The sequence below is a fragment of the Xanthomonas hyacinthi genome, from assembly GCF_009769165.1.
Taxonomy (GTDB): Bacteria; Pseudomonadota; Gammaproteobacteria; order Xanthomonadales; family Xanthomonadaceae; genus Xanthomonas_A; species Xanthomonas_A hyacinthi.
In genome coordinates this window covers 2031314-2085634 of sequence record NZ_CP043476.1, presented here as the reverse complement: position 1 = coordinate 2085634, position 54321 = coordinate 2031314, and the positions used below count along the sequence as shown (strand labels likewise).

53 protein-coding genes, 1 tRNA gene and 5 pseudogenes (2 of these 59 only partly in view) are annotated in these 54321 nt (G+C 69.0%); 26 read left to right on the top strand and 33 right to left on the bottom strand.

Translation table 11 applies throughout. From position 1 onward, the window contains the following. From purU to FZ025_RS09425, 3 genes are all read right to left on the bottom strand, one after another. Window positions 1-16: the 5' end (the start) of a formyltetrahydrofolate deformylase gene (gene purU / locus FZ025_RS09435; protein ID WP_046978850.1), read on the bottom strand. It extends 836 nt beyond the left edge of the window; 16 of the gene's 852 nt are visible here — the first part of the coding sequence; its start codon is at window positions 14-16; its stop codon lies beyond the left edge, outside the window. A 237-nt stretch (window positions 17-253) separates the two neighbouring features. Further along, window positions 254-664, bottom strand: a complete 411-nt coding sequence (locus tag FZ025_RS09430) for an XVIPCD domain-containing protein (protein ID WP_208803756.1) — start codon at window positions 662-664, stop codon at window positions 254-256. Window positions 665-866: 202 nt separating this feature from the next. Next, entirely contained in the window at window positions 867-1790 is a 924-nt protein-coding gene (locus tag FZ025_RS09425) for a LysR family transcriptional regulator (RefSeq protein ID WP_046978848.1), read from the bottom strand. Window positions 1791-1919: 129 nt separating this feature from the next. Here FZ025_RS09425 and FZ025_RS09420 point away from each other — a divergent pair, with 129 nt between their 5' ends. Both FZ025_RS09420 and FZ025_RS09415 read left to right on the top strand, forming a co-directional pair. After that, window positions 1920-2672 (top strand): SDR family oxidoreductase, encoded by a 753-nt coding sequence (locus tag FZ025_RS09420; protein ID WP_046978847.1) that lies wholly within the window; start codon window positions 1920-1922, stop codon window positions 2670-2672. Window positions 2673-2740: 68 nt separating this feature from the next. Continuing rightward, window positions 2741-3679, top strand: a complete 939-nt coding sequence (locus FZ025_RS09415; protein ID WP_046978846.1) for an SDR family NAD(P)-dependent oxidoreductase — start codon at window positions 2741-2743, stop codon at window positions 3677-3679. 369 nt (window positions 3680-4048) lie between these two features. Here FZ025_RS09415 and FZ025_RS09410 read toward each other — a convergent pair whose 3' ends face one another. From FZ025_RS09410 to FZ025_RS09390, 5 genes are all read right to left on the bottom strand, one after another. Further along, on the bottom strand, window positions 4049-4924 hold the full coding sequence (locus FZ025_RS09410) for an NAD(P)-dependent oxidoreductase (RefSeq protein WP_046978845.1): 876 nt from the start codon (window positions 4922-4924) through the stop codon (window positions 4049-4051). 61 nt (window positions 4925-4985) lie between these two features. Continuing rightward, on the bottom strand, window positions 4986-6083 hold the full coding sequence (locus FZ025_RS09405) for an NADH:flavin oxidoreductase/NADH oxidase (protein WP_046978844.1): 1098 nt from the start codon (window positions 6081-6083) through the stop codon (window positions 4986-4988). A gap of 130 nt (window positions 6084-6213) precedes the next feature. After that, window positions 6214-7065: an NAD-dependent protein deacetylase gene (locus FZ025_RS09400; protein WP_046978843.1), complete on the bottom strand. Its 852-nt coding sequence runs from the start codon at window positions 7063-7065 to the stop codon at window positions 6214-6216. Window positions 7066-7178: 113 nt separating this feature from the next. Then, window positions 7179-7559, bottom strand: a complete 381-nt coding sequence (locus tag FZ025_RS09395; RefSeq protein WP_046978842.1) for a VOC family protein — start codon at window positions 7557-7559, stop codon at window positions 7179-7181. Window positions 7560-7598: 39 nt separating this feature from the next. After that, window positions 7599-8852, bottom strand: a complete 1254-nt coding sequence (locus FZ025_RS09390) for an MFS transporter (protein WP_046978841.1) — start codon at window positions 8850-8852, stop codon at window positions 7599-7601. Between the two features lie 97 nt (window positions 8853-8949). Between FZ025_RS09390 and FZ025_RS09385 the strand changes: the two genes are divergently transcribed. Continuing rightward, window positions 8950-9855 carry a LysR family transcriptional regulator gene (locus tag FZ025_RS09385; RefSeq protein ID WP_046978840.1) on the top strand — a complete coding sequence of 302 codons (906 nt, stop codon included), beginning with the start codon at window positions 8950-8952 and terminating at the stop codon, window positions 9853-9855. Between the two features lie 251 nt (window positions 9856-10106). Here the strand turns inward: FZ025_RS09385 and FZ025_RS09380 are convergent, their stop codons facing one another. Together FZ025_RS09380 and FZ025_RS09375 are read right to left on the bottom strand one after the other, a co-directional pair. Next, a complete protein-coding gene (locus tag FZ025_RS09380; protein WP_167523875.1) occupies window positions 10107-10895 on the bottom strand; it encodes a M90 family metallopeptidase in 789 nt (262 codons plus the stop codon). Then, window positions 10862-11131 (bottom strand): hypothetical protein, encoded by a 270-nt coding sequence (locus FZ025_RS09375; protein ID WP_208803754.1) that lies wholly within the window; start codon window positions 11129-11131, stop codon window positions 10862-10864. The genes FZ025_RS09380 and FZ025_RS09375 overlap by 34 nt, the downstream gene beginning before the upstream one ends. A gap of 162 nt (window positions 11132-11293) precedes the next feature. On the opposite strand from FZ025_RS09375, the gene birA reads away from it, so the two are divergent. From birA to FZ025_RS09355, 4 genes are all read left to right on the top strand, one after another. Then, the gene (gene birA, locus FZ025_RS09370; RefSeq protein WP_046978837.1) at window positions 11294-12265 is read left to right on the top strand and encodes a bifunctional biotin--[acetyl-CoA-carboxylase] ligase/biotin operon repressor BirA; all 972 of its coding nucleotides are present in this window, start codon (window positions 11294-11296) and stop codon (window positions 12263-12265) included. Then, window positions 12262-13002 (top strand): type III pantothenate kinase, encoded by a 741-nt coding sequence (locus FZ025_RS09365; RefSeq protein ID WP_046978836.1) that lies wholly within the window; start codon window positions 12262-12264, stop codon window positions 13000-13002. Before birA ends, FZ025_RS09365 begins: the two co-directional genes overlap by 4 nt. 9 nt (window positions 13003-13011) lie before the next feature. Continuing rightward, complete coding sequence (locus tag FZ025_RS21840; protein WP_046978835.1) at window positions 13012-13830, top strand: lipase chaperone; 819 nt, start codon at window positions 13012-13014, stop codon at window positions 13828-13830. 137 nt (window positions 13831-13967) lie between these two features. After that, window positions 13968-14043: transfer RNA gene (locus FZ025_RS09355), tRNA-Thr, on the top strand. 10 nt (window positions 14044-14053) lie between these two features. On the opposite strand, the gene FZ025_RS09350 is transcribed toward FZ025_RS09355, so the two are convergent. Next, a complete protein-coding gene (locus FZ025_RS09350) occupies window positions 14054-14341 on the bottom strand; it encodes a helix-turn-helix domain-containing protein (protein ID WP_046978834.1) in 288 nt (95 codons plus the stop codon). Between the two features lie 725 nt (window positions 14342-15066). Between FZ025_RS09350 and FZ025_RS09345 the strand changes: the two genes are divergently transcribed. From FZ025_RS09345 to FZ025_RS09335, 3 genes are all read left to right on the top strand, one after another. After that, the gene (locus tag FZ025_RS09345) at window positions 15067-15717 is read left to right on the top strand and encodes a transglutaminase family protein (protein ID WP_158185544.1); all 651 of its coding nucleotides are present in this window, start codon (window positions 15067-15069) and stop codon (window positions 15715-15717) included. Then, complete coding sequence (locus tag FZ025_RS09340; RefSeq protein WP_046978833.1) at window positions 15717-16469, top strand: RHS repeat-associated core domain-containing protein; 753 nt, start codon at window positions 15717-15719, stop codon at window positions 16467-16469. The genes FZ025_RS09345 and FZ025_RS09340 overlap by 1 nt, the downstream gene beginning before the upstream one ends. 707 nt (window positions 16470-17176) lie before the next feature. Beyond that, entirely contained in the window at window positions 17177-17587 is a 411-nt protein-coding gene (locus FZ025_RS09335; RefSeq protein ID WP_244292498.1) for a helix-turn-helix transcriptional regulator, read from the top strand. On the opposite strand, the gene FZ025_RS09330 is transcribed toward FZ025_RS09335, so the two are convergent. Beyond that, entirely contained in the window at window positions 17577-17774 is a 198-nt protein-coding gene (locus tag FZ025_RS09330) for a transposase (RefSeq protein WP_104558351.1), read from the bottom strand. The genes FZ025_RS09335 and FZ025_RS09330 overlap by 11 nt on opposite strands. 78 nt (window positions 17775-17852) lie before the next feature. Here FZ025_RS09330 and hemH point away from each other — a divergent pair, with 78 nt between their 5' ends. After that, the gene (gene hemH, locus FZ025_RS09325; RefSeq protein ID WP_046978713.1) at window positions 17853-18812 is read left to right on the top strand and encodes a ferrochelatase; all 960 of its coding nucleotides are present in this window, start codon (window positions 17853-17855) and stop codon (window positions 18810-18812) included. Beyond that, window positions 18809-19651, top strand: a complete 843-nt coding sequence (locus tag FZ025_RS09320; protein ID WP_046978714.1) for an alpha/beta fold hydrolase — start codon at window positions 18809-18811, stop codon at window positions 19649-19651. The genes hemH and FZ025_RS09320 overlap by 4 nt, the downstream gene beginning before the upstream one ends. A 441-nt stretch (window positions 19652-20092) precedes the next feature. On the opposite strand, the gene FZ025_RS09315 is transcribed toward FZ025_RS09320, so the two are convergent. The 4 genes from FZ025_RS09315 to FZ025_RS09300 all read right to left on the bottom strand — a co-directional run bounded on the left by FZ025_RS09315 (window position 20093) and on the right by FZ025_RS09300 (window position 25556). Further along, window positions 20093-20872 carry a YgjP family zinc-dependent metalloprotease gene (locus FZ025_RS09315; RefSeq protein WP_046978715.1) on the bottom strand — a complete coding sequence of 260 codons (780 nt, stop codon included), beginning with the start codon at window positions 20870-20872 and terminating at the stop codon, window positions 20093-20095. A gap of 389 nt (window positions 20873-21261) precedes the next feature. Beyond that, a complete protein-coding gene (locus FZ025_RS09310; RefSeq protein WP_046978716.1) occupies window positions 21262-22917 on the bottom strand; it encodes a M28 family metallopeptidase in 1656 nt (551 codons plus the stop codon). Window positions 22918-23059: 142 nt separating this feature from the next. After that, complete coding sequence (locus FZ025_RS09305; RefSeq protein WP_046978717.1) at window positions 23060-23983, bottom strand: MBL fold metallo-hydrolase; 924 nt, start codon at window positions 23981-23983, stop codon at window positions 23060-23062. Between the two features lie 280 nt (window positions 23984-24263). Beyond that, on the bottom strand, window positions 24264-25556 hold the full coding sequence (locus FZ025_RS09300; protein ID WP_046978718.1) for a tryptophan--tRNA ligase: 1293 nt from the start codon (window positions 25554-25556) through the stop codon (window positions 24264-24266). Between the two features lie 111 nt (window positions 25557-25667). On the opposite strand from FZ025_RS09300, the gene FZ025_RS09295 reads away from it, so the two are divergent. After that, entirely contained in the window at window positions 25668-26510 is an 843-nt protein-coding gene (locus FZ025_RS09295; RefSeq protein WP_104558352.1) for a hypothetical protein, read from the top strand. A gap of 63 nt (window positions 26511-26573) precedes the next feature. On the opposite strand, the gene FZ025_RS09290 is transcribed toward FZ025_RS09295, so the two are convergent. The 3 genes from FZ025_RS09290 to rocF all read right to left on the bottom strand — a co-directional run bounded on the left by FZ025_RS09290 (window position 26574) and on the right by rocF (window position 28027). Continuing rightward, the gene (locus tag FZ025_RS09290) at window positions 26574-26708 is read right to left on the bottom strand and encodes an entericidin A/B family lipoprotein (RefSeq protein WP_003469322.1); all 135 of its coding nucleotides are present in this window, start codon (window positions 26706-26708) and stop codon (window positions 26574-26576) included. 99 nt (window positions 26709-26807) lie between these two features. Then, window positions 26808-26960, bottom strand: coding sequence for an entericidin A/B family lipoprotein (locus FZ025_RS09285; protein ID WP_046978720.1), 153 nt, complete (start codon window positions 26958-26960; stop codon window positions 26808-26810). Window positions 26961-27103: 143 nt separating this feature from the next. Continuing rightward, on the bottom strand, window positions 27104-28027 hold the full coding sequence (gene rocF, locus FZ025_RS09280) for an arginase (protein WP_046978721.1): 924 nt from the start codon (window positions 28025-28027) through the stop codon (window positions 27104-27106). 162 nt (window positions 28028-28189) lie between these two features. Between rocF and FZ025_RS09275 the strand changes: the two genes are divergently transcribed. The 4 genes from FZ025_RS09275 (at window position 28190) to tatC (ending at window position 30644) form a co-directional block, all read left to right on the top strand. Further along, window positions 28190-29074: a lipid-binding SYLF domain-containing protein gene (locus FZ025_RS09275; RefSeq protein WP_046978722.1), complete on the top strand. Its 885-nt coding sequence runs from the start codon at window positions 28190-28192 to the stop codon at window positions 29072-29074. Window positions 29075-29149: 75 nt separating this feature from the next. Beyond that, entirely contained in the window at window positions 29150-29383 is a 234-nt protein-coding gene (tatA, locus tag FZ025_RS09270) for a Sec-independent protein translocase subunit TatA (protein WP_046978723.1), read from the top strand. Between the two features lie 17 nt (window positions 29384-29400). Further along, window positions 29401-29907 (top strand): Sec-independent protein translocase protein TatB, encoded by a 507-nt coding sequence (gene tatB, locus FZ025_RS09265; RefSeq protein WP_046978724.1) that lies wholly within the window; start codon window positions 29401-29403, stop codon window positions 29905-29907. Continuing rightward, the gene (tatC, locus tag FZ025_RS09260) at window positions 29904-30644 is read left to right on the top strand and encodes a twin-arginine translocase subunit TatC (protein WP_046978725.1); all 741 of its coding nucleotides are present in this window, start codon (window positions 29904-29906) and stop codon (window positions 30642-30644) included. Before tatB ends, tatC begins: the two co-directional genes overlap by 4 nt. 184 nt (window positions 30645-30828) lie before the next feature. Here tatC and FZ025_RS09255 read toward each other — a convergent pair whose 3' ends face one another. The 3 genes from FZ025_RS09255 to FZ025_RS09245 all read right to left on the bottom strand — a co-directional run bounded on the left by FZ025_RS09255 (window position 30829) and on the right by FZ025_RS09245 (window position 34501). Beyond that, window positions 30829-31725: a BPSS1780 family membrane protein gene (locus tag FZ025_RS09255; RefSeq protein ID WP_046978726.1), complete on the bottom strand. Its 897-nt coding sequence runs from the start codon at window positions 31723-31725 to the stop codon at window positions 30829-30831. A 47-nt stretch (window positions 31726-31772) separates the two neighbouring features. After that, window positions 31773-32522 carry a glutamine amidotransferase gene (locus FZ025_RS09250; protein ID WP_046978727.1) on the bottom strand — a complete coding sequence of 250 codons (750 nt, stop codon included), beginning with the start codon at window positions 32520-32522 and terminating at the stop codon, window positions 31773-31775. Between the two features lie 158 nt (window positions 32523-32680). Beyond that, window positions 32681-34501 (bottom strand): GspE/PulE family protein, encoded by a 1821-nt coding sequence (locus FZ025_RS09245; RefSeq protein WP_104558353.1) that lies wholly within the window; start codon window positions 34499-34501, stop codon window positions 32681-32683. A gap of 76 nt (window positions 34502-34577) precedes the next feature. Here FZ025_RS09245 and glyQ point away from each other — a divergent pair, with 76 nt between their 5' ends. Both glyQ and glyS read left to right on the top strand, forming a co-directional pair. After that, complete coding sequence (gene glyQ, locus FZ025_RS09240; protein ID WP_104558354.1) at window positions 34578-35486, top strand: glycine--tRNA ligase subunit alpha; 909 nt, start codon at window positions 34578-34580, stop codon at window positions 35484-35486. 164 nt (window positions 35487-35650) lie between these two features. Next, the gene (gene glyS, locus FZ025_RS09235; RefSeq protein WP_104558355.1) at window positions 35651-37888 is read left to right on the top strand and encodes a glycine--tRNA ligase subunit beta; all 2238 of its coding nucleotides are present in this window, start codon (window positions 35651-35653) and stop codon (window positions 37886-37888) included. A 394-nt stretch (window positions 37889-38282) separates the two neighbouring features. Here the strand turns inward: glyS and FZ025_RS09230 are convergent, their stop codons facing one another. Continuing rightward, the gene (locus tag FZ025_RS09230) at window positions 38283-40259 is read right to left on the bottom strand and encodes a UvrD-helicase domain-containing protein (RefSeq protein WP_046981464.1); all 1977 of its coding nucleotides are present in this window, start codon (window positions 40257-40259) and stop codon (window positions 38283-38285) included. Window positions 40260-40394: 135 nt separating this feature from the next. Between FZ025_RS09230 and FZ025_RS09225 the strand changes: the two genes are divergently transcribed. Then, window positions 40395-41015: a thymidine kinase gene (locus FZ025_RS09225; RefSeq protein WP_046981463.1), complete on the top strand. Its 621-nt coding sequence runs from the start codon at window positions 40395-40397 to the stop codon at window positions 41013-41015. A 271-nt stretch (window positions 41016-41286) separates the two neighbouring features. Continuing rightward, complete coding sequence (locus FZ025_RS09220; RefSeq protein ID WP_046981462.1) at window positions 41287-42042, top strand: Sel1 repeat protein; 756 nt, start codon at window positions 41287-41289, stop codon at window positions 42040-42042. Between the two features lie 318 nt (window positions 42043-42360). Here FZ025_RS09220 and FZ025_RS09215 read toward each other — a convergent pair whose 3' ends face one another. The 6 genes and pseudogenes from FZ025_RS09215 to FZ025_RS09190 form a co-directional block, all read right to left on the bottom strand. After that, window positions 42361-43965 (bottom strand): OpgD/OpgG family glucan biosynthesis protein, encoded by a 1605-nt coding sequence (locus FZ025_RS09215; protein ID WP_046981461.1) that lies wholly within the window; start codon window positions 43963-43965, stop codon window positions 42361-42363. 45 nt (window positions 43966-44010) lie between these two features. Beyond that, window positions 44011-44359 (bottom strand): annotated as a pseudogene (locus FZ025_RS09210) (DUF4380 domain-containing protein); the annotation flags it as partial. A 15-nt stretch (window positions 44360-44374) separates the two neighbouring features. Further along, window positions 44375-45187, bottom strand: a complete 813-nt coding sequence (gene mutM / locus FZ025_RS09205; RefSeq protein WP_046981460.1) for a bifunctional DNA-formamidopyrimidine glycosylase/DNA-(apurinic or apyrimidinic site) lyase — start codon at window positions 45185-45187, stop codon at window positions 44375-44377. A 423-nt stretch (window positions 45188-45610) separates the two neighbouring features. Next, window positions 45611-45997: pseudogene (locus FZ025_RS22885) on the bottom strand (cysteine hydrolase family protein); the annotation flags it as partial. Window positions 45998-46113: 116 nt separating this feature from the next. Further along, window positions 46114-46956, bottom strand: coding sequence for an SDR family NAD(P)-dependent oxidoreductase (locus FZ025_RS09195; RefSeq protein ID WP_104558356.1), 843 nt, complete (start codon window positions 46954-46956; stop codon window positions 46114-46116). Window positions 46957-47135: 179 nt separating this feature from the next. Next, the gene (locus FZ025_RS09190) at window positions 47136-48032 is read right to left on the bottom strand and encodes an AraC family transcriptional regulator (RefSeq protein WP_104558389.1); all 897 of its coding nucleotides are present in this window, start codon (window positions 48030-48032) and stop codon (window positions 47136-47138) included. Between the two features lie 131 nt (window positions 48033-48163). Here FZ025_RS09190 and FZ025_RS09185 point away from each other — a divergent pair, with 131 nt between their 5' ends. Next, window positions 48164-49003 (top strand): SDR family NAD(P)-dependent oxidoreductase, encoded by an 840-nt coding sequence (locus tag FZ025_RS09185; protein ID WP_104558357.1) that lies wholly within the window; start codon window positions 48164-48166, stop codon window positions 49001-49003. A 38-nt stretch (window positions 49004-49041) separates the two neighbouring features. On the opposite strand, the gene FZ025_RS09180 is transcribed toward FZ025_RS09185, so the two are convergent. Beyond that, window positions 49042-49962, bottom strand: coding sequence for a LysR family transcriptional regulator (locus FZ025_RS09180; RefSeq protein WP_104558358.1), 921 nt, complete (start codon window positions 49960-49962; stop codon window positions 49042-49044). A gap of 131 nt (window positions 49963-50093) precedes the next feature. Here FZ025_RS09180 and FZ025_RS09175 point away from each other — a divergent pair, with 131 nt between their 5' ends. The 3 genes from FZ025_RS09175 (at window position 50094) to FZ025_RS09165 (ending at window position 51831) form a co-directional block, all read left to right on the top strand. Beyond that, window positions 50094-50876 carry an SDR family NAD(P)-dependent oxidoreductase gene (locus FZ025_RS09175; RefSeq protein WP_104558359.1) on the top strand — a complete coding sequence of 261 codons (783 nt, stop codon included), beginning with the start codon at window positions 50094-50096 and terminating at the stop codon, window positions 50874-50876. 63 nt (window positions 50877-50939) lie between these two features. Continuing rightward, complete coding sequence (locus FZ025_RS09170) at window positions 50940-51347, top strand: nuclear transport factor 2 family protein (RefSeq protein ID WP_104558360.1); 408 nt, start codon at window positions 50940-50942, stop codon at window positions 51345-51347. 49 nt (window positions 51348-51396) lie between these two features. Then, entirely contained in the window at window positions 51397-51831 is a 435-nt protein-coding gene (locus FZ025_RS09165; protein ID WP_104558361.1) for a nuclear transport factor 2 family protein, read from the top strand. A 168-nt stretch (window positions 51832-51999) separates the two neighbouring features. On the opposite strand, the pseudogene FZ025_RS09160 reads toward FZ025_RS09165, so the two are convergent. The 3 pseudogenes from FZ025_RS09160 to FZ025_RS09150 form a co-directional block, all read right to left on the bottom strand. Continuing rightward, a pseudogene (locus tag FZ025_RS09160) lies at window positions 52000-53207 on the bottom strand (IS4 family transposase). Window positions 53208-53443: 236 nt separating this feature from the next. Beyond that, window positions 53444-53692: pseudogene (locus tag FZ025_RS09155) on the bottom strand (LysR substrate-binding domain-containing protein); the annotation flags it as partial. Window positions 53693-53863: 171 nt separating this feature from the next. Continuing rightward, window positions 53864-54055 (bottom strand): annotated as a pseudogene (locus tag FZ025_RS09150) (IS5/IS1182 family transposase); the annotation flags it as partial. Window positions 54056-54174: 119 nt separating this feature from the next. Here FZ025_RS09150 and FZ025_RS09145 point away from each other — a divergent pair. Beyond that, window positions 54175-54321, top strand: partial view of a type II toxin-antitoxin system TacA family antitoxin gene (locus FZ025_RS09145; RefSeq protein WP_046978659.1) — the 5' portion only. 117 nt of this gene lie beyond the right edge of the window; only the first 147 of its 264 coding nucleotides appear in the window; it begins with the start codon at window positions 54175-54177; its stop codon lies beyond the right edge, outside the window.

Sequence of the window (54321 nt, the reverse complement as noted above, 5' to 3'; positions counted from 1 at the left end):
TGTGGTCGGGGCGCATCCGGACAATGATAGGGGAGAATTCGGGATTCGGGATTCGGGATGGTCGGCTACGGATGTTGCCCGGGCATCGGGTGTGGGATGCCGCTGGGGCACTGCCGGATGTCTTGCCGATGTAGTAGCGGCTCCAGCCGCGACGGGCTTTACCGGTAGGGCCTGTCGCGGCTGAAGCCGCTCCCACAGGATGGCGCATCCGCGCGCTGGCCGCACGCGGCCTCGCCAGCGCGCCACGCCGCGCTCACTCCGGACGCAAGCGCAGCGCCAGGCGCCGGTTGACCTTCTCCAGCCGCGCCAGCGAGTCTTGCACCGACATGCCGACCGCCTCATGCGTGGTGATGTGCGCGCGCAGATGCGCCGGGTCGTCCAGGTCGCCGCGCACCAGGAATACGTTCTCGCCCTGCTCCACCTCGCCCAGCTCGCGGCTCAGCACCACGTGATCGACCTGGTCGAAGCCGTATTCCTTCGCCAGCGGCAACAGCCGCGCCACCATGCGTTCGCTGATCGCATCGGGCGCGCGGCCGCAGGCGGCGTCCAGCGCATGCACGCCTTCGCGGATCTGCGCGTACAGCAGGTGGTCGGGGTGATCCGGATGCTCGGGGCCGAGCGCGGCCGCGCGCGCGACGGCGCGCGGCGGCTGGATGGGCGTCATGGCGCCGGGGTCGGACGAATTCGGGCACATGGCATCCTCCTATGATGCGCCTGCAAGCCGCCGCACCTTAGCGGGAAGCATGCGCCAAGCTCAAGCGTGACGACGCAGTCTGCGCCACGCCGCGGCAAGGCGATCTGAAGAACGCGCGGCAGCGCGCGTGCATGCGCAACCTGCCGCAATGCAGCGCGTCCACCGCGGATGCTCAGTGCGCATGCGCGGCGGCGGCCTCGCCGAAGCGCTCCGCGTACAGCGCCGCCAGCCAGTCGACGAACACGCGCAAGCGCGGCGAGGACTGCCGGTGCTGCGGATACAGCACCGACACCGGCAGCGCCGGCGCACGCCATTGCGGCAATACCTGCAGCAGGCGCCCGTCGGCCAGATGCTCCTCCACGCTCAGCCGCGGGATCTGGATCAGGCCATGCCCGCGCAACGCGCAGGCCACGTAGGCCTGCGCGTCGTTGACCGCGATCCAGCCTTGCACCTGCACCTGGCGCACCTGGCCGTCGATCAGGAACTCGAACGGATAGTCGATGTCGTGGCCGCTGGCGAAGAACCGCACCGCGCGATGCTGCGCCAGCTGCTGCGGATGCGTCGGCACGCCATGCTCGGCCAGGTAGGCGGGGCTGGCGCAGACAACCTCGTGCAGCGTCGCCAGGCGCCGCACCACCAGCGAGGACTCGCGCGGATGGCCGGAACGCACCACGCAATCCACGCCCTCGCGCAGCAGGTCCACCAGCCGGTCGCCGCTGCCGATCGCCAGCTGGATGTGCGGATAGCGCGCATGGAATTCGTCGATCCGCGGCAGCACCACGCGCAGCGCGTGGTTGCCGTGCATGTCCACCCGCAACAGCCCGCGCGGACTGCGCGCGGCGCCGCGCAGCGCGCCCTCGGCGTCGTCGAGCTCGGCCAGGATGTGCCGGCAGCGCTCGTAGAACGCCTGCCCGTCGACGGTGGCGCGCACCTGGCGGGTGGTGCGCTCGAGCAGGCGCGCCTGCAGCCGCGCTTCCAGCTGCTTGATCGCGTAGGTGGCGGTGGCCCGCGGCAGGTCGAGTTCGGCGGCGGCGCGGGTGAAGCTGCCGAGCTCGACGATGCGGGCGAACAGGCGAAGCGCATCGAATCGGTCCATGCCTGCATTGTTGGCGAAAATTGAATTGTTTTGCCAGTTCTGCAGGATTTATCCAGCAAGGCGCAATAGCCAGACTGCTCCTGCGCCGGCCGCCCGTGCCGGCAACGTCCCCAGATCCCAGGAGCCTCCATGAACACCGATCCCGTTTCCTCCCCCGGCAAGGCCGCGCTGGTCACCGGCGCCTCCCGCGGCATCGGCCGCGCCATCGCCGCGCGCCTGGCCCGCGACGGCTTCGCGGTGGCGGTCAACTACGCCGGCGACGCCGCCAGCGCCCAGGACACGGTCGCGGCGATCCAGGCCGACGGCGGCCGCGCGATCGCGCTGCGCGCCGATGTCGCCGACCCGCAGGCGGTGGCGCAGCTGTTCGATGCCGCCATGCAGGCCTTCGGCCGCCTCGACGTGGTGGTCAACAGCGCCGGCATCATGCCGATGGCGCCGATCGCCGCGGCCGGGCTGGACGCCTTCGACCGGGTCGTCGCCACCAACCTGCGCGGCAGTTTCCTGGTGCTCGCCCAGGCCGCAGAACGCCTCGGCGACGGCGGCCGCATCATCGCGCTGTCGAGCAGCGTGATCGCCAAGTCCTTCCCCGGCTACGGCCCGTACATCGCGTCCAAGGCCGGCGTCGAAGGCCTGGTGCGGGTGCTCGCCAACGAACTGCGCGGACGCGGCATCACCGTCAACGCCATCGCCCCCGGCCCGGTCGGCACCGAGCTGTTCCTCGCCGGCAAGCGTCCCGAACAGATCGAGCAAATCGCCATGCAGGCGCCGCTGGAGCGGCTGGGCACGCCGCAGGACATCGCCGCGGCGGTCGCCTTCCTCGCCGGCCCGGACGGCGGCTGGATCAACGCGCAAGTGCTGCGCGCCAACGGCGGCTTCGCCTGAATCCCGCGCCTACCCGAACCATCGCACGGCGGCGCGCTCGCCGCCCACCCTTCCCGGAGAACCCATCCATGCGTATCACCGACAGCCCCAACCCGCAGGTCATTCTGGTCACCGGCGCGTCCAGCGGCTTCGGCGCGCTGGCCGCACGCGCCCTGGCCCAGGCCGGGCACACCGTCTATGCCAGCATGCGCGACACCGCCGGCCGCAACGCGGCGCAGGTCGCCGCGGCCGCCGCCTTCGCACGCGACCACGGCGTGGCCCTGCGCACGCTGGAACTGGACGTGCTGTCGCAGCCGTCCGCCGACGCGGCGGTCGCCGCGGTGCTCGCCGACGCAGGCCGCCTGGACGTGCTGGTGCACAACGCCGGACACATGGCGTTCGGCCCCGCCGAGGCGTTCCTGCCCGAGCAGTATGCGCAGCAGTACGACGTCAATGTGCTCGGCACGCAGCGCGTCAACCGCGCGGCGCTGCCGGTGCTGCGCCGGCAGCGCCGCGGCCTGCTGCTGTGGGTCGGCAGCAGCAGCACCCGCGGCGGCACGCCGCCGTTGCTTGCGCCCTACTTCGCGGCCAAGGCGGCGATGGACGCGCTGGCAGTGAGCTATGCCAGCGAGTTGGCACGCTGGGGCATCGAGAGCAGCATCCTGGTCCCGGGCGCGTTCACCCACGGCACCAACCACTTCGCCCACGCCGGCGCGCCCGGCGACCAGGCGCGCGCGGATGCCTACGCCCACGGCGCCGGCGCCGGCCTGGCCGAACAGGCGCAGTCCGGACTGGCCGCCTGCGCGCCGGCCGATGCCGACGTCGCCGATGTGGCGCGGGCGATGGTCGCCATCGTGGACGCGCCGTACGGCAAGCGCCCGTTCCGCGTGCACGTGGATCCGGCCGACGACGGCGCGGCGGTGGTCAACGCGGTCGCCGACCGCGTGCGCAGCGAATTCCTGCGTCGCATCGGGCTGGGCGACCTGCTGGCGCCGAGCATGGCTGCGGACCTGGCCCATGGTCGCTGACGGCAAGCCCGGTTCGGCCTGATCCTGGCCGAGTCGGCGCTGGCGACGACCGCCGCGGCCGCAGCGCCGCGGCGGGAGATCCCGGTGCGGGCGCTGTGCGCCGGCCGGGATCGCCTGCTTCGCCCGCGGCCCGAGCCCTGCGCCATGGCGCGGCGAACCCGGCCTGCGTGCCTGGCGGCCGGCCGCCCGCGATCGCCGCCTCGCTGGCGATCGCGGCGTTGTCGCCGGCGGTGTGCGCCGTTGCGTCGCCGGGATCGTGGATGGGCGCATGCGCCGGCGTTCGACAACCTGCCTGGCCTGTTCCTGCGCTTCGCACTGGGTCCGGGGCGCCGCCCGCACGCGGGCGACGCAGCGGGCGGTACCGGGCGCTCAGGCCTGCCCGGCGCGGCGCGCGGCGACCTTGGCCAGCGCCGACCAGTCCAGCCCGCCGTCGCCGTGCGCGATCGCGTCGATGAACTGGTCGCGCAGCACCGCCGCCAGCGGCATCGGCACGTGCCGGGTCTCGCCGGCGTTCAAGGCCAGGCGCACGTCCTTCAGCCCCAGCGTGGTCTTGAAGCCGGCCGGGCTGTGGCGCTGCTGCGCGATCATGCCGCCGTAGTTCTGGTACGCCGGTGCGGCGAACAGGGTACTGCCGAGCATGCCCAGGAAATCGGCCGCGTCCACGCCGTGCCCGCGCACCAGTGCCGAGGCTTCGGCCATGGTGCCGATGGCGCTGGCCAGGCACAGGTTGGCGGCCAGCTTGACCGCATTGGCCTGCTCCGGCGCCGCGCCGAAATACCAGGTCTTGCGCCCGATCACATCCAGCAGCGGCTGCACCCGCGCCAGTGCGGCGGCGTCGCTGGCGGCGAGCAGGTTGAGCTGGCCGGCCGCGGCCACGTCGTTGCGGCCCAGTACCGGGATGGCCAGGTAGGCCACGCCGCGCTCGGCATGCAGGGCGTTCAGTTCGCGCGCCAGCGCCACCGAGATCGTGGCCATGTTGACGTGCACGCTGCCGGCGGGCAGCGCGTCGAGCGCGCCACGCTCGAGCAAGGTCTCGCGCACCGCCGCGTCGTCGGCCAGCATCGAGAACAGCACCTGGCCGCGCACCGCGTCGGCCGGCTGCGCGGCCAGCCGCGCGCCGGCCTCGAGCAGCGGCTGCGCCGCGGCCGCGCTGCGGTTCCACACGGTCAGCGCATGCCCGGCGCGCAGCAGGTTGTGCGCGATGGGCTGGCCCATCGTGCCCAGGCCGAGAAATCCGATGCTCATCGCAAACTCCTTGCACAACGCGAGGTGGATGCCGCGCCCCGCGCGGCGCAGCGCGCGCGTATCACGCGTCGAACAGGCCGCGCGCCGAACGCGGCTCGCAGCGCAGGTATTGCGGCGACGGCTTCAGCCTGGCGCCCAACGCGGCAGCGGCGTGCCACGGCCAGCGCGGGTCGTAGAGGATGCCGCGGGCCAGCGCGATCGCGTCGGCCTGGCCCGCGGCCAGGATCGCCTCGGCGTGCTGCGGCTCGGTGATCAGGCCGACCGCGATCACCGGCATGCGCACGTCGCGATGGATCGCCTCGGCCTGCGGCACCTGGTAGCCGGCCGCCAGCGCAATCTGCTGGCGGCGGTCGAGGCCGCCGCTGGACACGTGCAGGTAGTCGCAGCCCTGCGCCTGCAGCGCCTGCGCCAGCGCGACGCTCTGCGCCACGTCCCAGCCGCCCTCGACCCAGTCGGTGGCGGAGATGCGCACACCCACCGCGACCGGGGCCGACACCGCCGCGCGCACCGCCGCATGCACGCGCAGCAGCAGGCGCATGCGGTTCTCCAGGCTGCCGCCGTAGGCGTCGTCGCGCTGATTGCTCAGCGGCGACAGGAACTGATGCAGCAGGTAGCCGTGCGCGGCATGCAGTTCGATCAGCTCGAAGCCCAGCCGTTCGGCGCGCTGCGCCGAGGCGACGAAGGCCGCGACGATGGCGTCGATGCCGGCCAGGTCCAGCGCCTGCGGCGGCGGACCGTTCTCGGCGAAGGCCAGCGCCGACGGCGCCACGGTCTGCCAGCCGTTCGGCTGCCCCGGCGCGATCGCGCCGCCGCCGTCCCACGGCCTGTGCGTGGACGCCTTGCGCCCGGCATGCGCCAGCTGGATGCCCAGCGGCATCGGCGACCAGCGCCGCACCGAGGCCAGCACGCCGCGCAGCGCCGCTTCGGTGGCGTCGTCCCACAGGCCCAGGTCGGCGTAGCTGATGCGCCCGCGCGGTTCCACCGCGGTGGCCTCCAGGATCAGCAGGCCGGCGCCGGACTGCGCCAGCTGGCCGAGGTGGATGGTGTGCCAGTCGCTGGCCTGGCCGTGCTCGGCGGAGTACTGGCACATCGGCGCGATGACGATGCGATTGGACAACGACAGCGGCCCCAGCGCGAGGGGCGAGAACAGATGGCTCAAGGTGGCGTTCCGTGGGGGCGCCCGCTGCACTGCGGGCAGGCCGCCATTGCACTCCTGCTGCCGCTGCCGATCAACCACTGCGGATGGATCAGTTCGTGCGCGGATTCGGAACGCGCCGCGCCGCGGGGCGCTACGCGGCCACCGGCGGCAGCAGGAAATCCAGCGCCTGCGCGCAGGGCTGGGCCAGCTTCAGGCTCAGCAAATCGTCGCCGCGGGTGCGGCCCAGGTTGACCGCGGCAATCGGCAATCCGGCCCTGGCCGCGGCCTGCACGAAGCGGAAGCCAGAATACACCATCAGCGAGGAGCCCAGCACCAGCATCGCATCGGCCTGCTGCAGGTGCGCGAAGGCGGCGGCCACGCGCGCGCGCGGCACGTTCTCGCCGAAGAACACCACGTCCGGCTTCAGCACGCCGCCGCACCGGGTGCAGGCCGGCACCGCAAAGGCGGCGAAGTCCACGTCCTCCAGGTCGGCGTCGCCATCGGGCGCCTGCCCGGCCTGCAGCGTCGCCCAGTGCGGATTGCGCTGCAGCAGTTGCTGCTGGAAGTCCTCGCGCGGCAGGCGCCGTTCGCAGCCCATGCAGCGCACCACGTCCAGACGCCCGTGCAGGTCGATCACCGCTTCGCTGCCGGCGGCCTGGTGCAGGCGGTCCACGTTCTGGGTCAGCAGCAGCTCGACCTGGCCGCGCGCTTCCAGCTGCGCCAGCGCCGCATGCGTGGCATTGGGCCGGGCGTGGCCGAAGCGCGGCCAGCCGACCAGGCTGCGCGCCCAATAGCGCTGCCGCGTGGCCAGTTCGCCCATGAACACCTGGTAGGTGACCGGCTGCGCGCGCTTCCAGTCGCCGGCGGCGTCGCGGTAGTCGGGGATGCCCGAATCGGTGCTGCAGCCGGCGCCGGTCAGCACCAACAGGCGCCGGTGGCGCGCGAGGAACGCTTGCAGCGCTGCGGCGTCGGCGGACGCGTGATGCTGCGGCAATGGGCGCATCGCGGATGCTCGGTGACCACGGATAGCGCCTATCTTGGGCGCTGCCACCGACAACGCAAGGGCACGCATGAACGCGTGCAGCATGACCGCAATGCGCACACAAATCGCCCGCGCTACAGGAGATTGCTGACCTCGATCAGGTTGCCGTCCAGATCGCGGAAGTACAGCGACAGGATCGGGCCGGTGGCGCCGGTGCGCTGCACCGGGCCGTCCTCGATGGCGACCGCCGCCGTCTCCAGTTCGCGGCGCACCTGCGCCAGCGGCGTGGCGGTGATGAAGCACAGGTCGCCGGAACCGGGCGTGGGCGCGCGCGCCTTCGGCTCGAACTCGCGGCCGGCGGCGTGCAGGTTGATCTTCTGCCGGCCGAACGCCAGCGCGGTGCGGCCTTCGCCGAAGCGCTGCACCTGCAGGCCGAGCACGCGCGCGTAGAACGCGCAGCTGGCGTCGATGTCGGCGACGGTGAGGACCAGGTGGTCGAGATGGTCGATCTGCATGCATGCCTCCGAATGACGGAAACGATGAGGCGGCCTGCGCTATTCGCCGCGCGGCGGATGCGGGCCGAAGCGGCCGTAGGGCCGGCTGTCGTCGGCGCCGCGGCGCAGCACCTGCGCGGCGACCAGCGCGATGCCCAGCAACAGCAGGCAGCAGCCGGCCAGCGCGTTCCAGCCGCCGTGCAGCCAGGCCGCGCCGCTGAGCGAGCCGATCAGGCTGGCACCGCTGTAGTAGGCGAGCAGGTACAGCGACGCGGCATGGCCCTTGTTGCGCCCGCCGAGGCGGCCGACCCAGGCGCTGGCCGCCGAGTGCGCGACGAAGAAGCCGATGGTCAGCAGCACGATGCCGGCGATGACCAGCGCCAGCACGTGCGCGATGGTCAGCGCCACGCCGAATGCGGCCACCGCGATGCCGGCCAGCACCACCGGGCCGCGGCCGAAGCGGTCCGAGGCCGCGCCGGCCACCGAGGAGGACACGATGCCGAACACGTAGGCGCTGAAGATCAGCCCCAGCTGGCTCTGGCTGAGGCCGAACTCCGGCCCGCCCAGGCGGAACCCGGCGTAGTTGTAGACGCTGACGAACACGCCCATCGCCAGGAACGGGATCGCGAACAGCCACGGCAGGTAGCGGTCGCGCAGGTGCCCGCCCCAGGCCTGCAGGTGGAAGCGCAGGTTGATGCCGCGGCGGCGCACGAAATGCCGCGACGGCGGCAGCAGCAGCACGAAGCCGACCGCGGCCAGCAGGTCGATGGCGGAGACCGCCGCCAGCGCGGTGCGCCAGTCGAAATGATCGGTGAGCACGCTCATGCCGAGGCGCCCGACCATGCCGCCGAACGCGTTGCCGGCCACGTACAGGCCGGTGGCCGCGCCGAGCCTGGTCGCCGGCAATTCCTCGGCCAGGTACACCATCGCCACCGCCGGCACCCCGCCCAGGGCGACGCCGGACAGCCCGCGCACCACGACCAGCGCGCCCCAATGCGGCAGGCACGCGGCGAGCAGGTTGAGCAGCGCCGCCAGCGCGATCGACACGAACATCAGCCCGCGCCGGCCGAGGTTCTCCGACACCGCGCCGGCGCAGAAGATCGCGATCGCCAGGCCGCCGGTGGCCAGCGACAGCGGCAGCGAACTGGTCGCCGCGTCGACCCCGAATTCGCGCGCGAACGCCGGCAGCAACGGCTGCACGCTGTACAGCAGCGAGAAGGTGGCGAAACCGGCCAGGAACAGCGCCAGGCGGATGCGCAGCAGCGGCGCAGCGTCCACGGCGTGCAGCGGCGGGCATTGGCTGGAAGTAGTCACAACGACGCGGCAACGAACAAGGGCGGCCAGTATTTGCCTGCACCGCTCCGGCGTCCAATATATGATCCAGGCATTCTCCATATCTTCTGGATATGACATGGAACTGCGCCATCTGCGCTATTTCCTGGCCGTGGCCGAGGCCGGCCATTTCACCCGCGCCGCCGCGCAGCTGGGCATCCAGCAGCCGCCGCTGAGCCAGCAGATCCGTGCGCTGGAACAGGAACTGGGCACACCGCTGTTCCTGCGTACCCCGCGCGGCGCCGAGCTGACCGAGGCCGGCCGCGCGTTTCGGGTCGAGGCCAAGCGCGTGCTCGCCGACCTGGAACGCGCCGGCGACGCCGCCCGCCGCGCCGCCCGCGGCGAGAGCGGCGTGCTGCGGCTGGGCTTCACCGCCTCGGCCGCGTTCAACCCGCTCGTGCCGACGCTGGTGCGCAACTTCCGCCGCGGCTGGCCGGCGGTAGCGCTGGCGCTGGAGGAAACCAACACCGCCGGCCTGCTCGCCGCGCTGGTGCAGGGGCGCCTGGATGCGGCCTTCATCCGCTACAGCGTGGTCACCCCGCCCGAGCTGCAACTGCTGAAATTTCCCGACGAGCCGATGAAGATCGCGGTGCCGGCCGCGCATCGGCTGGCCAAGCGCCAGCGCGCGCCGCTGGCGGCGCTGGCCGGCGAGGCGTTCATCCTGTTTCCGCGCAGCTTCGGCACCAGCCTGTACGACGAAATCCTCGAGGCCTGCCGCCAGTCCGGCTTCGAACTGCAGATCAAGCAGGAAGCACCGCAGATGTCGTCGATCGTGAACCTGGTCGCGGCCGAACTCGGCGTCTCGGTGGTGCCGGCCTCGACCACCCAGGTGCAGCTGCCGGGCGTGCGCTACCTGGACATCGAAGGCCGCGTGCCGATGGCGCGGCTGGCGCTGGCGGCGCTGCCGGCCACCGCGCAGGCGCTGCCGGTGGTGCGCCAGCTGTGGCAGCTGGCGCAGGCGCATGCGGCGGGGAAGCGCCGATAGCATCCGGTGGGAGACACAAGCGACTCCGGGTGGCCTCGGGCCATCAGTCGCGACGGGCTTTTATACCGGTAATGCCTGTCGCGGTTGAAACCGCTCCTGCAGGAAGCGCGCGATTGGTTGGCTGGGTGCCCTGTGGGAGGGACTGCAGTCCCGACAGCATCCGACGCCAGAGGGTTCGCCACTGCGCTTGTCGCGGTTGAACCCGCATTCGTCATGCCGTGATCGCCGCCTGCGCGCCTCACACCGCGCGCTTACCTGCCGGCGAACGGAGAACGGCCGTAGAACCGCGTCAGGTGCGCGGCCACTTCCGGCATCTCGCGCTGCAGCCGCTCCGGCGCGGAGAAGTGGTATTCGCTGACCACGGCGAAGAATTCTTCCGGCGCCTCGGCGGCATAGGCGTCGATCGCGCTGGCGCGGCCGCGGTCCACGCGCTTGCAGAACGCGTCGTAGCTGCGCTGGAAATCCGCCGCCCAACGCCGTTGCCAGTCGCGCGGCAGCGGCGGCGTGCCGTCCAGCGCGCCGTCGAGCACGTCGAGCTTGTGCGCCATCTCGTGCACCGCCACGCAGTAGCCGGCGCGCGGGTCGTCCAGGTCGGCCTGCACGTCGGCCCAGGACAGGATCAGCGGGCCGCTGTCCCAGGATTCGCCGATCAACTCGTCTTCCCATTCGTGCAGTACGCCGGCCGCATCGACGTGGCTGCGCTGCACGCGGAACGCGTCCGGATACACCAGCAACTGCGACCAGCCGCGCAGACCCTCGGCACCGAACTCCAGCAGCGGCAGGCAGCACAGCGCGGCCAGCACGGTGCGCTGCGCCGCATCCAGGGTCAGCCCGGCCAGCGGCGAGATGGTCTTGCGCTGCAGGAACTGCGCGGCCAGCGTGCGCAGCTTGCGCGCGCGATCCGCATCCAGCGCCGCCACCCACGCGCAGCGCTGCCGCACCAGCTGCCAGGTCGCATCGTCGATCGCAACAGGCGCCGGCGCCAGCCAGCGCAACCAGCGTGGGATCAGCGGAACATCCCCGGCAGGAAGCTGTGCCACTTGGGCATGCGCAGGCGCGGCACCAGGTCGCTGTCGCTGTCGCCGCCGCTCGGCGCCGCGGCGGGCTTGGCGGCGGGCGGGCGCGCTGCCGTGGCCGGGCGTGCCTGGACGGCGTCCGCGTCGGTTGCGTCGGTATAGACGCAGTCGTTGCACTGCTTGCTGGCCAGCGCCTCGGACGCGTGGGCGGCGGCCAGCGGGAGCAGCAGCAGGATCAGGCACGGCAGGAAACGGCGCATCGTCGGCATCCAGGGCGAGCGGCGGTGAACCCCGATTCTAACGCGGTTTTCATCCGCTGCAGGGCCAATGCTGGGCGCGGGGAGGGCGCTTCCCGCATACTTTTCCGCTTCGAGGTCACGTCTTCAGGGGCGTGTGGATTGAAACGAGGCGATGGAATCTGCGTGGACGAGCGCGAACTACTGGCCCGGCTCAGCCAGGGCCGCCTTTCCGGCGACGCCCTGGCGCGCTCGTTCGGGCTGACCCGGGCCGCGGTGTGGAAGCGCATCCAGGGCCTGCGCGCGGCCGGGGTGGAGATCGACGGCCGCGCCGGCGAGGGCTACGGGTTGGCAAGGCCGCTGGAATTGCTGGAGGCCGAGCGTATCCGCGCCGCACTGGCGCCGGCCGCGCGCGCCGAGCTGGCCGGGCTGGAGATCGCCTGGAGCCTGGCCTCCAGCAACAGCACCCTGCTGGCGCGGCCGGCGCCGGTGCGCGGCAGCCAGGTGCTGCTGGCCGAGCGCCAGACCGGCGGCCGCGGCCGCCGCGGCCGGGTCTGGGCCTCGCCGCTGGCGGCGCACCTGTACCTGTCGGTGGCGCGCGGCTTCGATGGCGGGCTGGGGCGGCTGGGCGGGCTGAGCCTGGCCGCCGGCGTGGCCGTGGCCGAGGCGCTGCGCGCGGCCGGTTTCGCCACGGTCGGGCTGAAATGGCCGAACGACCTGCTCGTCGACGGGCACAAACTCGGCGGCTTGCTGGTCGAAGGCGGCGGCGAGTTCGCCGGACCGGCGCGGGCGGTGCTCGGCCTTGGCCTCAATGTGCGCATGCCGGCGGCCAGCGCCGCGACCATCGGCCAGCCGTGGACCGACCTGGCCACGCTGGCCGGTACCGGCGCCGAGGTCTCGCGCAACGCGATCGCCGCCGCGGTGTTGTCGCACCTGCTGCCGGCGCTGGCGCTGTTCGACGCCGATGGCCTGGCGCCGTTCCTGCCGCGCTATGCCGCGCTGGACCTGCTCGCCGGGCGCGCGATCCGCATCGACGAGGGCGGCGTCGCCCGCGAGGGCATGGCGCTGGGCCTGGCCGACGACGGCGCATTGCGGGTGGCCTTCGCCGATGGCGAGCGCGCGCTGCATGCCGGCGAAGTCAGCGTGAGGCCGGCATGAGCGACTGGCTGTTCGACCTGGGCAATTCGCGCTTCAAGTTCGCCGCACTGGAGCACGGCCGCGCCGGTGCGGTGCAGGCCTGGGCGCACGGTGCCGAAGCGATGGACGCGGCGGCGGTGGCGGCGCTGCCGCGCGGCGAGGCCGCCTATCTCGCCAGCGTCGCCGCGCCGGCACTGACTGCGAGGGTGCTGGACGCCTTGCGCGCCCGCTTCGCCCGGGTGCAGGTGGCGCGCACCGCAGCCATCTGCGCCGGCGTGCGCATCGCCTACGCGCAGCCGCACAAGTTCGGGGTGGACCGCTTCCTGGCGCTGCTCGCCGCGCATGGCGGCGGCGATGTGCTGGTGGTCGGGGTCGGCACTGCGCTGACCCTGGACCTGCTCGATCGCGACGGCCTGCACCACGGCGGGCGCATCGCGCCGTCGCCGACCACGATGCGCCAGGCCCTGCAGCAGCGCGCCGCGCAGCTGCCGGCCGAGGGCGGCGACTATCACGAGTTCGCCGCCGATACCGCCGATGCGCTGGCTTCCGGCTGCGATGGCGCGGCGCTGGCGCTGATCGAGCGCAGCCTGCAGCGGGGCGAGGCGCTGCTGGCGCGGCGGCCGCGGCTGCTGTTGCACGGCGGCGGCGCGCCACCGTTGCTGCACGCGTTGCCGGCAGCCGAGCAGCGGCCATCGCTGGTGCTGGACGGGCTGGCACTGTGGGCGCAGGCGCACGCCGCGGCCGCGGCGGCCGGGTAGAATCCGCGCATGCTGGTCCGTGCCCTGCTCGTCGTCCTGACCATTCTCAATCTCGGCGTCGCGCTGTGGTGGGCGACGCAGCCGCAGACCCCGGCAGCGGTACCGATGCCGGCGCTGCCTGCCGGCGTGGGGACACTGCAATTGGTGCAGGCGCCGCAGGCTGCGCCACAGGCCGCCGCTGCGGCGCCGGCTGCGGCCGACCCCGCAACGTCGGCCGCTGTCGCTCCGATTCCCGGCGCGCCCGCCGCGGACGCGGCGGCGAGCACTGCGGTGCCCACCGCCGCATCGCCGGCCGCCGCCACAGCGCCGCCCGCGCCGGTCAAGGCGTCCAGTGCCGCAGCGGCCACCGCCGATCCTGCCGCCGCGCCGGTCTGTCTGAGCCTGGGGCCGTATCCGGACCGCGCCGCCGCCGAGACGGCCGTGGCCGCACTCGGCGCCGCCGCGCCGCGGCCGCGCCTGCGCGAGGTCGGCGACGACGACGCCACCAGCTTCCGCGTGCTGCTGCCGACCATCGGCGGCGAGGACGGGGTCGAGGCCGCGGTCGAGCGCATCGTCGCCGCCGGCATCCGCGACTACTACCCGATCCGCCAGGGCGAGGCCGGCAACGCCATCGCCCTGGGCCAGTACCGCAGCCGCGAAGGCGCCGAACGCCGCCAGGCCGAACTGGCCCGCGCCGGCTTCAACGCCGACCTGATTCCCAGCGGCGGCAGCGGCCAGTCGCGCTGGTGGCTGGACCTGCGCGCCGACTCCGCGGCGCAGGCCGCGGCGCGGCGCCGGCAGCTCGGCGCAGCGCGGCAGCGCGCGCTGGACTGCGCCACGCTGCGCTAGAATGCCGCGCTGCGTCTGCGCTTCGCGATCTGCGCAGGCCGGCGCAGATCGCGGTCCGGCCGCGGCGATGTGCCGCAGCGGCCTGCCAGCAGGTAGACTGCGACGGCCCGCCGTGCGGGTACTGCCATGGTTTCCGTGCCGCTTTAGCTCAGTCGGTAGAGCAACTGATTTGTAATCAGTAGGTCGTCCGTTCGATTCGGACAAGCGGCACCATCTCTCGTAGTCAGCGCCGCTTTGCGCTGCTCTTTCTGGACTTCGGCTGCAGCCTGGCCGCGCGCTGTTCCAGGTACTCGCCCAGCAGCCCGAGCGGCTTGACGCCGAGCGCTTCGGCGAACTCCACCAGCTCCACGGCATCGATGCGCCGCTCCCCGCGCTCGCACTTGGACACGAAGGTCTGCGTGTTCCCCAGCCGTTCGGCCAGATCAACCTGCGACACGCCAGCCCGCTTGCGGGCCGCCTTCAGGACGGTCAGCAGTAGCTGGTAGTCAGAGTTGTGGGTCGATTGGGCCATCGTGCGGTGACAGGCAGGTCACCGCACGCTAGAGTCCGTATTGGATTAGTCCAAAATAGATTATTTACTGGCGTTGCTTGGGGGGAGTGCATGAAGCGGATAGGGATTCTTCTGGTCGTCCTGGTGGTCCTGGCTTGGATCGGGTCGAAGCTGGTGCCACGCAGCGAGCCCGTGTCTGCCGCTGCACCGGCAACTGCGGCAGCGGCACTGCCTAAGCAGGCGCAGGAGCCTGCGGCACCGCAGCCCGAGCGCCCCATGTCGGCGGCCGAGAAGAAGGCGCAGCAGGATCGGCGTGGTCGCCTGCGGCAGGGTCAACGCCAAGAACAGCTACGGTGGGTACATGGGCTTCCGGCGCTTCGTGTTCGGCGACGGAAGGGTCATCCTCGAAGGGCGGGACATCGAATGGGCTTGGGGCGCGTGGTTATTCGTCCTGGCCCCGCTTTCGTTGGCCGCCTCTGACCTCTCACCGTTGCGTGCCCCGTTCCAACTCCCCGACGATCGCGTCGATTACGCCGCCGCCAAGCTGGCAGTGGACCGCATCATCGACCCGTCCACCGACACCGCGGCCGTGCGCTGGCAGCTCGACGACTGGGAACGCGCTGTGCGCGGCGAGGTGCCCGCCAACCCGACGGCGCGCCAAGTTCTCGACGCGTTGCTCAAGACGCTCTACGTGCCAGGCGAGTGGAACCAGGGCCAGGCCGTTCACCTACGACTTGTCGGACCCGTTGGGCAAGAATCCGAAGAACAAGCAATTGGTCACCTATTTGGCCACGCGCAAGGGCAACTGCGTTTCAATGCCCATTCTCTTTGCAATCCTGGGCCAGAGGCTGGGCTTGCCTGTCGCGTTGGCCACCGCGCCCAACCACGTGCTCGTGAAGTTCGCCGACGACGAGCAGCAGGCGTGGGTGAACGTGGAAGCCACCGCCGGAGGCTTCAAATGGGATTCCAGCTACGAACGCGAAACAGGCATCACCGAGCAGGCGATGGATAACGGGCTTTACCTTCACCCGCTGCTGCCCCACGAGGCTGTGGGCGTCATCGCCAGTTCGTTGATGGAGCACTACGGCGCCAAACAAGATGCCGAATCATTGATGGCGGTGGCCGACCTGGCGCTGGCATCCAACCCCAAAGACTCGGTGGCTATGATTTGGAAGGCAAACGCCTACTACCTCCAGATTCAGCACCGCTACAAAGCGAAGTATCCCAACCCGGCGGACGTGCCTCCTGAGCTTCACGAGGATTACCGCCGCTTGAGCAACGAGAACCTGGCGTGGTTCGCCAAGGCCGAATCGCTCGGCTGGACGCAAAAAACGCCGGAGCAGGAAGCCAGCTACCTACAATCCATCCAGCGCGAACGCGCGAAAAGGGAGCAGTGATGCGCATTACCATTCCAGGACTGTTGACCGTGGCGCTGTGCGCCATTGCCTTCAACGCGTCCGCGCGATTCGTTTCAACCGACCCCGTCCAGGCCGACCCGAACACGGGCGCCAACTACAACCGCTACTGGTATGGAAACAACAATCCCTACCGTTTCACCGATCCAGACGGACGCCTGTCGCGTGGCACCGGTTGGACGGACAGGCAGTGGAAGCAGTTCGACCGCGCCCAGCAGAGCGCCGCCGGCAGCCTGGAGAAGGCCGCGGGCAAGATCACCGGCGCGATGGCCGAAGGCGGCAAAGCGCTCCAGCGCGCCGAGAAGGCATTCGAGCGCAACTTCGGTGCTGGCTCAGCTACGCCAGGGAATATGGCCAAGGCTGCCTCAGACATGAGTTCTATGGCTGCGGCATTGCGGGATACCAGTGCAGGAGCCATTCCAGCTAATGGCATGACGGGCGCGCAAATCAACGCCACGTATGGTGCCGGTGGAGATACCTTGGCGGGGGTGCCTACCACCGGGCCGAAAATGGTCATCGTCAATACTACGCATGCGAGTTTCAATGATCCGTCGAGGTTAGCTTGGGGAGCGGGTCACGAAACCGGGCATGCCGTGCTGGGGCATAAAGACCAGTTCTTCAATGGCGACACGGCATACAAGTACGGGACCCCTCAGCAACAAAACATCTTCAAGACGCTGCCCAGCCAGCAGCGCCTTATCAATCCTGACCACATCATGGACCAAGCTCGATGAGCAGGTTTCTGGCTGTCGCCTTGCTGTGCATGGTGATAGCTGCCTGTGCTAGCCCATTTCGACGCGCGGAACCTCAGGATTTCAGTGTTTCGGTGGTTGATAACCCGACGGAAAAGCGATACGACGTAGCCCTAACGTCTGCCGTCGGCGCGCCTTTATGCCTTTCGAAGGAAAGCTGGCCTGCCGAAGACGGCACATTTCCGATGGGGTACGAAGGGGCAGTCTTGACCACGACCACCGGCCCTCTGCATCCGAAAGCAGCTATGACGGCATACTGCCCCGGAGGATGTGGTGAGGTTCGCTTGGAGCCAGGCCAGACCTTACGGGCAAGCGTTGCCTATGCAGCATTTGGTGATGCGGAGGTCATCGCAGTTGACCCTGCTCGCTCGCTATCGTTTCCCGTTTATCCCTACTACTGCACACGGTAGTTTCTGCTTCCAATGACGTTCTCGGTCACCTTTGACGGATGATCGGGAATGTTGGTGTCGGCACGCGAGTCAGGCCGGTACTATGTGAACTAATCGGGTTGGCGATCAGCCCGAGGATCGTCGGCAATGGCTATGGCGATCAGAAGTGCTTTCGGTGGCAAGAACAGCCGAGGCCAGCCCAGCATGACGAACTGAGCAGCCCATCTCTGCGACGCACAGCAGGCCCAGTCCCCCGGCGCCATTCCGCCGCCGCGGGAATGCTGGAGATGGAGCACGCCTGTGACTACCCCCGAACTCAAGAAGCTCACCCCCGAGGAGCTGGCCGAACTGCACGCACTGCCCGACGAGGTGATGGTCAAGCCCGAGGAGGCCGCGGCAACCCTGCGGCTCAAGCGCGCCACGTTGGCGTGGTATCGCTGCCATGGAGGCGGCCCAAAGTACGTCCGCGTCGGACCGAAGCTGATCCGCTACCGCATGGGCGACCTGCGCAAGTACATGAACGGACAGCAGATGAGCGAGGGCGTCCGCAAGGTCGCCGCCGCGATGCTGGCCGCCCGCACCGCCAATGCATCAAAGGGGCCAGAGGAAATATCCACTTCAACCGCATATTTCCTCCGGCCCCTTTTTCGGGCCCCTTTTTCGGGGCCCCTTTTTCGCCGCCCGGCCCCTTTTTCGCGGATCAGGTTGTAGAACATCTCCGCGAGGACAGGTCCATCCCCGCCGCCGGGAACGGCCAGTCCTCGTAGGTCCGGAGGATCCCGACGCGCGAGGCCGCGTCCACGACCGTGAAGCCACGCTCGATCACCCGCTTCACCGCCACGGCCCGGAACTCATCCGTGTACCGCCTGCAGTAGCTGCTCATAAACACCTCGGCCATTGCTGAATTATGGCTCCCGGATGTCCATGAAAAGCTGGCCGGTCCACGCGCGGCGGGCGCCTCTGCCACAATGCACGCATGTCCGACGCACCCGATACCGCCGTGCTGGTGGTGAATCTAGGCACGCCCGAGGCGCCGACCGCGCCTGCGGTCGCCCGCTACCTGGCCGAATTTCTCGGCGACAAACGCGTGGTCGCCATTCCCAGGCTGTTCTGGTGGCCGCTGCTGAACTGGGTGATCCTGCCGCGGCGCTCGCCGCGTTCGGCGCAGAAATACGCGCTGGTGTGGCTGCCGGAAGGCTCGCCGCTGGCGGTGTACACGCGGCGCCTGGCCGAGGGCATGCAGCGCGAACTGCCCGGCCAGCGCGTGGCCTGGGCGATGCGCTACGGCACGCCGGCGCTGGCGCCGGCACTGGACGCGCTGCGCGATGGCGGCGTGCGCCGGATCGTGGTGCTGCCGCTGTACCCGCAGTATTCGACCACCACCACCGCCTCGATCGAGGACGTGGTGCAGGCCTGGCAGGCGCGCAACCCGCAGCTGCCGGTGACCCTGATCGAGGACTATCCGACCGACCCGGCCTGGGTCGCGGCGGTGGCCGACAGCGTGCGCGCGCATTGGGCGCAGCACGGCCGCGGCGAGACCCTGTTCTTCTCCTTCCATGGCCTGCCGCAGCGCGTGGCCAACAACGGCGATCCGTACCCGCAGCGCTGCGAGGCCAGCGCGCAGGCGATCGCTGCGGCGCTGGGGCTGGGCGCCGGCGAATGGCAGCTCGGCTACCAGTCGCGCTTCGGCGCCGAGCGCTGGTTGCAGCCCTACGCCGAGCCGAGCCTGTGGGAATTGGCGGCGCAGGGCCGCAAGCGGGTCGATGTGATCTGCCCCGGCTTCGCCACCGACTGCCTGGAAACGCTGGAAGAAGTGGCGATGGGTTTCATCGAGACCTGCGCCGCGCGCGGCATGCAGGTGCGCTACATCCCCTGCCTCAACGACGCGCCGGCGCACGCGCGCGCGCTGGCGCAGCTGGCCGCCCGCACCGCATGAGCCTGCGCGAATTCGCCTGCCCGTCGCGGGTGGGCAGGCTGGCCGGGCTGCGCAGCGGCGATCCGCACGGCCCCAAGGTGTTGGCCCTGCACGGCTGGCTGGACAACGCCGCCAGCTTCGTGCCGCTGAGCGCGCAGCTGCCGCAGCTGGACCTGGTGATGCTGGATCTGCCCGGCCACGGCCACAGCGACGCGTTGCCGGCCGCCGCCGACTACCTGCTGACCGGCGCGCTGCATCCGCTGCTGGACGCGGCCGATGCGCTGGGCTGGGAGCGCTTCGCGGTGATCGGCCACTCGATGGGCGCGGCGATCGCCAGCACCCTGGCCGCGGCGGTGCCGCAGCGGGTGGAGAAGCTGGTCGCGATCGAAATGCTCGGCGGCCTCGCCGAGACCGTCGAGGGCACCCTGGAACGCTTGCGCGACAGCGTCGCCGCGACCCGCCGCGCCAACGCCACGCCGCTGCGCGTGTTTCCCGACCTGGCCGCGCCGGTGCGCGCGCGGATGCTGGCCAACCAGCTCAGCGAGCCGGCGGCGCGGCTGCTGGTGGAACGCGGAGTCATGCCGGTGGAGGGCGGCCATGTCTGGCGCAGCGACCGGCGCCTGACCCTGCCCACCGCGGTGCGGCTGAGCGAGGCGCAGGTGCAGGCGCTGCTGGCCGGCATCGAGTGCCCGGCGCGGGTGATCTACGCCGACCCGGCGCAGCCGTATTTCCCCGAGCCGCTGCGGCGCCAGCGTGCGGCGCGGCTGCGCCACGGCCGCGTGCACGTGTTGCCGGGCAGCCATCACCTGCACATGGAGCAGCCGGCTGCGGTGGCGGCGCTGTTACACGAGTTCCTGTGAAGCTTGTGTGTGCAGACAGAATTTCGCTAAAGTTCGCAGCACGCCTGCCGACAACAGGCATAGACGCGATACGTCTTGCGTTCGCGGCCCGATCCCGGCGTCCTGACATGCCGGCGTAGTGCCGCAAGGACCGGATCGTTCGCTGGCGCCGGAGGTCGTGCCAGGTGTGAGGTAGGCGGGGAGAGGGGGCCTGCCGAGCGCTGCGCATGGAGCTCTTCTGCCGCAGCGCTGAGGCGAACCCGCCGATCGGTTGCGTGTTCCGTCCGACCCATCGCCGCGGCGCAACGCGCCTTGAGGCGCTCATCCATATCCGAACAGGCCTGCCGGACCATCCCGCAAGGCCGCGCTTGTGCGTGCCCTGGGCCGGCTCGGCGTACGGGCAGGGACGCAGGTCCAGGTCCTCGCCCTTCGTTGCCGCGCGCGGGAGATGGATGACACGCCCTAGCTCAACAGCCGCCGCAACTGCGCTTTCAGGCGCCGTCCCTGTGCATGGAAATAGTCGCGCTCGGCAGGCCAGGCCGGGAACCGCGCTTCCACTTCGCGCCAGAACGCCGGCGAGTGGTTGGCCTGGAGCAGATGGCACAGCTCGTGGACCAGCACGTACTCGAATGCCGACGGCCGCCCCAGCACCAGCGCCAGATCCAGCGCCAGCGAGCCGTCCGGCGCCAGCGAGCCCCATTGCGAGGACATCACCTTCAGCCGCACCCGCGCCGGCGCGCGCGGCAGCGACGGCAGGTACTTGGGCAGCCAGCGGCCGACGTCGGCGCGCGCCTGCGCCTCGTAGAACTCGCGCAGCGCGCGCGCGATCGCCGCATCGCCGGCGCGCGCCGGCAACTGCAGCTGCGCGCCGTCGGCATCGACCTGCAGCCGCGCATAGCGGCCCTCGCTCCAGCGCAGCGGCAGGCGTTCGCCGCGCAGCGGCAGCCAGCCGGGCACGCCGCGCTGCAGGCCGGGTTCGTCGTCTTCGTCCTGGTAGCGCGCCAGCTGCTCGCCGAGCCAGTGCCGGTGCTCGAGCAGGAAGCGCTCGCCGGCCACCAGGCTGGCGCGCAGCGGCAGGGTCAGGCGCGCGCCGCGTTCGTCGACGCTGAGCTTGATCCGCCGCGCGCGCGGGTCGCGCACGCGCAACACCTCGATCTCGCGCTCGTCCAGCCGCAGGCGGACGAGGTCGCGTTCGACGGCCGCGGCGGGCGGCGCGAGCAGGCGACGGAGGAAATCGGGCATGCGCACAGCATACCGCCCATGCGCCTGCGCGCGATGACAGCGCGCGCCGATCGCGCCGCATGCTTCAGCTGAACGTCCGGGGCGGTTGCCCCGGGCCGCTTCAACGGAGGACCCGCGTAGCGCGCGTGCTGCCTCTTCACTGCAGATACCGGCTGCAGCCGCGGGGAACGGTTGGCCGTCTCCGGCAGGCAGCCGCCATCGCGCAGAGGGGAGCAGCAAGACCCGCAGCCGCGCTGAAGCGCTGGCGATACTGCCTGCTGCGTGGCTTCGGAACCGGCGGCGACCATGGCGCGAGGTCGCCCGAAGCCCCAACAGCCCCTCCAGCGGGGCCGCCTCGGCCCTCCCTTCCAGAAGCAACTCAAGACGGTGCGACAGCGACCGCCCTGCCCTCAGCGCCGCGCCGCCTCGCTCGCATCGCGCGCCGGCTTGAACTCCGAACCCTCGTCCCAGCGCGGCCACTCGCGGCTGTCGGCCAGGCGCTGGCCCAGGGCGTACAGCAGCAGCGTGTCGGCCGCATGCCCGGCCGGATCCCAGGAGGCGCTCCAGCGATCGCAGGGCTGGTGGTAGCAGTCGGCGAAATAGCGGTCGCGGATCGCCTTGCCCGCAGCCACGCCGCCGTCGCGCTTGTCCAAGCCCGGCCCGACGGTGATCGCCGGCACCCCGGCGCGGGCGAAGGCGAAGTGGTCGGCACGATAGAAGAACCCCGCCTCCAGGTTCGGATCCGGCGAATAGGCGCGGCCGCGCGCCTGCGCCGCCGCGGCCAGGTCGCGTTCCAGCGACACCCGCCCGCGGCCCCACGAGGCGATGTCGCGGGTGGCGCCGTCGGGGCTGAACATCTCGCTGTTGATCACCGCCACGGTGGTCGCCAGCGGCGCCAGCGGATGCGCGGCGTAATAGGTCGCGCCGAGCAGGCCCTTCTCCTCGGCGGTGAGCGCGATGAAGTATAGCGTGCGCTGCGGCCGCGGCCCGGCCGCGAACACCCGCGCCAGCTCCAGCACGCTGGCCACGCCGGTGGCGTTGTCGATCGCGCCGCGGCGGATGCGGTCGCCGCTGGCGTCGGCCGCGCCGATGCCGAACGCGTCCCAATGCGCCGAGTAGATGACGGTCTCCTCGGGATGCGTGGCGCCTTCCAGCTTGGCGACCACGTTGTGGGTGACCACGCGCTCGCGCTTGAGCGCGAAGCGCACCGACAACGTCGCATCGCCCAGCGCCTGCGGGCGGAAGTCGGCACGCTGCGCGCGCTTCTTCTCCGCCTCGAAATCCAGCCCGGCGCGCTGGAACAGCGACACCGCCAGCGCGCGCTGCATCCAGCCGCGCACCGGCACGTGCTGCGCGCGCGCCTGCGCGTCGCTGCGCTCGATGTCGAACAGCGGCGACAGCCCGGAACTCTTCACCGTGGCCCAGTCGTACGCCGCCGGCGCGGTCTCGTGCACGATCAGCACGCCGGCCGCGCCCTGCCGCGCGGCTTCCTCGTACTTGTAGGTCCAACGCCCGTAGTAGGTGACCGCACGGCCGTCGAAGGCGCCGGGCTGCGGCGTCTCGAAGTCGGCGTCGTTGATCAGCATCACCGCGATCTTGCCCTTCAGGTCCACGCCCTTGTAGTCGTCCCAGCCGCGCTCGGGCGCATGGATGCCGTAGCCGACGAATACCAGCGGCGCGTCCTTCAGCGCCACCTTGGTGCCGGGGCGCAGGCTCTGCAGCACCACGTCCTCGCCGTTGACCAGCGCCTGCGACGCGCCGGCCACGCGCAGCGTCGCCGTCACCGGCCCGTCCACCTGCGCGCGCACCAGCGGCACCGCCTGGGTCCAGCCGCCGTTGTCGCCGCCCGGCTGCACGCCGGCCAGACGGAACTGCTCGCTGAGATAGGCGATGGTCTTGTCCTCGCCGGGCGTGGCCGGCGCACGGCCCTCGAACGCATCGGAGGCCAGCGTGCGCACATGCCGCTCCAGCGCCTCGGCATCGATGCCGCCGCCGGGCAGCACCTCGTTGGCGGCCTGCGCGGCGCCCCCCATGAACAGGCAGGCGGACAACAGCAACATGCGCATCGGATTCACGGCAACGACCTGAAAAAACCTGGCCGCACAGTGTAGAGCGTGACACCGTCACGAAACAGCAATGAGGTGGATCGAGACGCGAGAAGCGCAGACAGCTGCTTTTCCCGATTCCCGATTCCCCATTCCCGGCCCCTCAACGATCCAGCCAGCAGGCCAGGCCCTGCGCATTGAGCTCGATATCCATCTGCAGCACCCGCTCCACGCCGGCATCGTCGAGCGGGCAGCCATGCAGCCGCGCGCGCTCCAGGTACAGCGCGCTCAACGCCGCGACCAGGCAGCGATGGCGATCGGAGCGACCGTCGCAACCGCGCGCGATCGCCACCATCGCATCGAGTTGTTCGAACAGATCCGCCGCCAGCGTATCCGCCGCGCCGACCGGGCCGTAGTGGGTCAGATACAGCGTTTCCGGCGCATAGCCGAGCATGCGCTGGATCGAGGCGCGCATCGCCTCCGGATCGAACTGCACCGGCGAGGACGTCGGGATCACGAACGCGCCCTGTGCGCTGGCCAGTTCGCGATACGCCAGCCCAAAGGTGTCGCCGCTGAACCAGCTACGGCTGCGCGCGTCCCACACGCACAGATGATGGCGCGCGTGGCCGGGCGTATCGATGCACAGCAGTTCGCGCTCGCCCAGCCACAGCCGATGGCCGTCCTCGGCGACGACGACGCGTTCGGCCGGCACCGGCAGGATCGTGCCGTAGCTGCGCGCGATCTCGGCCTCGCCATACACCGCGGTGGCGCCGGCGATCAGCCGCGCCGGAGCGATCATGTGCGGCGCGCCGCGCGGATGTACCAGCAGGCGCGCGTTCGGCAACTGCTGCAGCAGCGCGCCGGCGCCACCGGCGTGGTCCAGATGCACGTGGGTCAGGATCAGCCAGTCCACGTCGCCCGGCGCCAGGCCGGCGCCATCGAGCGCGGCGAGCATTGCCGGCAGCGAGTGGCTGGTGCCGCAATCGACGAACGCGCCGCGCCCGTTCTCCACGATCAGGTAGGCCGCATCGAACTGCGCGCGCTGGAAGCCGGTGTCGATGAGATGGATGCTGGGGTCGCGTGGCATGGCGCAGGGCGGTGGCTGGGCGAAGCTCCATTCTAGGCCGTATGGAGGTTGTTGCCAGCCCTGCTGGCTACGCCTCGGTCTTCAAGCCATCCACGGCACCCGCGGTTGCCATCGGGACATGCGGTCCTGGCGGACTGCGGCGCGAATGACCCGCCATGACGGTCGACTGCGATCTTCGGCCGTTGTGGGAGGGACTTCAGTCCCGACGCCTTATCGCCAAAGCCTCGTCGGGACTGAAGTCCCTCCCACAACCATTCATGGCCCGGCCCGCTGTCTACCCTCAGCCCGCGTCGCGCAGCCGCTGCAGCGCGGCCAGCACGGCCTCGGCCGGCACCGCCAGGGTTAGCTCCGCGCCGTGTAGCGCATCGGCCTGCGCGACCTGCTTGAGCGTGCCGATCACGCGCCCGGCCTCGCGCGGCGACTCGAAGCCGCCGCTCTGCAGCAGCAGCGCGCCTTCGCCATCGAGCAGCTTGAAGTAGAAACGGCCGTCGCCTTCGCGGTACTGCTTGAAGCTCGGCAGCGCCGGCCTGGCCTGTGCCGCATCGGCCTGCCCGGCCTCACGCAGCGACAGGTCGCGCAGACCCACCGCATAGCGCAACTCGGCCAGGAACGGCGTGGCATGGCGCGCGCGCAGGCGCTGCGCGTTATCGCGCAGGATCGCCTCGATGTCGCCCGGCCGCGCCATCAGCGCCTCGTAGCGCGCACGCATCGGCGCGATCTCCGCATCGATGCGCGCGAACAACTGCTGCTTGGCCTCGCCCCAGCCGATACCGCCGGCGAAGGCCTGCGCGAACGCGGCCGTTTCCTCGACAGTGGCGAAGGCCTGGTACAGCTGGAACAGCGCCGACCCCTCGGTGTCCTTCGGCTCGCCCGGCGCGCGCGAATCGGTGACGATCGCGAACACGCGCTTCTTCAGCTCCTCGCGCGGAGCGAACAACGGAATCGTGTTGTCGTAGCTCTTGCTCATCTTGCGCCCGTCCAGCCCGGGCAACGTCGCCACGTTCTCGTCGATCAGCGCTTCGGGCAGGGTGAAATAGTCGCGGCCGTAGACGTGGTTGAAGCGCTGGCCGAAATCGCGCGCCATCTCGATGTGCTGGATCTGGTCGCGGCCCACCGGCACCTGCTGCGCGTTGAACAGCAGGATGTCGGCGGCCATCAGCACCGGGTACATGAACAGTCCGGCGCCGACCCCGGCATCGTCGTCCTCGCCGTCGGCGCGGTTCTTGTCCACCGCCGCCTTGTAGGCGTGGGCGCGGTTGAGGATGCCCTTGCCGGCGACGCAGGTCAGGAACCAGGTCAGCTCGTTGGTTTCCGGCACGTCCGACTGCCGGTAGAACCACACCTTCGACGGATCCAGCCCGGCCGCCAGCCACGACGCGGCGATCTCCAGGGTCGAGCGCTGGGTGCGCGCCGGGTCCTGCGCCTTGATCAAGCTGTGCAGGTCGGCCAGGAAATAGAAACTCTCGATGCCGGGCCGCAAGCTGGCCTGCAGCGCCGGGCGGATCGCGCCGACGTAGTTGCCCAGGTGTGGGGTGCCGGAGGTGGTGATGCCGGTAAGGACGCGGGTGGTCATGCGGAGGGATCGGCGGCCGGAAGAAAACCCGGCGAGTTTAACCGCTGCGCGGCAACCCCGTTCCGGCGCATGGCGCGTTCAACAGCAGGTCCCTTCCGTGGAGTCGCCGTGATGCGCAAACCCGCCCGCCTGTTTTTCCCGACCCGCCCGATCGTCCCGATCTCGATCGCCTTGCTGTGCATCGGCCTGATGTGCGGTTTCCGCCCCTACCCTGCGCCGCCCGCGCTCTCGCCGCTGGTGACGCTGCGCGTGATCGACCGCGACGCCGACGGCGCCGACCTGCCGCAATACGCAAAGCGCGGCGAACGCTGGATCGCTGCCGAACCGGGCCACCGCTATGCGCTGCGCCTGACCAACCGCAGCGACCGCCGTGTGCTGGTGGTGCTGTCGGTGGACGGGGTCAACGCGGTCAGCGGCGAAACCGCGTCCAGCGACCAGCGCGGCTACGTGCTGGACCCATGGCAGAGCAGCGAGATCGCCGGCTGGCGCAAGTCGCAGCGCGAGATCGCGCAGTTCGTGTTCACCGACCTCGCCGACAGCTACGCCGCGCGCACCGGCCGCCCCGACAACGTCGGCGTGATCGGCATGGCGGTGTTCGACGAGGCGCCGACGATCGTGCCGCAGGCGAGCGTCGAGCAGCGCCGCGAGCGCGCGGACGCGCCGATGGCGGCGGCCGCCCCCGCGGCAGCCGCGCGAATGCAGGAAAGCGATGCCGCGCTGGGCAAGGCGCAGCGCCTGGGCACCGGCCATGGCGAACGCGAATGGTCGCCCTCCAGCGTCACCGCGTTCGAACGCGCCAGCGACGTGCCGCAGCAGCGCCTGCAACTGCGCTACGACAGCCGTGCGCGGCTGATCGCACGCGGCGTGATCCCGCGGCCGCGGCGCTACCCGCGCGTGGCCGCGGCAGCGGATGCCTTCCCCGGCGACTTCGTGCCGGATCCGCCGCTGCGCTGAGCCGCGCGAGGCAAAAAAAACGGGCCGGCAAGCCGACCCGTCTTTCGTCACCGAGCGCGGGGCTCAGTTCTTGGCAGCGTCTTCGACCTTCTCGCCGGCGCTCTTCACGTCCTTGCCGGCACCGGCAACCGTGTTGCAGCCCGACAGCAGGCCCACCGAGAACATCGCCAGCAGCATCCACGCAAAAGTACGCTTCATAGGTCTTACTCCTTCATTGGTCATGGGAACGCGGCGTGCGGCCGCGTCAGGGTTACGCATTGGGTAGATCGGTAAAGCCAAGCCACTGCGGAAGATCGCTCAGCACTTGCCGTCGCTGCAATCGTCGGCCTTGTGTTCCACCTTCTGGCCGGCCTCCTGCATGTCCTTGCCGGCGCCGGCCATGGTGTTGCAGCCAGTCAGCATGCCCGCACAGAACAGGGTCAGCAGCATCAAGGTGAGCAGTCGCTTCATCGTGGAGTCCTCGCAGTGGATCGGTCTGGTGGCAGCGGCGATCGCCGTTGCCGAGCTGCCGTCTGGCGGTGAATCTGACTTCATGACTGTGGATTTCACGTGAATGAAGCGTCGCAATGTTCAGCTTTGTGCCGAAAGGCGCATCAGTCGCGCATCAGCGTGGACTTGCCGAACAGGCTCTCGACCAGGTCCACCGCCAGCTCGGCGGTCAGATTGCGATGGTCCAGCACCGGATTGAGCTCGACGATGTCCAGCGAGCCCATGCGCCCGCTGTCGGCGATCATCTCCATCACCAGCTGGGCTTCGCGGTAATTCGGCCCGCCGGGCACGGTGGTGCCGACGCCGGGAGCGATGCTGGGGTCGAGGAAATCCACGTCGAAGCTGACGTGCAGGTGGGTCTCGGCATCGACCCCGTCCAACGCCGCCTCCATGGTCCGCTTCATGCCCATCTCGTCGATGTAGCGCATGTCGTACACATCGATGCGGCGCTGCTTGATCAGCCGCTTCTCGTCCGGATCCACCGAGCGGATGCCGATCTGGCGGACCTGCTCCGGGCGCAGCGCCGGCGCGGCGCCGCCCAGTTCGGTCAGCGCCTGCGGCCCCAGCCCGCACAGGCAGGCCACCGGCATGCCGTGCACGTTGCCCGACGGGGTCACCTCGCTGGTGTTGAAGTCCGAATGCGCATCCAGCCACAGCACCCGCAGCTTGCGCCCCTGCTCGCGGCAATGCCGCGCCACCGCGGTGATCGAGCCGATGCCCAGGCAATGATCGCCGCCAAGCATGATCGGCATGCGCCCGGCGCGCAGCTCGGCGTAGCTGGCCTCCATCAGCGCACGGTTCCAGGCCACCACCTCGTCCAGGTGGCGGTAGCCGCCGACCGGGGACTGCCACGGGTTGCGCGGACCGTCGAGGTTGCCCAGATCGCGTACCTCGATGCCGCGATTGGCCAGCGCCTCGTGCAGGCCGGCGATGCGCAGCGCCTCCGGGCCCATGCGCGCGCCACGGTGACCGGCACCGATGTCGGTAGGAACGCCGATCAGGGATACCGGCAGAGAACAGGAATTCATGCGCACGCGCTCCAGCAATAGTGTGCGCCAGTCTAACCAGCCGGCCGCAACCCGACCCGCCGCGGCGCGGCAGGCCGCGCGCACTCATTGCCGATTCATTGCGCTGTGACTAACTTCAAGGACTTGCAGTATCTTGCTGCGGACCTATTTCGGAAGCCCGCCATGCCCCGCCTGCCGCGCCTCGCCCTGTTGTTGAGTACCACGCTGTTCGTCGGCCACGCCGTGGCCGGCCCGGAAGAAGACGAGCGCGCCCGCAACGCGCTGCGCGTGCTGAGCGACATCCAGCAGATCCCGGAGCAATCCATCCCCGACAAGCTGCTCGACGAGGGCCGCGCGATCGTGGTGATCCCGGACACGCTCAAGGCCGGCCTGGTCATCGGCGGCCGCCGCGGCCACGGCCTGATGTCGGTCAAGCGCCCCGACGGCACCTGGTCCAACCCGGTGTTCGTCAAGCTCACCGGCGGCAGCATCGGCTTCCAGGTCGGCGTGCAGTCCTCCGACGTGGTGCTGGTGTTCCGCAACGACCGCAGCCTGGACAACATCGTCAACGGCAAGTTCACCCTCGGCGCCGATGCCGGCGTCGCCGCCGGCCCAGTCGGGCGCAACGCCTCCGCCGCCACCGACGGCCAGCTCAAGGCCGAGATCTGGTCGTGGTCGCGCGCGCGCGGCCTGTTCGCCGGGGTGGCGCTGGACGGCGCAGCGCTGCAGATCGACGATGCCGCCGATCTCAACGTGTACGGCAGCAACACCACCCCGCGGATGATCTTCGAAGGCCGCGCCACCGGCCTGCCGTCCAACGACGTGGTCGCCTTCCGCGACAAGCTCGAGGAAGCCACCTACGCGGCGCGGCAGAACCGCGGCACCTCCACGGCCACCCCGCCGCGACCGCAGCCGGCGGCGCACGCCGCACCGCCAGCGGTCGCCGCACCCGCCGACGGCGCCAGCACCGCGCCCTTGCAGGCCCCGCCGCAGACGCCGCCGCGGCAGGGCTTCCAGCCGGTGTCCGAAGGCGAGATCCGCACCGAGTCGCTGGACGGCAACCACTAGAATCCGCGGCACTGAACGCACCGCGGCGCGGTGCGTTATCCTGCTCGTTCCTTACGACTTCTCTGCGAGCGGATCATGGGCGGTTTTAGCATCTGGCACTGGCTTGTGGTGCTGGTGATCGTGCTGCTGGTGTTCGGCACCAAGCGGCTGACCAGCGGTGCCAAGGATCTGGGCAGCGCGGTCAAGGAATTCAAGAAAGGCATGCGCGACGAGGACAAACCCGCCGGCCAGCTCGGCGACGCGTCGCGCAGCAGCGAACAGTCCCGCGAGACCCAGACCCAGGCCGAACGCGACCGCGACGCGCGCTGAATCAGGAAGCCGCCGGCGTGTTCGATATCGGATTCAGCGAACTGCTGCTGATCGCCGTGGTGGCGCTGGTGGTGCTCGGCCCGGAACGCCTGCCCAAGGCCGCGCGCTTCGCCGGACTGTGGGTGCGCCGCGCGCGCGCGCAGTGGGACTCGGTGAAGCAGGAACTGGAACGCGAACTGGAGGCCGAGGAACTCAAGCGCAGCCTGCAGGACGTGCAGGCCTCGCTGCGCCAGGCCGAATCGCAGTTGCGCGACAGCGGCCAGCAGCTGCAGCGCGAGACCGACGCGCTGCGCCGCGAGATCGACCCGAGCGGACCGGAACCGCTCGCCGACGCCGCGCCGGCGCCCGCCGAACCGGCGACGCCAGCGCCCGAACCGCGGCCGCCGTCCAGCGTCCCCGCCGCCGCGGGGCCATCCACCGCGCCCACCACGGCGGCGGCGGCGATGCCGCACCCGCACGCACCCGCCGCCGCGCCGGCGCCTGGCGCCGCACCGCCCAGCGGCGACCCTGAGGCGCCGCGATGAATCCGGAAGCCGAAAGCAGCCTGATCGAGCATCTGGTCGAATTGCGCGCGCGGCTGATGCGCGCACTGATCGGCCTGGCCGTGGTGGTCGTGGCGTTGTTGCCGTTCTCCAAGCGCATCTACACCTGGCTGGCCGCGCCGATGCTCGCGCAGCTGCCGCTGGGCCAGAGCGTGATCGCCACCCATCCTGCCGGCGCGGTGTTGGCGCCGATCAAGCTGACCTTCTTCCTCGGCGTGTTCATCGCCGTGCCGTGGCTGCTGTACCAGGCCTGGGCGTTCGTCGCGCCGGGCCTATACCAGCGCGAGAAGCGCCTGGCGCTGCCGTTGCTGGCCTCGGCGGTGCTGCTGTTCTACGTGGGCTGCGCGTTCGCCTACTTCCTGGTGCTGCCGGCGGTGTTCCATTTCCTGACCACGTTCAAGCCGGACATCATCCAGCTCACCCCCGACGCAGGCTCCTACCTGGACTTCGTGCTGGCGATCTTCTTCGCCTTCGGCGCCAGCTTCGAACTGCCGGTGGCGCTGGTGATCCTGGCCCTGCTCGGCTGGGTCACCCCGCAGCAGCTGCGCGAAGGCCGTGGCTACGCGGTGGTCGGCATCTTCGTGCTGGCCGCGGTGCTGACCCCGCCGGACGTGGTCTCGCAGCTGATGCTGGCACTCCCGATGTGCCTGCTGTACGAGATCGGCATCATTGCGGCCAGTGCGGTAACCAAGAAGCCGGGAATCGAGGCTCGGGAATAGGGAATGGGAACGGCGTAGTGCGTCGGGGCTGAAGGCTCCCCGCACCAGCGGGCACCGCTTAGTGCCGCAGCAACCAGCGGATCTCGCCCGCACATCACGCAAAAAAGAAGCGGCCCCGAAGGGCCGCCTGCTGTTGCTGTTACCGATTCCCGATTCCCGATTCCCCGTTCCCGATTCCCAGCTCTCAAGCTGCAAACACATTCGAAGGCGGCGGCACCGCCGACGCGGCATCGCCGCGGTGCACGAACATCTGCTTCCACGCCGCGTACACCGCGCCGGCCAGCGCCGGCAGCGCCAGCGCCATCAGCAGCAATTGCGCGACTAGGGCGGCGATGGTCGGCCCGGCCAGCGCCTGCAGCAGCAGGATCACCAGCACCAGCGCGAAATACAGCGCGAACATCGCGATGAAGGCGAGCACGAAGAACACCAGCATCGCCGGCAGGTTGTGCAGGCAGGCGCGCAGGCTGTTGCGCATCGCCGCCAGGCCGCCGCGGCCGTCGAACATCACCTGCGGGGCAAGCACGAACAGGGTCAGGGTCACCGCCACGAAGCCCACGAACACCAGCAGCAGCCACAGCAGGATGCGCATGGCCGGCAGCGTGGCCACCAGCTGCTCGACCTGCGCCGGATCCGGCTGGGCGCTGGACTGGCCGAGCTCGTTGAGCTGGTTCATCACCGTGCCCAGCTGCTCCCAGCCGCTCTGGCCGACCACCACCAGCGCCAGCGCGCCCAGCGCCAGGCCGACCAGCACCTGCGGCAGCAGCGCCACCAGCAGGCGCGGCGCGCGGCCGTCGTGCAGGCCCTGCAGCAGGTGCGCCGGCTGCGCGCTGCGGCCCTGATCCACTTCGCGCACCGCCCACACCAGCCCGCCGAACAGCAACGGCCCGGCCAGGCCCAGCAGCAGTTGCGCGAGCATGCCCAGGGTTGGATTCAGCGCGCCCAGCAGCAGCGCCAGCAGCGCCGCCAGGCCCCAGATCACGCCCAGCAGGCCCAACGCCAGCGGCGCCCGGCGCAGCAGCGCAATCCCGCTCAACAGCCATTCCGCGCCGGCCGAGGCCGGCAGCTTGCGAATCTCGATCATTGCCAATCCGAAGTGGGGGACGCCGTACAGCGCGGCGCGTGTACAGATTATCGCGATTTTGCCTGGCCGCCGGCGGTTTGCTGACCGCGCGCGTGCTGAACGAAGCGCCGCAGCAGCTTGCGCGCCAGCGGCGCGGCGCTGACCTCGCGGGCGATGGTCCGGGCACAGCGGCCGGCGCTGCGTAGACACTCGGCGCGGGCATGCACGTAGCCGCGCATGTGGTGGGTGGCGAATTCCGGGTGGAACTGCACGCCCCAGGCCGCCTCGCCCCAGCGGAAGGCATGGCACTGGTCCTGCGCCGAGCGCGCCAGCACGGTGGCGCCGTCCGGCGCGCGCAGCACCGTCTGCAGGTGCGTGGCGTGGGCCGGGAAGCGCTCGGGCAGGCCGGCGAACAGCGGATCGTCGAACGCCGGCGGATGCAGGTCGATGTGCACGGTGCCCGATTCGCGCCCGGCCGGGTTGTAGGCGACTTCCCCGCCCAGCGCATGCGCCAGCAACTGGTGGCCGTAGCAGATGCCCAGCAGCGGAATTCCTTCGTGGGCGGCCTCGCGCAGCCAGTCGGCCGAACGCTCGCTCCAGTCGGCGCGGTCGGTGACGAAGGCGGCCGAGCCGGTAACGATGATCCCGGCGAAGCCGTCGCGCGCGGGCAATGCGGCGGCGCCGGCGACATTGGCGACCACCGTGTCGCGCGCGGCCAGGCCGGCGGCGACGCGGATCCAGTGCGGAAAGCGCCCGTAGCGCCGCATCGTCGCCACCGGCTCGCCGGTTTCGAGGATCAGGAAGGGCGCAGGCGTCATCGGCGGGCGGCAACTCGGATGGGGGTCACCCGATTGTAGACAGACCTTCACGGCTTTTTCCAAGGCGGCGGCGCACTGCGCCGCTGACGGGTGCGGCAATTCAGCTGCACGACAGTCGCCCGGCAGGCGCCGCACCGGCCCCGGCGGCGGCCGCAGGCTCACTCGCGCGGCGGCAGCACCGACAGCACTTCCTCGATGGTGGTCAGGCCGGCGGCGACTTTTTCCAGGCCGGCGCGGCGCAGGCTGCGCACGCCCTCGGCCTGCGCGGCGCGGCTGAAGCCGGCCAGGTCCATGTCGGCGCGGATCAGCGTACGCAGGCGTGGCGTCACCGGCAGCAGTTCGTACAGGCCGACCCGGCCCAGGTAGCCGGTGCGGCGGCATTCCAGGCAGCCGACCGGGGCGTGGACCTGCACCGCGTCCGGCAGCGCTTCGCCGGGCTCGCGCAGCGCGTCCCATTCGATGTCGCTGAGCGTGTGCGGGCGCTTGCAGTGGCTGCACAGCGTGCGCACCAGGCGCTGCGCCAGCACGCCGTTGAGGGTGGAGGCGACCAGGTAGTGCGGCACCCCCAGGTCGAGCAGGCGGGTGATCGCCGAGGGCGCGTCGTTGGTGTGCAGGGTGGACAGTACCAGGTGCCCGGTCAGCGAGGCCTGCACCGCCATCTGCGCGGTCTCCAGGTCGCGGATCTCGCCGATCATGATGATGTCCGGGTCCTGCCGCAGCAGGGTGCGCACGCCGCTGGCGAAGTCCAGGTCGATGTTGGTCTGCACCTGCATCTGGTTGAACTCCGGCGCGATCATCTCGATCGGGTCCTCGACGCTGCACACGTTCACGTCCGGCGTGGCCAGGCGCTTGAGCGTGGAATACAGCGTGGTGGTCTTGCCCGAGCCGGTGGGGCCGGTGACCAGCACGATGCCGTGCGGGCGTTCGACCAGCGCCGCCCAGCCGGCCGCTTCCTGCGCGCTGAAGCCGAGCTGGTCCACGCTCTTGAACGCCGCGTCCGGGTCGAAGATGCGCATCACGCACTTCTCGCCGAACGCGGTGGGCATGGTCGACAGGCGCATCTCGGTCTCGCGCCCGCCCGGCGAGCGGGTCTTGATGCGCCCGTCCTGCGGGCGCCGGCGCTCGGCCAGGTCCATGCGCCCGAGCACCTTGATCCGGCTGACGATGGCGGTCATCACCGCCGGCGGCACTTCCAGCACCTTGTGCAGCACGCCGTCGATGCGGAAGCGCATGCGCCCGGCTTCGCGCCGCGGCTCCAGATGGATGTCGCTGGCGCGCTGCTCGTAGGCGTACTGCAGCAGCCAGTCGACGATGTGCACGATGTGGTGGTCGTCGGCGTTGACGTCGCCGCCGCGGCCCAGTTCCACCAGCTGCTCGAAGCTGGGCAGGCCGCTGCTCTGCTCGTTGCGCCCATCCTTGGCGCCGCGCACCGAGCGGGTCACGCCGAAGAACTCCATCGTGTAGCGATGCAGGTCCAGCGGGTTGACCACCGCGATCTCGATCCGGCGCCGCGCCAGGTGCTGCACGTCGGCCAGCCAGTCCAGCGCCAGCGGCTCGCTGGTCGCCACCAGCAGGCGTTCGCCGTCCAGCGCCAGCGGCAGGATGCGGTGGCGGCGCGCGTAGGCGTGCGAGACCAAGGCGGTGACCGCGGCCACGTCGACCCGGGTCGGATCGATGCGCAGGTAGCGCAGGCCGCAGCGCTGCGCCAGCCATTCGGTCAGCCGTTCCAGGCCCAGCCCGCTGCCCGGCGGGCGGGTCGCGGCCAGTTTCAGGTTGGACAGCAGCACCAGCGGATGCACGTCGCTGACGGTGCGCGCGGACTGCGCCGAGAACTGCATGCGGCCGCGCTCGGCCGGCGCGACCAGGCCGTCGGCGAGCAGCGCGGCGGCCACGCGCTCGACATTCAGGCGCCCGGGCGGCAGCGACACCGTGGCGGGTACAGGCACGGCGGGCGGCTGCGCGGCAGGTCGCGAATCCATGGTCAGGTCCGGTGCGCGGAAGTCCCCCGCAAGTCGGTCGCTATACTAGCGCACCCCTCTACCGGCCCCTTGCTAGATGCCCGTCTCCCGGTCCGTTCCGATCACGTTCCAGGGTCTGATCCAGACCCTCAACCAGTTCTGGGCGCAGCACGGCTGCGTGCTGATCCAACCGCTGGACCTGGAAGTGGGCGCCGGCACCTTCCACCCGGCCACGTTCCTGCGCGCGCTCGGACCCGAGCCGTGGAACGCGGCCTACGTGCAGCCGTGCCGCCGTCCCACCGACGGCCGCTACGGCGAGAACCCGAACCGCCTGCAGCGCTACTACCAGTATCAGGTGGCGATGAAGCCGAACCCGGACAACATCCAGCAGCTATACCTGGACTCGTTGCAGGCGCTGGGCATCGACCCGCTGGTGCACGACCTGCGCTTCGTCGAGGACAACTGGGAATCACCCACGCTCGGCGCCTGGGGCCTGGGCTGGGAGGTGTGGCTCAACGGCATGGAGGTCACCCAGTTCACCTACTTCCAGCAGGCCGGCGGGCTGGAGTGCAAGCCGGTGCTGGGCGAGATCACCTACGGCCTGGAGCGGTTGTGCATGTATCTGCAGAACTGCGACAACGTCTACGACCTGATGTGGACCTACGGCCCGGATGGCGCGCCGGTGACCTACGGCGATGTCTACCACCAGAACGAGGTGGAGCAGAGCGCGTACAACTTCGAGCACGCCGACGTGGCCGAGCTGTTGCACCGCTTCGACGCCTGCGAGCGCGAGGCGCAGCGCCTGGTCGAGCTCGGCCTGCCGCTGCCGGCCTACGAGCAGGTGACCAAGGCCAGCCACGCCTTCAACCTGCTCGACGCGCGCCGCGCGATCTCGGTGACCGAACGCCAGCGCTACATCCTGCGCGTGCGCGCGCTGGCGCAGGCGGTGGCCAAGGCCTACCACGCGCAACGCGAGAAGCTGGGCTTCCCCGGCGTGAAGCGCTGAGGCATTGAGCCCCTCTCCCCCCGGGAGAGGGGTTGGGGTGAGGGTACGCCTGCACGGGCAGCCCACCACACCCGAACTTCGCATGGCTCCGCCCGTACCCTCATCCGCCCCTTCGGGGCACCTTCTCCCGCAGGGAGAAGGGAAACGCTAGCAAGGTCTGACACATGAGCGCACTACGTCCCCTCCTGATCGAACTGGGTACCGAGGAATTGCCGGTCAAGGCGCTGCCGGGCCTGGCGCAGGCCTTGTTCGACGGCGTGATCGCCGGGCTGGAGAAGCGCGGCATCGCGGTCGAGCGCGGCGACGCCAAGCCGCTGTCCACCCCGCGCCGGCTGGCGGTGCTGCTGCCGGGCGTGGCCGCGGAGCAGCCGGAGCAGCGTTCGGAAGTGCTCGGCCCGTATCTCAACATCGCCCTGGACGGCGACGGCCAGCCGACCAAGGCGTTGGCCGGTTTCGCCGCCAAGGCCGGCATCGACTGGACCGCGCTGGAGCGCAGCAGCGACGCCAAGGGCGAGCGCTTCGTGCACCGCGCGCTGACCCCGGGCGCGCAGACCGCCGCGCTGCTGCCGGAGATCCTGCGCGAGGCGATCGCGGCGATGCCGATCCCCAAGCCGATGCGCTGGGGCGACCACGACTACGGTTTCGCGCGGCCGGTGCATTGGCTGGTGCTGCTGTTCGGCAGCGCCGTGGTGCCGGTGCAGCTGTTCGGCGTGCAGGCCGATCGCATCAGCCGCGGCCACCGCTTCCTGCACGACGCGCCGGTGCCGCTGGCGCAGCCGGGCGACTACGTGACCGCGCTGCAGGCGGCGCAGGTACTGGTGGATCCGGACGCGCGCCGCGCGCGCATCGTCGCCGAGGTCGAGCAGGCCGCGCGTCAGGCCGGCGGCAGTGCGCGCATCGCCGAGGACAACCTGGAGCAGGTGGTGAACCTGGTCGAATGGCCGTCGGCGGTGCTGTGCCATTTCGAACCGGCGTTCCTGGCGGTGCCGCAGGAAGCGCTGATCGAGACGATGGAGAGCAACCAGAAATTCTTCCCGGTGCTGGACGATGGCGGCCGTTTGACCGAGCATTTCATCGGCATCGCCAACATCGTCTCGCGCGACGTGGCCGAAGTGGCCAAGGGCTACGAGCGGGTGATCCGCCCGCGCTTCGCCGACGCCAAGTTCTTTTTCGACGAGGACCTCAAGCAGGGTCTGGAGGCGATGGGCGCGGGCCTGGCCAGCGTGACCTACCAGGCCAAGCTCGGCAGCATCGCCGACAAGGTGCAGCGCGTGGCCACGCTGGCCGAGGCGATCGCGCCGCTGGTCGGCGTGGATGCCGCGCAGGCGCGCCGCGCCGCCGAGCTGAGCAAGAACGACCTGCAGTCGCGCATGGTCAACGAGTTCCCCGAACTGCAGGGCATCGCCGGGCGCCACTACGCCAGGGCCGCCGGCGAGGCGGGCGAGATCGCGCTGGCGATCGACGAGGCCTACCAGCCGCGCTTCGCCGGCGACGACATCGCGCTGTCGCCGCTGGGCAAGGTGCTGGCGATTGCCGAGCGCCTGGACACCCTGGCCGGCGGGTTTGCCGCAGGGCTGAAGCCGACCGGCAACAAGGATCCGTTCGCGCTGCGGCGCAATGCGCTGGGGTTGGCGCGGACGGTGATCGAGAGTGGGTTTGATGTGGACCTACGGAATTATCTTTCCCTCTCGCGCCATTTTGCTTTGACTTCGGCAGCAATAATGGCAGAGGCGGCAGTTACCGGCGCGAAATCTGATAAGGAACGTAACGCGGCGATCCAGTACCGAGATGAAGTGATCCGAAAGCGAGATGGTGATCCTACTCAAGGAATCGAAGAGCTGTTCGACTTCATCCTCGACCGCCTGCGCGGCTACTACGCCGACAAGGGCGTGCCGGCAACGCATTTCAACGCGGTGGCCGCCTTGTTCTCGGTCGGGGCTGAAGGAAGCGCAGCTTCTGTAGGAGCGGCTTCAGCCGCGACCGCCACCCACGGATCGCTCTACGACTTCGATCGCCGCATCGACGCGATCGGCATCTTCGCCACGCTGCCGGAGGCCGAAGCGCTGGCCGCGGCCAACAAGCGCATCCGCAACATCCTGCGCAAGGCCGAGGGCGCGATTCCGGCGCAGATCGACCCGACCCTGCTGCGCGAGCCGGCCGAAAGCGCACTGGCCGAGGCGGTGGAAGCGGCGATCGTGGAAACCGACGGCGCGCTGCGCCAGCACGACTACGTCACCGTGCTGAACTTCCTGGCGCGGCTTAGGCCGCAGGTGGACGCGTTCTTCGACGGGGTGATGGTCAACGTCGAGGACCCGGCGCTGCGCGGCAACCGCCTGGCCCTGCTCAAGCGCCTGGGCGACCGCCTCGGCAGCGTCGCGGCGATCGAGCATCTGTCGTCGTAAGTAGGGAGACGGACAGAGGCATATAGGGGCTGCGAAAGCAGCCTCTTCTTTTTTGTGGGAGCGGCTTCAGTGGCGGCGAGCGAAGCGGTAATCCTGCAGTGCTGAGAAAACAGCGTCGGGGCTGAAGCCCCTCCTCCTACAGTGCACTCGGTTGGCCATGTACAAGCAGCGGGTTGAGCCCCTCTCCCCCGGGAGAGGGGTTGGGGTGAGGGTACGGCGCGAAGCGTCTCGCTGGGGTTGGGTGCACGAGGCTGCGCCCGTACCCTCATCCGCCCCTACGGGGCACCTTCTCCCGGTGGGAGAAGGGAAATGCAAGCACGCGCTTCACTCAGGCATGCCACGCATCGCACTGCGCACTACCGCCGTTACGAATCCCCAATCCCCAATCCCAGCCTCAATCGAACAACGCCTGGATCGCCGCCAGCCCGGCAGTGGCGCGCTCCTTCTTGCGCTCGGCGTCGGCCACCGGGTCGGCGCCGTCGCGTTGCATTTCCTCGGCCGGAATCTCGGCGAAGAAACGGCTGGGCTTGAGCCGGATGTGCTCGCCGAACTTGCGGGTCAGCTTGCTGTAGCTCATCCACAGCTGTTCCTTGGCGCGGGTGATGCCCACGTACAGCAGGCGCCGCTCTTCCTGCAGGTTGCCCTCCTCCAGGCTGACCTCGTGCGGCAGCACGCCGTCTTCGCAGCCGACGATGAACACGTAGCGGAACTCCAGGCCCTTGGACGCGTGCATCGTCATCATCCGCACCTGGTTGCCGCCATCGTCCTTGTCGTTGCGCGACAGCAGCGCCAGCTGCGCCGCCAGGTCGCCGACGCTGGCGCCGCGCGGGCCGCCCTCGAACCACTTGGCCAGTTCTTCCAGGTTGCCGCGGCGACGCTGAAAGGTGGTTTCGTCCTTGCACTGGCTGCGCAGTTCGCGGATCAGCCCGGACTGCTCGGCGAGCTGGCGCACCAGGTCGGCCGAGGACAGGGTCAACGAGGCGGTGCGCAGCTCGTGCAGGACGTCGACGAAATCGCTCAGGCCGTTGGCCGCGCGCGGCGGCAGCTGCTGCAGCGCGCCCATCGACTCGGCCGCACGCGACATCGGCAGATGCTTGGCCGCGGCCAGTTCGGCCAGCTTGGCCAGCGAGGTCGCGCCGACCTCGCGCCTGGGCGCCTGCACCGCGCGCAGGAACGCGGCATCGTCGTCGGGATTGACCAGCAGCCGCAGCCACGACAGCACGTCCTTCACTTCCTGCCGTTCCAGGAACGCGGTGCCGCCGGTGATGTGGTAGGGCACGCCGGCGATCTGCAAGGCCTTTTCCAGCGGCCGCGACTGGAAGTTGCCGCGGAACAGGATGCAGAAATCGCTCCACGGCACCTGCTTGGCGGTGCCCAGGTAGGCGATCTCCGCGGCGACCTTCTCCGCCTCGTGCTCGCTGTCGCGGCATTCCCATACGCGGATGCGCTCGCCGTCGGCCTGGTCGCTCCACAGGGTCTTCAGGTGCTCGTGCGGGTTGTGCGCGATCAGCGCATTGGCCGCGCGCAGCACGCGGTTGGAACAGCGGTAGTTCTGCTCCAGCTTGACGATCTGCAGCGCCGGATAGTCGCGCCCCATCTGCATCAGGTTTTCCGGATTGGCGCCGCGCCAGGCGTAGATGCTCTGGTCGTCGTCGCCCACGCAGGTGAAGTTGCCGCGCGGGCCGGCCAGCATCTTCAGCAGCCGGTACTGCGCGTCGTTGGTGTCCTGGCTCTCGTCCACCAGCAGATAGCCGATGCGCTCGCGCCAGGCCATGACGATGTCCTCGTTCTCCTCCAGCACCTGCACCGGCAGGCGGATCAGATCGTCGAAGTCCACCGCGTTGAAGGTGCTCAGCCGCGCCTGGTAGCGCTCGTACAGGCTGGCCGCTTCCTGCTCGCGGTTGCTGCGTGCCGCGGCCATCGCCTGCTCCGGCGACAGCCCGGCGTTCTTGGCGCGCGAGATCAGATTCTTGGCGTCGTCGATCGCATCGGGCTTGGCGCCGTGCATCAGGTCCTTGATCTGCGCGGCGGCATCGTCGGCGTCGAAGATCGAGAAGCCGCGCTTGAGGCCGACCGCGGCGTGCTCGATCTGCAGGAATTTCAGTCCCAGCGCGTGGAAGGTGCAGATGGTCAGGCCATCGGCGGCGTCGCCGCGGATGCGCTTGGCCACGCGCTCGCGCATTTCCTTGGCCGACTTGTTGGTGAAGGTGATCGCGGCGATGCGCTTGGCCGGGTAGCGGCCGGTGGCGATCAGGTGCGCGATCTTTTCCACGATCACGCGGGTCTTGCCGCTGCCGGCGCCGGCCAGCACCAGCAACGGGCCTTCGCAATGCAGCACCGCGGCGCGCTGGGGGAGATTGAGACCGTGCATGAAGACTTCCCTGGGCCGCGCATTGTAGCGGGCGCCGGCCGGCGGCGAGGACCGCGCCACCGCGCTGGCGCTGAACGGGTTTTCCCTGGCGCATCCGGCCTGCGACGGGGCTGGCCGCCGCGCTAGAATCGGAGCATGGCGAAACTGTACTTCTACTATTCGGCGATGAACGCCGGCAAGACCACCACGCTGCTGCAGTCGGCGCACAACTATCGCGAGCGCGGCATGCGCACCGCGATCCTGACCCCGCGCCTGGACCACCGCGACGGCAGCGGCGTGGTCGCCTCGCGCATCGGCCTGCGCGCCGATGGCAACACGTTCGTGGCGGACACCGACCTGCTGGCGCTGCTGCAGGACGACATCGCCCGCGACGGTGCGCTGCATTGCGTGCTGGTGGACGAGGCGCAGTTCCTCAGCCGCGCGCAGGTCTGGCAACTCAGCGAGGTGGTCGACCGGCTGCGCATCCCGGTGCTGTGCTACGGCCTGCGCACCGATTTCCGCGGCGAACTGTTCGAAGGCAGCCAGTACCTGCTGGCCTGGGCCGACGAACTGCAGGAGATCAAGACCATCTGCCACACCGGCAGCAAGGCGACGATGACCGTGCGCGTGGACGCCGACGGCCACGCGGTGCAGGACGGGCCGCAGGTGGAGATCGGCGGCAACGAACGCTACGTGTCGGTGAGCCGCGCCGAGTTCAAGAAGATCATGCGTGGCGAAGGCCGTATCGATCCGTTGCAGATCGCGCTGCCGCGGTAGCCACTGCGTAGTCGCGCAGGCGCAAGAAAGGCCTCGGCAGGGAGGCGTTACGCCTTGGCCGCATGCGCAGGCGACAGCTGCCATGAGCGCTATGCAATGGCCTGGTGGGTACATCCGCCGGTTCGGCACGGCTGCAGGCAGCGGACGCGCCGATCATGAACGACGATTGACGACGCCTGCATGGCAGCCGCCGCATAGGCCATCCGTCTATGGATCGCCGCCGCAGCGCACGTCTAGAATCGCCAGCGATCGCACTCATGGGAAGAGTTACATGCATCAGTTCAAGGGATACGCCGTCGGCGGCTGCACCGCCCTGGCCTTTGCGGTTGCGCTCGCGCTGTCCGGCAACGCGGCCGCCGCCGACAATGCGCGCACGTTCGAGGACATTCCGGCGCAGGTGATGACCGACGGTTTCCTCGAGGCGCATCTGGACCTGTTCTACCGCCGCGCCGGTATCCGCGCCGACAAGAAGGGCGAGTTCGCCGAGGCCAGAAAGAACTACCAGCTCGCCGCGCGCTATGCCGACAAGCCGTCGCAGGCGCGGCTGGGCGAAATGTATTGGGGAGGCCAGGGCGTGGCGCAGGATCGCGCGATGGGTTTCCTGTGGATGGCGCTGGCCTCCGAGCGCGGCTACGACGCGTTCACCACGCGCAAGATGGAGTACTGGAACCAGCTGACCCCCGAAGAGCGCCAGCGCGCGATCAAGCAGGACAAGCAGATGCTGGCCGAGTACGGCGACCAGGCGGCCAAGCCGCGCCAGGAAGCGGTGCTGCGCCGCGAAGCGTCGCGCAGCACCGGCAGCATGCTCGGCCACACCGGCGCCTCCGGCGTGCAGATCAACGGTCCACGCGGCGGCAGCATCGATCCGGAAGTGTTCTACGCCAAGGAATTCTGGGAACCGGCGGCGTACTGGAAGCTGCAGGACCGGGTCTGGGACGGCCGCACGCCCGGCCGCGTGGATATCGGCGATGTCGAGGACATCACCCAGGAGAGCGCGCCGACGCCGCAGGCGCCGGCCAAGCCCTGAGTCCGCCGCAACGCGCGAAGCCGGTCTGTGCGCAGTGCCGCGGAAAAGCGTCGCGACTGAAGTCCCTCCCACCGTGCACCCTGCGCGTTGGCCGCGCGCCTCTTGCTGGGAGCGGCTTCAGCCGCGACGAACGGCGCCGGCAGTTTCAACGCACCGCAAAAAGCGTCGCGGTTGAAACCCCTCCTCCTACAATTGCTCCGGGATCGAATGCGGCGCCCGGCCATCGCTGGCAACCGCACGCGAACTCGAGTGCGGCGAGCGAACGGACACACCCTGCAGCCGAGCGACACCGCATGACGCGGCAGCGCTCGGCCGCCCTCAATACAGCTTGCGCTCGGCCGCCGGCGGCGGCGTCCACTGGTACAGCCAGGTTTCGGTCAATGGCGTGGCGCCGGCGCGCAGGAACAGGCGGATGTCGATCTGTTGCGTGCTCTCGTCCGGCGGCACCACGTCGAACATCGCGCGATAGCCGGAGAGTTCGTGCAGCGGCCGCGCCGAGACGATCTCGGTGCTGCCGCGGCTCAGCTGCAGCACCGCCTCGACCTTGGCGTCCTTGTCCTTGCCCAGCGCGGCCAGCTCGCCGCCGACGAAGTCCACCACGAAGCGCCAGGAAAAGTGGCTGCGCTTCTGCCCGACCACGCCGCCCAGGCCGGTGCGCGTGGCCACGCACTGCGCCAGCGGCGAGGCGGCGGGCGGCTGCGCGCCCCAGTACAGGCGATAGCCGAACAGCAATTCCTGCCCAGGCTGCGGCTTGTCCTGCGGATTCCAGAACGCGACGATGTTGTCGAAGGTCTCGTCGATGGTGGGAATCTCCACCAGCTGCACCGAGCCCTTGCCCCAACCCTGCTTCGGTTCCACCCACAGGCACGGGCGCTTGTCGTAGTACACGCCGTCGTCGTGGTAGTGGTCGAAGTTGCGGTCGCGCTGCAGCAGGCCGAAGCCGCGCGGGTTCTCATCGACGAACATGTTGAAGCGCAGCTGCGGCGGATTGCACAGCGGCCGCCAGATCCACTCGCCGCCGCCGGTCCACATCGCCAGGCCGTCGGTATCGTGGATTTCCGGGCGCCAGTCCCAGTCCATGCGGCGGTCGTTCTCGCCCACCTGGTACATGCTGGTGCACGGGCCCAGGCCCAGCCGCTCGATGGTCTTGCGTGGATACAGCGCGCTGTCGATGTCCATCAGCAGCACGTCGCCGTTGGTGATCGCGAAACGGTAGGCGCCGGCCACGCTCGGCGAGTCCAGCAACGCGTACACCACCACCGTGTCCGAGCCGGCCTTGGGCTGCTCCAGCCAGTAGGCGATGAAGTCCGGGAATTCCTCCGGGCCGCCGGTGCCGGTATCGATCGCCAGCCCGCGCGCGGACTGGCCGTACTGACCTTCCTTGCCCACCGCGCGGAAATAGCTGGCGCCGAGGAAGGCGGCGAAGTCGCGGTCGGTGTCCTGTTTGGTGTTGAGCCGGAAGCCGGCGAAACCCAGCTCCTTGGGCAGGTGCTTGCCCTGCAAACCGCTGCTGCCGTAGTCGAACGCGGCGCCGTCGTAGGCCAGTTCCTGCGCCTGCCCGTCGACCAGGTCGAACATGTGCACCGGCGACTTGAAGTACAGGCCCAGGTGGAAGAACTTGGCCTGGAATTTCGGCCCGTTGTCGACCGCCCACAGCGCATGGTCCTGGCGGTAGCGGATCGACTGGTACTGGTCCCAGTTCAGCGCTTCCAGCGGTCCCGGCAGCACCCGCTTGTGGCTCTGGTAGGGCGCCTGGGCCATGGCCCGGGCGTGGCCCTTGAGCCAGGCGTAATCGAAGGGCTGCGGCTTGCCCAGGCGGCGCAGGCCGACCGCGGGGGCGGCCTGGCCGAGCATCGGCATCGCGGGCAAGCCCATGGCGGCGAAGGCGGCGGCGGCGTTCTTGAGGAAATCGCGTCGTTGCATGGGCCGGATCGAAGCGGAAAGGGGCTCCATCATAGACAAGCGGCGTTAGGGCGTGGCGCAGGCGCCATCCAGCGCCAGCGCCGCGGCATGCCGGCACAGGAAGCGGCGCTGCTGCGCCGGGTCGCCGCCACCGGCATCGTCCAGCAACGTCACACCGCTCCTCGGCCTGCATCTGCTGGCCCGGCGCACGGGTCCGGTACGGCGCGTGCACTTCCAGTTGCAGCAGGCCGCCACCCGGATCGGAAGCCGGCGCATCCAGGTAGAACTCGACCTGGCCCTGCACGGGATGGATGCGTGCGTGCGGCTGGTGCGCGAAGCGGACCACCCAGGCCTGGCCGCCGGCAAAAGCGGCGATCCAGCCGGCCGACGGCTGCAGCAGCAGCTTGCCGCGCTGCCCGGCGGGCGTCCGTCAGCGCTGGCAGCTCCCGCACCAGACGCTGGCGCGCTGGCCGATGCTGGCGTGCCGCAGCGCCCGCCCGCAGCGTTTGCATGCCTCGCCCTCGCGGCCGTAGACCGCCAGTTCCTGCTCGAAATAGCCAGGCGCCCCGTCCGGGCTGATGAAGTCGCGCAACGTGGTGCCGCCGCGGGCGATGGCATAGCCGAGGATCGCCCTGGCCGCCGCGGCCAGGCGCGCATAGCGTACCCGCGAGACCTCCCCGGCCTCGCGCAGCGGACTGATGCCTGCCTGGAACAGGCTTTCGGCGGCATAGATGTTCCCGACTCCGACCACGATGCGTTGGTCCATCAGGAACGTCTTGACCGGCGCACTGCGGCCACGGCTGCGCCGGAACAGATAATCGCCGTCGAATTCGTCCGACAGCGGCTCCGGCCCCAGCTCCCCAAGCAGCGGGTGAGTCTGGCCCGGCGCCTGCCACAGCAGGCAGCCGAACCGGCGCGGATCGTTGAAGCGCAGCACGCGTCCGTCTTCCAGGCTGATATCCACGTGATCGTGCGCCCGCGGCGGCGTATCCCCGGGCAGCACGCGCAGGCTGCCGGACATGCCCAGGTGCAGCAGCGCACTGCCGGCCTCAGTCTCCAGCAGCAGATACTTGGCGCGACGGCGGATGCCGTCGATGCGCTGCCCCGGCAGCCGCTGCGCCACTTCCGGCGGGATCGGCCAGCGCAGGTCCGGCCGGCGCAGGATCACGCCATGGATGCGGCGCCCCAGCAGATGCGGCTCCAGGCCACGCCGGGTGGTTTCTACTTCGGGGAGTTCGGGCATGGGGCGCTGGAATTCGGTGGTTGATCGATGGTGCGTGCTGGATGCACTACCCCAATGGTGACATCCCTAGCTACCGTCTGCGGGAAAAAGGGGAAAAAGGGGCGGGGGAAAAGGGGCCGGAGGAAATATGCGGTTGAAGTGGATATTTCTTCTGGCCCCTTTGATGTTGCCTGGGAGGAAATAACGCGCTCCATGCGTGAGCTGCGCATCCAACTCGAACAGGATCTCGAAACAGAAACCCGCGTCGCAGAAGCCCGGCAAGCGCGCGTGGAGCGTCGAAAAAGGGGCCGGAGGAAATATGCGGTTGAAGTGGATATTTCCTCTGGCCCCTTTGATGTTGCCGATGCCGCGAAGCTCTGCGGTGCCCGTTTCCTTGAGTCCGGACAGGGCATCGGCGGCCACGGCGATACGGAAATCCCGCTCGCTGGCCTGGTAGATCGAGGTGCGCGGGCAGTTGGGGAAATTGCGGCCTGCGAACACCAGCGTGTCCACCTGCATCTCGTGGAGCTGATCCTCCAGCGTGGTCTGGAAGAACGCGCCCCAGCGTGGCTTGTACAGGATCGTTTCATGGGGACCGATCACCTGCGCCTGGCCCAGCAGCAGGGCATCGACATCCAGGCGGGTGTCCGGCGATGGCAGCAGGGCCGGCGCGATCTCGCAGCCCGGCGAGCCCGCGGCCAGGATCGCTGCGCCCTGTTCGACAGCCTCTCGCCGGCACAGGTCGACATTGGTTCCGTCGGCGCGGTAGATCCGCACCACGTGCACGATCGGCCTGCCTGCGTCGCGATAGGCCTGGACCAGCGCCGCCATCGGCTTCAATGCCGCGCTGGTGCCGGCGATCTCCAGCGGTTGCCCGTCCAATGTGTCGCATTGGGTGTCGATGGTGATGAGCGCCGAGCGCTGGAAGTTGGGCCGGGTGTAGTGGGTCATGCCAGCAGGCTCCGATGCAGTTCCGGCGGGCCGCCCATAGTGAGGCGATGCGAGCGCGGCCGCGTTCCGTCGGATTCGGTGATGTTGAAAAGCGCTCCCATTTCAGCGCCGATGTGGGCCCGGCCGGAGAACGCCATCATGTCGTCGGAGGCATGCAGGGCCGAGATCACCCTGCCGGTGAATTCGGGTGATTCGCGCTGCATGGTTGGCCGGCTGTGTGCAGGCAGCGATGCGAGGTAGGCCCGGGCACGTTCGGTATCCAGGCTGCCCATCCAGATGGAGACCGCCGCGACGTTGTGAGGCCGCAGCTCCTTGGCCATGTCGGCCACCATCTTGTCGGCGCCTGCCTTCTGCGCGCCGTACGCAGGCCCCTGGTAATAGGAGACCGCGCCGTAATGGCCGGTGTTGACAATCAGGCCGCGTCCGCGGGCGATCAACAGCGGGGCTGCGTGGTAGCTCGCCACGTAATGCGAGCGCAGGCCGACAGTGACCAGGTCAATGGCGTAGAGCGGGCCATTCCAGAAACCGCCCGGCGCCGGTGCTGAAACCTTGGCCGCGTTGTTGACCAACACGTCCAGGCCCTGCTGCTCGTGGGCGACTCTGGCGAACAAATCGGCGACCGCGGCGTCGTCGGCGTGGTCCACTGCCATCGGGATGCCACGGCCGCCGGCCGCGGTCACCGCTGCTGCGGTCTCGCCGATCGATCCGCCAAAGGCGGTGTCGTCGTTCGCGGTGCTGCGGCCGGTGACATAGACCGTCATACCCGCCTCACCCAGTGCAATGGCAATGCCCTTGCCAGCGCCGCGGCTGGCGCCGGTGACGACCGCGACTTTCGGCATGTGTGTCTCCTGTCTTCTCTGTCGATGTGTGACGTGGCCCGCGCGGTTGCAGGCATCGTGCTGCTGCCTGGAACCGATCGCAGTCTATTGACTCCGGGTCCGTCGAATGGATGGCTCGCCGTGGTTTCTGTTTTTCCGACGGTGGACAATCGCTGCAGTGGTTCTGCTGGTGTGCGGACTCAGGGCAAGCCAGGTTCGAGGCCGCCGGTTTCGCGTCGCCGCTTCGCATCCAGTCCAGGTGGTGCGCCGAACAGGCGTGCATATTCGCGACTGAACTGCGACGGGCTGTCATAGCCCACCGCAAAGCCGACCGACGCCACGTCCGGGGCGCCGCCAAGCAGGCGCGCGCGGGCGTCCTGCAGGCGGATCTGCTTCTGGAACTGCAGCGGGCTCATCCCGGTGATGCTGCGGAAATGGCGATAGAAGCTGGAGGGACTCATGCCTGCCGCTTCGGCCAGCGTTTCGCCCTCCAGTCCCTGCGCGTAGTGGTCGCGGATCCAGGCGATGGCGCGGCTGATCCTGGCCAACCGGCTATCGGCCAGTCCAATCTCGCGCACCATCGCGCCGTGTTCACCGGCCAGCAGGCGCCACAGCAGTTCACGCCTGAACATCGGAGCCAGCACCGGGATGTCCTGGCGTTGCTCCACCAGGCGCAACAGCCTTCGCACCACCTCCAGCAGATCTTGCGATGCCACGCTGACGCCGATGCCTGGCCCGCGCATGTCCATGGGCGGGTCCGCATCCTCCAGCAGCAGCGATGCGATGGCGGCCGGATCCAGCGTGACCGTCATGGCCAGGTAGGGCGCCTGCGCGCTGGCCTGCACCACGTGGCCGCTGATCGGCAGATCAACCGAGGCCACAAGATATTCGCCTGCAACGTAGTTGAAGATCTGGTGACCCAGCACCGTGCGCTTGCTGCCCTGGGCGACCAAGGCAAACGTCGGTGCGCACAACGTGTGGCTCGGCGCGGTAGGCGCGGTGGCATGAATCAGACGCAATCCGTCCAAAGGTTCGACCGCGCTGTCGGGTAGCGCATGGCGTGCGATCAGTTGGGCAATGTCTGTCAGCAGGGTCATGGCGTGCTGGATGGTGATCTGAAGTGCGTGCGTGGTGTGGCTGGGTGGATCGTGCAAGAACCTGCGCCCACCGGTCTACGGCGTCAATGCGTCGCGATGCTCTGATGGGCGCTGGCTTCAGGAGCATATCGATGGGCAAGACATGGTTGATCACAGGGACCACGCGCGGCATGGGCGTGGCAATCGCAAAGGCGGCGCTGGAGGCAGGTGACCGCGTGGTCGCGACCGGACGCCGCGTTGAGGCGATCCAGCAGGCACTGGGCACTCAGACAGGATCGCTGCTCGCTGTCGAACTGGAGGTCGGTGACGCATCGCAGGCGGCTGAAGCCGCCCAGGCCGCAGTGGCTCGCTTCGGCGGCATCGACGTGCTGGTGAACAATGCCGGCTATGGGCACATGGGCTTCTTCGAGGAACTGGAACTGGCCGATGCGCAGGCGCAGCTGGCGACCAACCTGTTCGGCGCGTTCAACGTCACCTGGGCGGTGCTGCCCTTGATGCGCGCAGCCAGGCGCGGCCACATCTTCAATGTGTCCTCCCTGGGCGGATTGGTCGGCGGCGAACTGGCATCGCTGTACTGCGCCAGCAAGTTCGGGCTGGAGGGTTTTTCGGAATGTCTGGCCAGGGAAGTGCAGCCATTCGGCATCGGTGTGACCATCGTGGAGCCGGGCCCGTTCCGGACCGAATTCCTGAGCAGTGAGTCGCTGCGCTTCGGCGGCCATCCCATCGCCGACTACGACCAGCGCAGGCAGCAGTTGCGGCAGGGCTTCGAGGGACGCAGCGGCCAACAGCCTGGTGATCCGGCCAGGCTGGCTGCGGCCCTGGTGCAGCTTGCCGGACAGCCTGATCCGCCGCTGCGGTTCCTCGCCGGCGCGATGGCCGTCGAGGCCGCCACGACCAAACTCAACGGCATGCTGGCCGAAATCGCGCGATGGCGAGAACTGTCGATTGGCACCGATGCAGCGCTAGGCTGAAAGCCTTGGCGCAGTGTGTTTCGGATTCCGAAGCGGCATCAGGCCGAGGTGGGCAGTCCATGTTCGACACGCGCATACAGCGCGCTGACCCAGTCGACGAACACGCGCACCTTGGTGCTGAGCTGCCGGCTTGGTGCGTAGGCAATGTAGACGTCCAGCGGCGTTGGCCGCCAGTCCTCGAGCACGGCGACAAGCTCGCCACGCGCGATGGCCGGGCGGACCATGAAATCCAATGTATGGACCAAGCCGATGCCAGCCAGCGCCGTCGCCAGATGGGCATTGCTTTCGTTGACCATCACCGCGCAGTCGGGTGAAACCTGCAGTGGCGTGCCGTCGCGGGCGAAATGCAGCGGCGGCATTACGCCGCTTTGCGCCGAGAAATAGCCGGCTACTGGGAAATTTCCATCGACCAGCCGCTGAGGATTTGTGGGCACGCCATGACGCTGCAGGTAGGCCGGGCTGGCGCAGGTCGTCCAGGCCAGTGCGCCGATCCTGCGCGAGATCAGCGCGCCATCGTTGGCCGTGCTGCGGATAGCGCAGTCGATGTTCTCGCCGATGACATCGACCGTGCGGTCGGTCACCCCGAGCTGCAGCTGGATATCGGGATAGCGCGCGCAGAAATCCGGCAACGCTGGAATCAGCAGGCCACTGGCGGTGGAACCACCGGTATCCACCCGGAGCCGACCGCGTGGGCTGGCCTGGGCCCGACCCAGGGTGGCCTCGACATCGTCCAATTCGGTGAGCAGGTGCAGGACGCGTTCGTAATAGGCCGCACCATCATTGGTCACGCTGACCCGCCGGGTACTGCGTTCCAGCAGTTTGACGCCCAGGTGCTTTTCCAGCGCGCCGATCGATTTGCTCAAGGTCGCGTTGGGCATTTGCAGGGACTCGGCCGCCCGGCTGAATCCGCCGGTTTCCACGACCCGCGCGAATGCACGAATGGCTTGCAGATGATCCATGACCGCTCCTGGCGTGGTTTGATTATTTCCATAAGGAAATAAAGAAACCATAAACTACCGGTTTATCGACTATTTTTCCAGGAATAGAGTGGGCTCCACAGCGCGGCAAGGCCGCCGACCGGAGTTCCATCATGCACGTCACCGATCTGGACAACGTCCACACCACAAAGCACGCGGGCAAGATCGCCCTGGTCACCGGCGGTAGCTCCGGCATCGGCCTGGCCACGGCCAAGCGGCTGGCCCGGGAAGGAGCCACCGTTTTCATCACCGGGCGCCGCCGGCCGGAGCTGGACGCGGCCGTCGCCGAGATCGGCCACGGCGCCAGCGCCATCCGCGGCGATATCGCGGTGGCGACCGACCTGGACAGGATCTTTGCCACCATTGGACAGTCCCGCGGCCGACTGGACCTGCTCTTCGCCAATGCCGGGGGCGGCGAGTTCGCGCCTCTGGACGCGACCACCGAGGCCCAGGTGGACAAGTACTTCGGCATCAATGTCAAAGGCACGCTGTTCACCGTGCAGAAGGCGCTGACACTGATGGGGCCGGGCGGTGCGATCGTCGTCACCGGCTCGATCGCCGCCAGCCAGGGCACGCCGGCATTCGGCGTCTACGCTGCAACCAAAGCGGCGCTGCGCTCCTTCGTCCGCACCTGGGCATCGGATCTGAAGGGGCGCGACATCCGGGTCAACATCATCGCGCCGGGCGTGGTGGTGACGCCGGCATACAAATCCGAGCTGGGCATGAGCGACCAAGACATCGCCCAATACCTGGAGCAGGTCGCTGTCACGACGCCGTTGGGTCGCGCTGCCAGCGCCGACGAGATGGCCAAGGCGATGTCGTTCCTGGCCTCGGACGATGCCAGCTACATCACCGGCACGGAGCTGGTCGTCGACGGCGGCGTGACCCAGATCTGACCTTTCCCGCGGCGCTTCCGCCGGGCGCTGCAATACCGACTTGTCCCCAAAGGAATCAACGCCATGAGCGTGCAGAAAAACCTCGACATCGCCAATCAATTCCTCGCCAGGCTCGGCTCGGGCGCTTCGCCGGAAGAGATCGCAAAGCTGTTCAGCGCCGACCTGGACTGGCACATCCCCGGCGACAGCGGCGTGCTGCCCTGGGTGGGCCGCAAGACCGGCCGCGCCGCCGTCGCCGACTTCGTGCGCGAATCGAGCCAGATGATCGAACGCCTGAGCCTGGACATCCACGACGTGATGGCCGGCGAACAACGCGCCATCATCTTCGGCGAGCTTGCCACTCGGATCCTTTCGACCGGCAATACCATCGAAACCGCATACGCGATCGTGCTGACCATCGTGGGCGATGAGATCACGCGCTTCCTGATGCTGGAAGACAGTTTCGCCACCTCTGCCGCCGCGCAAGGCTGATTTTCTTGCGCATAGCCACGCCAGACCCTCGTGACCTAGACCTCACTTAATGGATTCGCTCTTCGGAAGTTTCATGCAGACCATACCCGTACCTGCGCCAGCAGACTTTGACTACGACGCGTTGCTGCGCGCGCATCTTGAGCAAATATTCAACGAACGTGATCCAGATAGGCGCTCGGCTGCCTTGGTGAAGCTTTATCACGCCAACGCCGAGATGCTCGATCCGGAAGGAAGCTACATCGGCCTGAAGGCGATCTCAGAACGTATCGACGAACTGCTAGCAAGCTTTCCGGAGGACTTCTCTTTCAGGGCCGATGGAAGGGGCTTGGGTCTTGGCAACGTCGCGTGCCTGGCCTGGAAATTGGGCGCCCCCGCGGTGGAAGCTGCAATCTCCGGAGTCGACGTGGTGCATCTGCAGGACGGCCGCATCAAATCCGTTTACGTGCTCATCGGAGCCGACGATCAGCAATCTCGCGAGGGCTGAGCTCAGCGAACTGAGCCTTCCTTTGCTGCGAGGTAGCGCTGCACATCGCTGCTTCCGGGCCCAATAGCGGACGTAAAGGGAAGTGCGGTTACGGATGTTTATCGGGGGTAGAGAGAGCGAACCTCAGGCCTGAAAAGCTCCTTCAACCCTGAGGTATCCCCACATTTTTCATGAGGGTGCGACCATCTGATCGAGCACGTGTTCCGGAAGTTCTCGCAGTCGTTGCAGCCACTTCCAGACCGGCTCCATGGGCCAACTTCGGACCAGTGCCTCCCGGCCCACGCGCAGGGTCGAGTACAGCTTTCGTCGCCGTTTGGCTGGATACAGCCATTGGTCGATCCCGGTCGCCTCGCAGCCCAGTCCGGTCAACCACTGGGCGAAGCTGGCCATAGCGTTGATCAGCAGCAGGATGTCCAACCGACGGCGCTTGTGGGTCAAGCTGTCCTCGAAGGCATGGCCGTCGCGGTGCGATTTCAGATCGCGGAAAGAGGATTCGATCTGCATCCTGCGGCCATACAGTGCGACCAACTGTCGTGCACTCATATCCGCCAAGTCAGGGGAGGCCACGATCAACCACGGTTCGCGCTCCCGCGCTGCACATTGCCGGCTGAGCTTGCTACCCGCCACTGTCCCGTGCCGGGTGATGTGCTTGCGACCCTTGGCCAGCTTGCGATAGACCGCCAGGCAACATTCCAGCGGACTGCTGCGATTGATGTGCATCGGAGGAAGCAACCTGGGCCTCTCGCAGGCCAACGGATGCAGGGCGCGACACGGCCCCCATTGATCGTCGTGATCCTCCACTTCAACAGGCTTGACCAACGTGGTTCCTCGCAACCGTCCCACCCAGTCCCAACCCTGTGCGGAGACTGCCCGGCACCAGGGGCTGCGGAAGCCGGCGTCGGTGACCAGGATCGGCCGTGCATGCGCCGGCATCAGGGCCGCCAGGCGCTTGAGAAAGCGTTTCTCTGCCGCAGGCGCGCCCTGTTGCTTGCCCGCAAACACCATGTCCAGCACCGGAAGCGTGCGTCCACCGACCGGAACGGCCGCACGCAGCAGGCACCAGGACTTGTCGGCTTTCAGATCGCTCCAATCGATCACGATCACCGGCCGTTGCCCACGCAGCAGCCAGCGGGCCATGCCGGCGTAGATCCGCTCGCGCTCATCATGCAGATGCCGGTGCTTAGCAATCGGTCGAAGGCCTTGAGCGGCGCCTTGACGCGCTCGGCGCCGGGCCAGGCGCGTGCGACATCGGTCAGGGTCAGTCGTTGCCCGGCAATCAGCGCTTCGATCGAACGCAACAACACCGCTTCGCGCAGCGCGTGCATCGGCTCCAATGAATCCCTCAGGCACTTCTGCAATACTTGGCTGGCGCGCATGGCGGTCAGTCCTTTTTGGTTTCGTCACCTTCAAGACTGCGCCATGCGCGCACTTGTTTCCTGTCTGATCACCGTTAACCGGTTGATCTTACTTAGGAAAACGTGGGGATACCTCAGGGTTGAAGTGGGTATTTCCTCTGGCCCCTTTTTCCCACTGGCCCCTTTTTCCCTTGGCCCCTTTTTCCCTTTTTCATCGGCCCCTTTTTCATCCTCTGGCCCCTTTTTCACTTTTTCAACACCAGTACCATCATCATGTCGCATGAGGCCACCCGTTCTGCAATCAGCGGTTCTGCGTCGGCCTGACGCAGCACGCGTTCGATATGCTTGGCATGGCCTTCGCATGCCTGCGGATCGCATAGTGCCAACGGATAGCGCAGCAGTTCTTCCAGTGGAATACGTTTGTGCTTGAGCAGCGGATGCCGGGTTGGTACGGCGACCATGCGGGGCTCCCTCCAGACAGGAATCGCCACGATGCCATCGCCCTGCTTCCGAGAAGGCAGCAGTCCGAGAGCTTGCCAATGTCGAAAGGTGTTCGATGAGCCGATGGGTGGTAGACGCTGTTCGCGCAGGCCTTACCGGCGAACCTCAATTCGGGACAAAGAGGTCGATGTGCTTGGAGAGTCCAACTACCAATTGTTGGCCTGGGGCCGGAACCTCAACCAGATTGCACGGCGCTTAAGCTTGCGCTGCATATCGCGCAACACACGCCCCAGCAACGTGCGCTGACGCCGCAGCACTCGCTGCATCCGCTTAAACTGGCGCGCGTGCGCATACCGCCCGGCCTTGCGGCTCAGAGCAGGAACTTGCCGCGCATAGCTCTAGCGCAGCGCGATCCCATGCCGCTTGGCCGGCGCTAGCCCGTGCCCTCACTTCAGGGCCACGCCAGTCAATGACCTGCTGCGCAGTACTCAACTGGGGTTTGACTTTCGGCATATGTACGGTACTATTCCGTACAAGGAGAACTGCCATGAACACTGCTGCCGCCCGTCTCGACCTGCGCCTGAACCCCGCGGACAAGGCGCGTATTACCCGTGCCGCCGACCTGCGAGGCGTGCCGCTGTCCGCTTTCGTGCGTGATGCGGTACTGCGCGAGGCCGAGAACGTCATGGCTGCG

Excerpts from the sequence above, each read along its gene's own strand:
- FZ025_RS09365 (WP_046978836.1), top strand. The coding sequence starts at position 12,262 with ATGAGCGACTGGCTGTTCGACCTGGGCAATTCGCGCTTCAAGTTCGCC.
- FZ025_RS09430 (WP_208803756.1), bottom strand. The coding sequence starts at position 664 with ATGACGCCCATCCAGCCGCCGCGCGCCGTCGCGCGCGCGGCCGCGCTC.
- FZ025_RS09340 (WP_046978833.1), top strand. The coding sequence starts at position 15,717 with ATGCGCATTACCATTCCAGGACTGTTGACCGTGGCGCTGTGCGCCATT.
- FZ025_RS09350 (WP_046978834.1), bottom strand. The coding sequence starts at position 14,341 with ATGGCCCAATCGACCCACAACTCTGACTACCAGCTACTGCTGACCGTC.
- FZ025_RS09255 (WP_046978726.1), bottom strand. The coding sequence starts at position 31,725 with ATGATCGAGATTCGCAAGCTGCCGGCCTCGGCCGGCGCGGAATGGCTG.
- FZ025_RS09410 (WP_046978845.1), bottom strand. The coding sequence starts at position 4,924 with ATGAGCATCGGATTTCTCGGCCTGGGCACGATGGGCCAGCCCATCGCG.
- FZ025_RS09420 (WP_046978847.1), top strand. The coding sequence starts at position 1,920 with ATGAACACCGATCCCGTTTCCTCCCCCGGCAAGGCCGCGCTGGTCACC.
- glyS (WP_104558355.1), top strand. The coding sequence starts at position 35,651 with ATGAGCGCACTACGTCCCCTCCTGATCGAACTGGGTACCGAGGAATTG.
- FZ025_RS09290 (WP_003469322.1), bottom strand. The coding sequence starts at position 26,708 with ATGAAGCGTACTTTTGCGTGGATGCTGCTGGCGATGTTCTCGGTGGGC.
- FZ025_RS09180 (WP_104558358.1), bottom strand. The coding sequence starts at position 49,962 with ATGGATCATCTGCAAGCCATTCGTGCATTCGCGCGGGTCGTGGAAACC.
- FZ025_RS09190 (WP_104558389.1), bottom strand. The coding sequence starts at position 48,032 with ATGACCCTGCTGACAGACATTGCCCAACTGATCGCACGCCATGCGCTA.
- FZ025_RS09295 (WP_104558352.1), top strand. The coding sequence starts at position 25,668 with ATGCGCAAACCCGCCCGCCTGTTTTTCCCGACCCGCCCGATCGTCCCG.
- rocF (WP_046978721.1), bottom strand. The coding sequence starts at position 28,027 with ATGAATTCCTGTTCTCTGCCGGTATCCCTGATCGGCGTTCCTACCGAC.
- tatA (WP_046978723.1), top strand. The coding sequence starts at position 29,150 with ATGGGCGGTTTTAGCATCTGGCACTGGCTTGTGGTGCTGGTGATCGTG.
- tatC (WP_046978725.1), top strand. The coding sequence starts at position 29,904 with ATGAATCCGGAAGCCGAAAGCAGCCTGATCGAGCATCTGGTCGAATTG.
- FZ025_RS09195 (WP_104558356.1), bottom strand. The coding sequence starts at position 46,956 with ATGCCGAAAGTCGCGGTCGTCACCGGCGCCAGCCGCGGCGCTGGCAAG.
- FZ025_RS09300 (WP_046978718.1), bottom strand. The coding sequence starts at position 25,556 with ATGACCACCCGCGTCCTTACCGGCATCACCACCTCCGGCACCCCACAC.
- FZ025_RS09385 (WP_046978840.1), top strand. The coding sequence starts at position 8,950 with ATGGAACTGCGCCATCTGCGCTATTTCCTGGCCGTGGCCGAGGCCGGC.
- FZ025_RS09375 (WP_208803754.1), bottom strand. The coding sequence starts at position 11,131 with ATGCGCCGTTTCCTGCCGTGCCTGATCCTGCTGCTGCTCCCGCTGGCC.
- FZ025_RS09425 (WP_046978848.1), bottom strand. The coding sequence starts at position 1,790 with ATGGACCGATTCGATGCGCTTCGCCTGTTCGCCCGCATCGTCGAGCTC.
- glyQ (WP_104558354.1), top strand. The coding sequence starts at position 34,578 with ATGCCCGTCTCCCGGTCCGTTCCGATCACGTTCCAGGGTCTGATCCAG.
- FZ025_RS09330 (WP_104558351.1), bottom strand. The coding sequence starts at position 17,774 with ATGGCCGAGGTGTTTATGAGCAGCTACTGCAGGCGGTACACGGATGAG.
- FZ025_RS09395 (WP_046978842.1), bottom strand. The coding sequence starts at position 7,559 with ATGCAGATCGACCATCTCGACCACCTGGTCCTCACCGTCGCCGACATC.
- FZ025_RS09415 (WP_046978846.1), top strand. The coding sequence starts at position 2,741 with ATGCGTATCACCGACAGCCCCAACCCGCAGGTCATTCTGGTCACCGGC.
- FZ025_RS09275 (WP_046978722.1), top strand. The coding sequence starts at position 28,190 with ATGCCCCGCCTGCCGCGCCTCGCCCTGTTGTTGAGTACCACGCTGTTC.
- mutM (WP_046981460.1), bottom strand. The coding sequence starts at position 45,187 with ATGCCCGAACTCCCCGAAGTAGAAACCACCCGGCGTGGCCTGGAGCCG.
- FZ025_RS09230 (WP_046981464.1), bottom strand. The coding sequence starts at position 40,259 with ATGCACGGTCTCAATCTCCCCCAGCGCGCCGCGGTGCTGCATTGCGAA.
- FZ025_RS09245 (WP_104558353.1), bottom strand. The coding sequence starts at position 34,501 with ATGGATTCGCGACCTGCCGCGCAGCCGCCCGCCGTGCCTGTACCCGCC.
- FZ025_RS09215 (WP_046981461.1), bottom strand. The coding sequence starts at position 43,965 with ATGCAACGACGCGATTTCCTCAAGAACGCCGCCGCCGCCTTCGCCGCC.
- FZ025_RS09305 (WP_046978717.1), bottom strand. The coding sequence starts at position 23,983 with ATGCCACGCGACCCCAGCATCCATCTCATCGACACCGGCTTCCAGCGC.
- FZ025_RS09170 (WP_104558360.1), top strand. The coding sequence starts at position 50,940 with ATGAGCGTGCAGAAAAACCTCGACATCGCCAATCAATTCCTCGCCAGG.
- hemH (WP_046978713.1), top strand. The coding sequence starts at position 17,853 with ATGTCCGACGCACCCGATACCGCCGTGCTGGTGGTGAATCTAGGCACG.
- FZ025_RS09185 (WP_104558357.1), top strand. The coding sequence starts at position 48,164 with ATGGGCAAGACATGGTTGATCACAGGGACCACGCGCGGCATGGGCGTG.
- FZ025_RS09320 (WP_046978714.1), top strand. The coding sequence starts at position 18,809 with ATGAGCCTGCGCGAATTCGCCTGCCCGTCGCGGGTGGGCAGGCTGGCC.
- FZ025_RS09165 (WP_104558361.1), top strand. The coding sequence starts at position 51,397 with ATGGATTCGCTCTTCGGAAGTTTCATGCAGACCATACCCGTACCTGCG.
- FZ025_RS09285 (WP_046978720.1), bottom strand. The coding sequence starts at position 26,960 with ATGAAGCGACTGCTCACCTTGATGCTGCTGACCCTGTTCTGTGCGGGC.
- FZ025_RS09310 (WP_046978716.1), bottom strand. The coding sequence starts at position 22,917 with ATGCGCATGTTGCTGTTGTCCGCCTGCCTGTTCATGGGGGGCGCCGCG.
- FZ025_RS09315 (WP_046978715.1), bottom strand. The coding sequence starts at position 20,872 with ATGCCCGATTTCCTCCGTCGCCTGCTCGCGCCGCCCGCCGCGGCCGTC.
- FZ025_RS09250 (WP_046978727.1), bottom strand. The coding sequence starts at position 32,522 with ATGACGCCTGCGCCCTTCCTGATCCTCGAAACCGGCGAGCCGGTGGCG.
- FZ025_RS09225 (WP_046981463.1), top strand. The coding sequence starts at position 40,395 with ATGGCGAAACTGTACTTCTACTATTCGGCGATGAACGCCGGCAAGACC.
- FZ025_RS09175 (WP_104558359.1), top strand. The coding sequence starts at position 50,094 with ATGCACGTCACCGATCTGGACAACGTCCACACCACAAAGCACGCGGGC.
- FZ025_RS09220 (WP_046981462.1), top strand. The coding sequence starts at position 41,287 with ATGCATCAGTTCAAGGGATACGCCGTCGGCGGCTGCACCGCCCTGGCC.
- FZ025_RS09400 (WP_046978843.1), bottom strand. The coding sequence starts at position 7,065 with ATGCGCCCATTGCCGCAGCATCACGCGTCCGCCGACGCCGCAGCGCTG.
- FZ025_RS21840 (WP_046978835.1), top strand. The coding sequence starts at position 13,012 with ATGCTGGTCCGTGCCCTGCTCGTCGTCCTGACCATTCTCAATCTCGGC.